Origin of the sequence: Salipiger bermudensis (assembly GCF_020171625.1) — a bacterium.
GTDB lineage: Bacteria > Pseudomonadota > Alphaproteobacteria > Rhodobacterales > Rhodobacteraceae > Salipiger > Salipiger bermudensis_B.
This window is the reverse complement of sequence record NZ_JAIUZY010000011.1, coordinates 113,021-168,897: the sequence shown is the minus strand read 5'-3', so window position 1 is coordinate 168,897 and position 55,877 is coordinate 113,021. Positions and strand designations below refer to the sequence as shown.

53 protein-coding genes (2 of these 53 running past the window's edge) are annotated in these 55,877 nt (G+C 67.7%); 15 read left to right on the top strand and 38 right to left on the bottom strand.

Annotated features, from left to right (window positions below):
* The 5 genes from LCM15_RS17590 to glgX form a co-directional block, all read right to left on the bottom strand.
* Positions 1-621 carry the start of an Ig domain-containing protein gene (locus LCM15_RS17590; RefSeq protein ID WP_224858746.1) on the bottom strand. 1,230 nt of this gene lie to the left of the window's left edge, so only the first 621 of its 1,851 coding nucleotides appear in the window; its start codon is at positions 619-621; its stop codon lies beyond the left edge, outside the window.
* Positions 622-739: 118 nt separating this feature from the next.
* On the bottom strand, positions 740-1,954 hold the full coding sequence (locus LCM15_RS17585; protein ID WP_224858695.1) for a polysaccharide biosynthesis/export family protein: 1,215 nt from the start codon (positions 1,952-1,954) through the stop codon (positions 740-742).
* Positions 1,955-2,119: 165 nt separating this feature from the next.
* A complete protein-coding gene (locus tag LCM15_RS17580; protein ID WP_224858693.1) occupies positions 2,120-3,493 on the bottom strand; it encodes a phosphomannomutase in 1,374 nt (457 codons plus the stop codon).
* A gap of 42 nt (positions 3,494-3,535) precedes the next feature.
* Positions 3,536-4,969 (bottom strand): mannose-1-phosphate guanylyltransferase/mannose-6-phosphate isomerase, encoded by a 1,434-nt coding sequence (locus LCM15_RS17575; RefSeq protein ID WP_224858692.1) that lies wholly within the window; start codon positions 4,967-4,969, stop codon positions 3,536-3,538.
* A gap of 317 nt (positions 4,970-5,286) precedes the next feature.
* Positions 5,287-7,371 carry a glycogen debranching protein GlgX gene (glgX, locus tag LCM15_RS17570; RefSeq protein ID WP_224858691.1) on the bottom strand — a complete coding sequence of 695 codons (2,085 nt, stop codon included), beginning with the start codon at positions 7,369-7,371 and terminating at the stop codon, positions 5,287-5,289.
* Positions 7,372-7,757: 386 nt separating this feature from the next.
* On the opposite strand from glgX, the gene LCM15_RS17565 reads away from it, so the two are divergent.
* Complete coding sequence (locus LCM15_RS17565; RefSeq protein ID WP_224858689.1) at positions 7,758-8,450, top strand: hypothetical protein; 693 nt, start codon at positions 7,758-7,760, stop codon at positions 8,448-8,450.
* A gap of 277 nt (positions 8,451-8,727) precedes the next feature.
* Here the strand turns inward: LCM15_RS17565 and LCM15_RS17560 are convergent, their stop codons facing one another.
* Both LCM15_RS17560 and LCM15_RS17555 read right to left on the bottom strand, forming a co-directional pair.
* Positions 8,728-11,241, bottom strand: coding sequence for a PQQ-binding-like beta-propeller repeat protein (locus LCM15_RS17560; protein ID WP_224858687.1), 2,514 nt, complete (start codon positions 11,239-11,241; stop codon positions 8,728-8,730).
* Positions 11,238-11,579 carry a hypothetical protein gene (locus LCM15_RS17555; protein ID WP_224858685.1) on the bottom strand — a complete coding sequence of 114 codons (342 nt, stop codon included), beginning with the start codon at positions 11,577-11,579 and terminating at the stop codon, positions 11,238-11,240. Before LCM15_RS17555 ends, LCM15_RS17560 begins: the two co-directional genes overlap by 4 nt.
* A gap of 200 nt (positions 11,580-11,779) precedes the next feature.
* On the opposite strand from LCM15_RS17555, the gene LCM15_RS17550 reads away from it, so the two are divergent.
* Entirely contained in the window at positions 11,780-12,745 is a 966-nt protein-coding gene (locus LCM15_RS17550; RefSeq protein WP_224858683.1) for a YihY/virulence factor BrkB family protein, read from the top strand.
* 3 nt (positions 12,746-12,748) lie between these two features.
* Here LCM15_RS17550 and LCM15_RS17545 read toward each other — a convergent pair whose 3' ends face one another.
* From LCM15_RS17545 to LCM15_RS17515, 7 genes are all read right to left on the bottom strand, one after another.
* On the bottom strand, positions 12,749-13,861 hold the full coding sequence (locus tag LCM15_RS17545; protein ID WP_224858681.1) for an NAD(P)/FAD-dependent oxidoreductase: 1,113 nt from the start codon (positions 13,859-13,861) through the stop codon (positions 12,749-12,751).
* Between the two features lie 109 nt (positions 13,862-13,970).
* Positions 13,971-15,176 (bottom strand): glycosyltransferase family 87 protein, encoded by a 1,206-nt coding sequence (locus LCM15_RS17540; RefSeq protein ID WP_224858679.1) that lies wholly within the window; start codon positions 15,174-15,176, stop codon positions 13,971-13,973.
* A gap of 179 nt (positions 15,177-15,355) precedes the next feature.
* Complete coding sequence (locus tag LCM15_RS17535) at positions 15,356-17,560, bottom strand: NADP-dependent isocitrate dehydrogenase (RefSeq protein WP_224858677.1); 2,205 nt, start codon at positions 17,558-17,560, stop codon at positions 15,356-15,358.
* 304 nt (positions 17,561-17,864) lie between these two features.
* The gene (locus LCM15_RS17530; RefSeq protein ID WP_224858675.1) at positions 17,865-18,659 is read right to left on the bottom strand and encodes an ABC transporter permease; all 795 of its coding nucleotides are present in this window, start codon (positions 18,657-18,659) and stop codon (positions 17,865-17,867) included.
* Positions 18,656-19,378 (bottom strand): ABC transporter ATP-binding protein, encoded by a 723-nt coding sequence (locus tag LCM15_RS17525; protein WP_224858673.1) that lies wholly within the window; start codon positions 19,376-19,378, stop codon positions 18,656-18,658. Before LCM15_RS17525 ends, LCM15_RS17530 begins: the two co-directional genes overlap by 4 nt.
* Positions 19,379-19,426: 48 nt before the next feature.
* Positions 19,427-20,230, bottom strand: coding sequence for an ABC transporter permease (locus LCM15_RS17520; RefSeq protein ID WP_224858671.1), 804 nt, complete (start codon positions 20,228-20,230; stop codon positions 19,427-19,429).
* 248 nt (positions 20,231-20,478) lie between these two features.
* Positions 20,479-20,682: a hypothetical protein gene (locus LCM15_RS17515; protein ID WP_224858670.1), complete on the bottom strand. Its 204-nt coding sequence runs from the start codon at positions 20,680-20,682 to the stop codon at positions 20,479-20,481.
* Positions 20,683-20,865: 183 nt separating this feature from the next.
* Between LCM15_RS17515 and LCM15_RS17510 the strand changes: the two genes are divergently transcribed.
* The 3 genes from LCM15_RS17510 (at position 20,866) to LCM15_RS17500 (ending at position 23,682) form a co-directional block, all read left to right on the top strand.
* Complete coding sequence (locus LCM15_RS17510) at positions 20,866-22,443, top strand: sensor histidine kinase (RefSeq protein ID WP_224858667.1); 1,578 nt, start codon at positions 20,866-20,868, stop codon at positions 22,441-22,443.
* Between the two features lie 10 nt (positions 22,444-22,453).
* Positions 22,454-23,134: a response regulator transcription factor gene (locus LCM15_RS17505; RefSeq protein WP_224858665.1), complete on the top strand. Its 681-nt coding sequence runs from the start codon at positions 22,454-22,456 to the stop codon at positions 23,132-23,134.
* A 74-nt stretch (positions 23,135-23,208) separates the two neighbouring features.
* A complete protein-coding gene (locus tag LCM15_RS17500) occupies positions 23,209-23,682 on the top strand; it encodes an acyl-CoA thioesterase (protein ID WP_224858663.1) in 474 nt (157 codons plus the stop codon).
* 293 nt (positions 23,683-23,975) lie between these two features.
* On the opposite strand, the gene LCM15_RS17495 is transcribed toward LCM15_RS17500, so the two are convergent.
* Positions 23,976-24,980, bottom strand: coding sequence for a quinoprotein relay system zinc metallohydrolase 2 (locus tag LCM15_RS17495; protein ID WP_224858661.1), 1,005 nt, complete (start codon positions 24,978-24,980; stop codon positions 23,976-23,978).
* Between the two features lie 124 nt (positions 24,981-25,104).
* On the opposite strand from LCM15_RS17495, the gene LCM15_RS17490 reads away from it, so the two are divergent.
* A complete protein-coding gene (locus LCM15_RS17490) occupies positions 25,105-25,917 on the top strand; it encodes a quinoprotein dehydrogenase-associated SoxYZ-like carrier (protein WP_224858659.1) in 813 nt (270 codons plus the stop codon).
* On the opposite strand, the gene LCM15_RS17485 is transcribed toward LCM15_RS17490, so the two are convergent.
* From LCM15_RS17485 to LCM15_RS17390, 20 genes are all read right to left on the bottom strand, one after another.
* On the bottom strand, positions 25,914-26,429 hold the full coding sequence (locus LCM15_RS17485; RefSeq protein WP_224858657.1) for an RES family NAD+ phosphorylase: 516 nt from the start codon (positions 26,427-26,429) through the stop codon (positions 25,914-25,916). The genes LCM15_RS17490 and LCM15_RS17485 overlap by 4 nt on opposite strands.
* Complete coding sequence (locus LCM15_RS17480; protein WP_224858655.1) at positions 26,429-26,779, bottom strand: antitoxin Xre/MbcA/ParS toxin-binding domain-containing protein; 351 nt, start codon at positions 26,777-26,779, stop codon at positions 26,429-26,431. Before LCM15_RS17480 ends, LCM15_RS17485 begins: the two co-directional genes overlap by 1 nt.
* Positions 26,780-26,844: 65 nt before the next feature.
* Complete coding sequence (locus tag LCM15_RS17475; protein WP_224858653.1) at positions 26,845-27,207, bottom strand: hypothetical protein; 363 nt, start codon at positions 27,205-27,207, stop codon at positions 26,845-26,847.
* Entirely contained in the window at positions 27,204-27,884 is a 681-nt protein-coding gene (locus LCM15_RS17470; RefSeq protein WP_224858651.1) for a hypothetical protein, read from the bottom strand. The genes LCM15_RS17475 and LCM15_RS17470 overlap by 4 nt, the downstream gene beginning before the upstream one ends.
* Positions 27,885-28,071: 187 nt before the next feature.
* On the bottom strand, positions 28,072-30,318 hold the full coding sequence (locus LCM15_RS17465) for a PAS-domain containing protein (protein WP_224858649.1): 2,247 nt from the start codon (positions 30,316-30,318) through the stop codon (positions 28,072-28,074).
* A complete protein-coding gene (locus tag LCM15_RS17460; RefSeq protein WP_224858647.1) occupies positions 30,315-31,472 on the bottom strand; it encodes an FIST N-terminal domain-containing protein in 1,158 nt (385 codons plus the stop codon). Before LCM15_RS17460 ends, LCM15_RS17465 begins: the two co-directional genes overlap by 4 nt.
* A gap of 3 nt (positions 31,473-31,475) precedes the next feature.
* The gene (locus tag LCM15_RS17455; protein WP_224858646.1) at positions 31,476-32,201 is read right to left on the bottom strand and encodes a LuxR C-terminal-related transcriptional regulator; all 726 of its coding nucleotides are present in this window, start codon (positions 32,199-32,201) and stop codon (positions 31,476-31,478) included.
* A gap of 115 nt (positions 32,202-32,316) precedes the next feature.
* Entirely contained in the window at positions 32,317-32,943 is a 627-nt protein-coding gene (gene gfa / locus LCM15_RS17450) for an S-(hydroxymethyl)glutathione synthase (protein ID WP_224858645.1), read from the bottom strand.
* Between the two features lie 248 nt (positions 32,944-33,191).
* Entirely contained in the window at positions 33,192-33,857 is a 666-nt protein-coding gene (locus tag LCM15_RS17445; RefSeq protein WP_224858644.1) for a hypothetical protein, read from the bottom strand.
* 545 nt (positions 33,858-34,402) lie between these two features.
* On the bottom strand, positions 34,403-35,554 hold the full coding sequence (repC, locus tag LCM15_RS17440) for a plasmid replication protein RepC (RefSeq protein WP_263619687.1): 1,152 nt from the start codon (positions 35,552-35,554) through the stop codon (positions 34,403-34,405).
* 181 nt (positions 35,555-35,735) lie between these two features.
* Entirely contained in the window at positions 35,736-36,716 is a 981-nt protein-coding gene (gene repB, locus LCM15_RS17435; RefSeq protein WP_224858642.1) for a plasmid partitioning protein RepB, read from the bottom strand.
* The gene (gene repA, locus LCM15_RS17430; RefSeq protein WP_224858641.1) at positions 36,716-37,891 is read right to left on the bottom strand and encodes a plasmid partitioning protein RepA; all 1,176 of its coding nucleotides are present in this window, start codon (positions 37,889-37,891) and stop codon (positions 36,716-36,718) included. Before repA ends, repB begins: the two co-directional genes overlap by 1 nt.
* Positions 37,892-38,279: 388 nt before the next feature.
* Positions 38,280-39,389: a pyrroloquinoline quinone biosynthesis protein PqqE gene (gene pqqE, locus LCM15_RS17425; protein WP_224858640.1), complete on the bottom strand. Its 1,110-nt coding sequence runs from the start codon at positions 39,387-39,389 to the stop codon at positions 38,280-38,282.
* A 166-nt stretch (positions 39,390-39,555) separates the two neighbouring features.
* Positions 39,556-39,828, bottom strand: a complete 273-nt coding sequence (gene pqqD / locus LCM15_RS17420) for a pyrroloquinoline quinone biosynthesis peptide chaperone PqqD (RefSeq protein ID WP_224858638.1) — start codon at positions 39,826-39,828, stop codon at positions 39,556-39,558.
* Positions 39,828-40,577: a pyrroloquinoline-quinone synthase PqqC gene (gene pqqC / locus LCM15_RS17415; protein WP_224858636.1), complete on the bottom strand. Its 750-nt coding sequence runs from the start codon at positions 40,575-40,577 to the stop codon at positions 39,828-39,830. The genes pqqD and pqqC overlap by 1 nt, the downstream gene beginning before the upstream one ends.
* Complete coding sequence (gene pqqB / locus LCM15_RS17410) at positions 40,574-41,470, bottom strand: pyrroloquinoline quinone biosynthesis protein PqqB (protein ID WP_224858634.1); 897 nt, start codon at positions 41,468-41,470, stop codon at positions 40,574-40,576. Before pqqB ends, pqqC begins: the two co-directional genes overlap by 4 nt.
* Positions 41,471-41,493: 23 nt before the next feature.
* Positions 41,494-41,586: a pyrroloquinoline quinone precursor peptide PqqA gene (pqqA, locus tag LCM15_RS17405; protein ID WP_007802657.1), complete on the bottom strand. Its 93-nt coding sequence runs from the start codon at positions 41,584-41,586 to the stop codon at positions 41,494-41,496.
* 353 nt (positions 41,587-41,939) lie between these two features.
* A complete protein-coding gene (locus tag LCM15_RS17400; protein ID WP_224858632.1) occupies positions 41,940-43,250 on the bottom strand; it encodes an aspartate aminotransferase family protein in 1,311 nt (436 codons plus the stop codon).
* Positions 43,247-44,248, bottom strand: coding sequence for a phosphotransferase enzyme family protein (locus LCM15_RS17395; RefSeq protein ID WP_224858630.1), 1,002 nt, complete (start codon positions 44,246-44,248; stop codon positions 43,247-43,249). The genes LCM15_RS17400 and LCM15_RS17395 overlap by 4 nt, the downstream gene beginning before the upstream one ends.
* Positions 44,249-44,560: 312 nt before the next feature.
* The gene (locus LCM15_RS17390) at positions 44,561-45,175 is read right to left on the bottom strand and encodes a hypothetical protein (RefSeq protein ID WP_224858628.1); all 615 of its coding nucleotides are present in this window, start codon (positions 45,173-45,175) and stop codon (positions 44,561-44,563) included.
* Positions 45,176-45,332: 157 nt separating this feature from the next.
* Between LCM15_RS17390 and LCM15_RS17385 the strand changes: the two genes are divergently transcribed.
* From LCM15_RS17385 to LCM15_RS17355, 7 genes are all read left to right on the top strand, one after another.
* Positions 45,333-46,460, top strand: a complete 1,128-nt coding sequence (locus LCM15_RS17385; protein WP_224858627.1) for an S-(hydroxymethyl)glutathione dehydrogenase/class III alcohol dehydrogenase — start codon at positions 45,333-45,335, stop codon at positions 46,458-46,460.
* Positions 46,460-47,284, top strand: a complete 825-nt coding sequence (gene fghA, locus LCM15_RS17380) for an S-formylglutathione hydrolase (RefSeq protein ID WP_224858625.1) — start codon at positions 46,460-46,462, stop codon at positions 47,282-47,284. The genes LCM15_RS17385 and fghA overlap by 1 nt, the downstream gene beginning before the upstream one ends.
* A gap of 28 nt (positions 47,285-47,312) precedes the next feature.
* A complete protein-coding gene (locus tag LCM15_RS17375) occupies positions 47,313-47,696 on the top strand; it encodes a c-type cytochrome (RefSeq protein WP_224858622.1) in 384 nt (127 codons plus the stop codon).
* A 150-nt stretch (positions 47,697-47,846) separates the two neighbouring features.
* Positions 47,847-49,649 (top strand): methanol/ethanol family PQQ-dependent dehydrogenase, encoded by a 1,803-nt coding sequence (locus LCM15_RS17370; protein WP_224858620.1) that lies wholly within the window; start codon positions 47,847-47,849, stop codon positions 49,647-49,649.
* Between the two features lie 78 nt (positions 49,650-49,727).
* Complete coding sequence (locus tag LCM15_RS17365; RefSeq protein WP_224858618.1) at positions 49,728-50,261, top strand: c-type cytochrome, methanol metabolism-related; 534 nt, start codon at positions 49,728-49,730, stop codon at positions 50,259-50,261.
* Positions 50,242-51,093, top strand: a complete 852-nt coding sequence (locus tag LCM15_RS17360) for a substrate-binding domain-containing protein (protein WP_412103299.1) — start codon at positions 50,242-50,244, stop codon at positions 51,091-51,093. Before LCM15_RS17365 ends, LCM15_RS17360 begins: the two co-directional genes overlap by 20 nt.
* Positions 51,093-51,641, top strand: a complete 549-nt coding sequence (locus tag LCM15_RS17355; protein ID WP_412103300.1) for a PQQ-dependent catabolism-associated CXXCW motif protein — start codon at positions 51,093-51,095, stop codon at positions 51,639-51,641. Before LCM15_RS17360 ends, LCM15_RS17355 begins: the two co-directional genes overlap by 1 nt.
* Positions 51,642-51,912: 271 nt before the next feature.
* On the opposite strand, the gene LCM15_RS17350 is transcribed toward LCM15_RS17355, so the two are convergent.
* From LCM15_RS17350 to LCM15_RS17340, 3 genes are read right to left on the bottom strand one after another with little or no spacing between them, the layout of a single operon-like run.
* Positions 51,913-52,854, bottom strand: coding sequence for a YncE family protein (locus LCM15_RS17350; protein WP_224858614.1), 942 nt, complete (start codon positions 52,852-52,854; stop codon positions 51,913-51,915).
* Positions 52,838-53,389, bottom strand: coding sequence for an SRPBCC family protein (locus LCM15_RS17345; RefSeq protein ID WP_224858612.1), 552 nt, complete (start codon positions 53,387-53,389; stop codon positions 52,838-52,840). The genes LCM15_RS17350 and LCM15_RS17345 overlap by 17 nt, the downstream gene beginning before the upstream one ends.
* On the bottom strand, positions 53,386-53,877 hold the full coding sequence (locus tag LCM15_RS17340) for a DUF3280 domain-containing protein (protein WP_224858611.1): 492 nt from the start codon (positions 53,875-53,877) through the stop codon (positions 53,386-53,388). Before LCM15_RS17340 ends, LCM15_RS17345 begins: the two co-directional genes overlap by 4 nt.
* A gap of 206 nt (positions 53,878-54,083) precedes the next feature.
* On the opposite strand from LCM15_RS17340, the gene LCM15_RS17335 reads away from it, so the two are divergent.
* Positions 54,084-55,229, top strand: a complete 1,146-nt coding sequence (locus LCM15_RS17335) for an ABC transporter substrate-binding protein (RefSeq protein WP_224858610.1) — start codon at positions 54,084-54,086, stop codon at positions 55,227-55,229.
* Positions 55,230-55,237: 8 nt separating this feature from the next.
* Positions 55,238-55,877, top strand: the 5' portion of a protein-coding gene (locus LCM15_RS17330; protein WP_224858609.1) for a YVTN family beta-propeller repeat protein. 332 nt of this gene lie beyond the right edge of the window; only the first 640 of its 972 coding nucleotides appear in the window; the start codon lies at positions 55,238-55,240; its stop codon lies beyond the right edge, outside the window.

The following is a 55,877-nucleotide window of genomic DNA, read 5'->3' as shown; positions in this document are numbered from 1 at the left end:
CAGCCCCACCGCCGCCGCCGTGACCGAGATCGAAAACGCCGCGAGGCTGGTCGTCGCGCCCTCCGCGTCCGTGACCGAGAGCACCAGACCCGAGCGGGTCTCCGCTTGCGTGGGCGTGCCGGCAATCGTGCCTCTCAGCGGATCGAGCAGCAGGCCCGCCGGCAATTGCCCCGTCGTCAGCGCGAAGCTGTAGGGCGCGGTGCCGCCGCTCACAGCGGGCGAGAAACTGTAGACGACACCGACCGTCGCCGCGTCCTGAGGCACGCCGGTCACGACAAGCGGCTCTGCGGGCTCCACTGGCTCCGGCGGGGTCAACGGCTGCACGCTGCGCCGGGCGACCATCTCGCCCTGCATCAGCACCGAAAGACAGCCGCCCGCGCCCGCCCACACATTGTAGACGTACCTACGCCCCTCCTCGAGCACCTCGAGCGTTTCGGGATCAAGGTCGACATCGCCCTCGGCGCTGCGCTGGATCAGCGGGGGCTGCACGTAGTCCTCTGCCACCGTCACCGTGACGGACTGCCCCGGCGCAAGCCCGCTGACCCGCACCCGGAGCGTTTCGCCACAAAAATAGGACAGCCGCCTGTTCAGCCCGCGCTGCGCCGCCTGTGCATCGATCATCTGTATCACGCCTAACCTCCACGGTGGATTCCGCATGAGGCTAGGGCGTACCGGATTAACCCGGTCTGACAGCTCCGAACGCTGCTCCGCCCCGCGCGCGGGGCGCGGGACGCCGCGCTCAGTTCGCGACGCCGTCCTCGAGCGGACGGATCGCGACCAGCAGCGTGTCGCCGGGCCGGACCGGGGTCGACATGGTGATCTCTTCCACGGGGTCGCTGTCGCTGCGGCGGCTCTGGATCTCGAACTCCAGACCGACGATCTGCGACGCCACAACGGCGGCGGCGCTGCCGCTGCTGAGGATGCTCACCTGTTCCACCGCTTCTTCATAGGAGATCGTCTGCAAGGCGATCTGCTCGCGCGCATCGTTCACCCCGTCGAGCGCCTCCTGACGCTGCGCGGCAAGGTACTGCACCCGCTCGCGCTGCGCCGAGGCGATGGCGCGGGTCGCGTTGATCTTCGCGGCCTCGAGCTCGAGCACCTTGCTGCGCGCATCGGCCTCGCGCTGCTCCGCCGCCGAAAGATTGGACGCAGTCTGCAGGCCACGCTGGGACAGTTTCTGCGCCGCCGCGAGCGCCTCCGCGGTGCTGGCGACGATCTCGTCCTGAACCGAGATGCGGGCGTCGAAATTCTCGCGCTGGTTCTCGATGGTCGCGATCTCGCTCTCCCAGAACTCGAGCAGCGTGCGCGTGCGCTCGCGCAGGGCGTCGAGCTGCGACTGGCGTTCCGAGATCATCCCGTCGAGATTCACGAGACCCGGCGCCGGAATCCCCGGCCTCAGCGCCGGATCCACCGTCACCGGGACAGGGTCGTCGGCCAACCGGGCCTGATGATAGGCCAGATCCGCAACGGCCCGGGCAAGGTTGAGGTTGGCCACCTTCATGTCGTTCTCGACCATCGAGCGCAGACGCAGGATCTCGGTCCGGGTCAGCCCCTGAACCTGACTGCCCCCCGCCATGGCCAGCGCGGACGACACCGTCATACCCGGAAAGAACTCGACGATGCCGGGGTTGAGCACGTCGCCGGCGACAATTACCGGCGCGTAGGAGACCAGCATCAGGCTCACCTCGGGATCGACGAAAAAGCCTTGGGCGACAAGCTCCGCCTCGACCATCGACTCGGCCTCGTCGAGGGTCAGATCGGCGACGGTGATGCCGCCGACATCGATGAGGCGGATCTGACCGTTCGCATCGACGATGGCGCTGACTTCCTCGTCCGCGCCGGACCTGCGCACCTCGACCACATCGCCCGGGGCGAGCCTGTATTCCTCTGCCCCCGCAACAGAGGCAAATGCAATTATTCCAAGAAAACCAAACAAGCGGAAACCGATAAACATGGCTTCAAATCCTTCCGTTACAATTGGGCGAAGTGTTGCCGGACGGGATTTCAGAAACAACTGATTTATCGCGCCGCCGCTACGGAAGTCGCGCGTTTGTAACGCGCCGGCCCGGTCGCTGGGCGGCGATGGACACTGATGGCGATGCGCGTTGCGCGCCGCGGATCAGCCGGAAACGGCCTCGCGCAGCGCGGCCAGCCCCGCAGCTATGAGCGCCTCGGCACCGGTCTTGTCCGCCGCCTCGACATAGAGCCGCAACTCCGGGGCGTTCCCCGAGGGACGCACATGCACGATGCGACCGTCGGTCAGCGTCATCCGCACGCCGTCGGTTAGGTCCGTGCCGGCCTCCGTCCCGCCGAGTTGAGCCAGGAACGCCGCGCGCGCCTCGGTGCTGTCGGCGAGCCGCGCCACGAAGGGCTGAGAGCGTTCCTGAGGCACCTCCTGCAAACGATCCGCCATCGTCACCACCGGCGGCTCCTGCGCCACCCGGGCCGAGACCGTGCCGTCTCCGGCGGCGATCAGCGTCAGGATCAGCGGCAACATGCAATCGCGCGTGGCGAGCGGCGCCAGCGGACCCGCCGGGCCCTGCGCCTCGAAGCCGAGCAGGAACCCGCCATTAGCCTCGTAACCCACCACCTTGCCGCCGGCTTCTTCCATGCCGGCGATCACGAAGGGCGAGCCGATCCGGGTCAGCCGCACCGCGCCGAAGCCCTTCTTCTGCACGCCCGAGTTCGACGAGATCGGCGTCACCACCGTCTCGGCCCCCAGCATCTCGGCGGTGATCTGCCCCATCACATCGCCCGGCACGATGGTGCCGGTCTCGTCCGCCAAGAGCGGCCGGTCGCTGTCGCCATCGGTCGAGACCAGCGCGTCGAGCCCGTCCGCCGTCACCCACGCCGCGATCTGCGCGCGGGTCTCAGGATCGACGGCCTCGGTGTCGACGGGAATGAAGGTCTCCGAGCGGCCATATTCGACCACCTCGGCGCCAAGCCCCTGCAGGATGGCGGCAAGATCGTCGCGGCCCACCGCGGAATGGGCATAAAGCCCGATCCTGCGCCCTTTGAGCGCGCGCGCGCCACAGGCCTCAACATAGCGCTCGACGAAGCGCGCGGCGGCGTCTTCGTCCTGCGCCAGATCGCTCTCGGCCGTGCCTGCCGGGCGCCCGAGCGCGGCGTTGATCGCCGCCTCGTCGGTCTTGGTGATCTCGCCGGTCCGAGAATAGAACTTGAGACCGTTGCGATCCGCCGGGATGTGGCTGCCGGTCACCATGATCGCCGCGGCGCCGACCTCCTGCGCCGCCAGCGCCAGGGCCGGCGTCGGAAGCGCGCCGCAATCGATGACCCGGATGCCCTCGGCCCGCGCCGCCGCGGCAATGTCCGCCGCGATGCGCGGGGAGGATGGGCGCAGGTCGCGCCCGAGGCACAGCCCGTTGCCGATGTCGCAGGCCGCGATGAAGGCCCGCACGTGGTCTGCGACCAGCGCGGGCGTCAGCTCTGTCACCAGGCCGCGCAGGCCGCTGGTGCCGAATTTCGGTGCCATGATCTCTGGTCCCTCAGTCCGTTGCGCGGGGAAGAAGGGCGCTCAGCCCTTCGCCCCCTGCCCCCGCGAATAGACATCCTCGTAGCGCACGATGTCGTCCTCACCCACATAGGAGCCGGTCTGCACCTCGATCAGCACCATCGGCACCTTGCCGGGGTTCTCCATCCGGTGCTTCGCGCCGAGCGGGATGTAGATCGACTCGTTCTCGGTCACCAGCCTGACGGTGTCGTCGCAGGTCACCTTGGCGGTGCCCTCGACCACGATCCAGTGCTCGGAGCGGTGGAAATGGCTCTGCAGCGACAACGAGGCGCCGGGATGCACCACGATGCGCTTCACCTGGAAGCGCGAGCCGACCACGAGGCTCTCGAACCAGCCCCAGGGACGGCGGTCCTTGGGGAACTCCACCGCCTGCTTGGCGCCCTTCTTCTTCAGCGCGTTGACCGCGAGCTTGACGTCCTGCGCGCGATCCTTGGGCGCCACGAGCACGGCGTCGTTCATCGCCACCGCGACGATGTCCTTCAGCCCGATGCCGACGAGTTCCACGGTCTCGCTGTCGGACCGCAGCAGAGAGCCCGCGCAGTCGATCGCTGTGGCGGTGCCGTGGGTCACGTTGCCGCTCTCGTCCGGCCCGGCCTCGCGCCAGATCGCGTCCCAGCCGCCAAGATCCGACCAGCCGGCATCGAAGGGCACCACTTCGAGCCCCTCTGCCTTCTCCATCACCGCGTAGTCGATCGAGATGTCCTCGGCCCGCGACCACGGCTCCGCCGCGAGCCGCAGGAAGCCCAGGTCGACCTGGGCCTCGTTGACCGCCGCCGTGACCGGCGCGACGAGCTGGCTGGCATGGGTGTCGAAGGCGGCGAGGATGTCCTTGACCCGAAACAGGAAGATGCCGGCATTCCAGAGGAACCCGCCGCTCTCCAGCATCTCCGCCGCCGTGGCGGCGTCGGGCTTCTCGACAAAGCGCCTGAGCGGCACGGTGCCCTCGCCGGCGCCATCGAGCTCGAGATAGCCATAGCCGGTCTCGGGCCGGTCGGGGCGGATGCCGAACAGCACCAGCTTGCCCGCCTCCAGCGCGTTCAGGCCGGTCTCGATGGCCGCGCGGAAGGCGTCGGTGTCGGGGATCTCGTGATCCGCCGGCGCCACCAGCATCGTGGCGTCGGGATCGGTGGCGTGGATGTGCAGCGCGGCGGCCAGCACCGCCGGGGCGGTGTTGCGCCCGTCGGGTTCGATCAGGATCGCGCCGGGATCGATGCCGATATTGGTGAGCTGCTCGGTGACGATGAAGCGGAAGTCGGCATTGGTCACCGCGATCGGCCGTGCGTAGCGCGCGGTGTCGCTCAGGCGCTCCGCCGTCTTCTGGAACAGGCTCTTGTCCTCGAGAAGGCGGGTGAACTGCTTGGGAAAGCTCTTGCGAGACACTGGCCAGAGGCGCGTGCCCGAGCCGCCGCAAAGGATGACCGGCGTTATTTTCTCCATGACCATCCCTCTCCCGTCATGCGGCACCTCAGCCCTTGCGCGCCTCCGCCGCAAAGTCGTCCAAAAGGCGAATATCAATCGGACTTTTCCTGTCAAACCGTCCAAGAAGATGCCGTCGGATGCAACCGCAATCTTGCATCCCTCGCGGCGCGGTCCGCGCAACCTAGCAGCGATCACCGCCACGATTTGCTCTGGTCAGCCTCGCGCAAAGCAGGTCAGTCCCGCAGCGCATAGCCCACGGCCCTCAACTCGACGCAGGTACGATCCGCTGCGCCCGATCCCGTCAAGACCGGTCGGACGCAACGATCAAGGGTTCCTCAGACGTCTGCCGAGAGGTCCTTCAGAACCGCGACGGACTGGATCTCGACGGTGAACTGCGCCTCGACCCTCTCGGCACAGGCCACATCCTCGCGCGAGGTGTCGAGGATGAGCTGCCAGTCGCCATCCTCGGGCAGCGTGAAGGTGCAGGCGTCGCCGCCGTTGACCAGCACCAGCAGATCCGCGCAGGCCTCCTGATGGTGGCGCATGCCGACCGCGAACAGCCCGCCATCCTGCCAGTCGTCGCCCGACATGTCGCGGCCTTCCGGGTGGAGCCACGTGGTCTCGGTGGCCTCCGGGCGCGGCCAGAAGCCGTAGGGCGCGAGATGCGCGCTCCAGTCCCGGCGCAGCGCGGTGAGCGCCGCCACCGCCTCGATCAGGCCGGGACGCGCGCCCTCCCAGTCGATCCACGTGGTCTCGTTGTCCTGGCAGTAGGCGTTGTTGTTGCCGTTCTGGCTCTGGCCCATCTCGTCACCGGCAAGGATCATCGGCACGCCATGCGACAGCAGCGTCGTCGCCAGCATCCCCTTCACCCGCGCCTCGCGGGCGGCGGTGATCTCGGCGTCGTCGGTCGCGCCCTCGTGCCCCATATTGTCCGAGAGGTTGTGGCCGTGCCCGTCGCGGTTGTCCTCGCCATTGGCCTCGTTGTGCTTGTCGTTGAACGACACCGTGTCCCAAAGCGTGAAGCCGTCATGGGCGGCGACGAAGTTCACCGAGGAGGTCGCCGGGCGCAGCGAATGGTCGAACTGCACCGGGCTGCCCATCAGCCGCTCCGACAGCCCCGGCAGCAGGCCGGGATCGCGGCGCCAGAAGGCGCGCACGTCATCGCGGAACTTGTCGTTCCACTCCCGGAAGGGCCACGGGAAGCCGCCCACCTGATAGCCGCCATCGCCCACGTCCCAGGGCTCGGCGATCAGCTTGACCTGGCTCAGCACCGGATCCTGCCGGATGGTGTTGAAGAAGGCGCCCTCGCGCTCGAACCCGTCGGGCTCGCGCGCCAGCGTCGAGGCCAGATCGAAGCGGAACCCGTCAACGTGGAACGCCTCGACCCAGTAGCGCAGGCTGTCCATCACCAAGCGGAGCACCATCGGGTGCGACACGTTGAGCGTGTTGCCGGTGCCCGTGGTGTCGAACCCGTGGCGGCGATCGTCGGGCGAGAGCAGGTAGTAGCTGGCGTTGTCGATGCCCTTGAAGGACAGCATCGGCCCAAGCTCGTTGCCCTCGGCGGTGTGGTTGTAGACCACGTCGAGGATCACCTCGATCCCGGCGGCGTGGAAGCGCTTCACCGCCGCGCGTACCTCGCGCACGTCCTCGCCCGCGAGATAGTTGCGGTTCGGGGCGAAGAAGCCCAGCGTGTTGTAGCCCCAGTAATTGCGCAGCCCCTGCTCGGCCAGATGCCGGTCCTGCGCCATGGCGTGGATCGGCAGTAGCTCGATGGTGGTGACGCCGATCTTCTGCAGGTGCTCGATCACCGGCTCGGAGGCGAGGCCGCGAAAGGTGCCGCGATCGGCCTGAACCACGCCCGGGTGGCGCATGGTGAGGCCCTTCACATGCGCCTCGTAGATCACGGTGTCCTGCCACCGAACGCGGGGCTGCTGGTCGGCCTCCCAGTCGAAGACCGGGTCGGCGACCACCGCTTTCGGCATGAAGGGGGCACTGTCGCGGCTGTCGAGATCGAGGTCCGAGCCGCCCACCGGGTAACCATAGAGCGCATCGTCCCATTCGAGCGTGCCGCGCATCGCCATGGCATAGGGATCGAGCAGCAGCTTGTGCGGGTTGAACCGATGGCCGTCCTTCGGTTGGTGCGGTCCGTGCACGCGGTAGCCATAGGCCTGCCCCGGCAGCACGCCCGGGATGTAGCCGAAAAAGATGCCGCCCTCGGCGCGCGGCAGCTCGAGGCGGGCCAGTTCTTCCTTGCCGTCAGGGTCGAACAGGCAAAGCTCGACCGAGTCGGCGTGTTGCGAGAACAGGGCGAAGTTGGTGCCCTCCCCGTCGAACCGGGCGCCAAGCTGGTCAGGACGGGAGCGGGCGGGATCGACGCTGGCGTCGCGCGGATCGATCGTCTCGTTGTGCGAGTGATGCATGTCAGGGTCCGGGGTCATGGGGAGGGGGAAAGCGAAGAGGCGTGCGTGCGGGAGGTCGGCACGGCGTGCGAAAGGCGATGTGACATTCGCGTGGGCATCCTCTCGGGGTCGCTTTGGGTGTCCTTGGGGTCTGAGCGGTCGGTCTGTCCGGCATCGCCCGAAAGTGGGCGCACCGGCCCGAGAACCGCTGACCATGAGCACAACCCGGCCCGGTCATTCCGGTTCCCGAACGCCCCCCGCGGGCGCGTCGAATTCCGGGCGGGCGATGTGTCTCACAACACTTCCGCAACCCGCCCAAGCGACTCATCGGTTGAAATCCGCCAGCCCCCGCGGCGTCACTCAACGGCCCGCTTGCGCCTGTCGCGGGCTGCGCCTAATTCCCGCCCATGGCTTCGAAAATCTTCGTCATGGACATGCGCGACGACGGCACCTGCCGTCTCTCCCTGAGCTTCCGGGGAGACCGCGGCACCGGCATCAGCCGCCTCTCCTGCGACCTGTCGCGGGACGACCTTCTGCAGCTTGCGGTCTTTGCCGAGGCCTGCGGATTGCGCGAGGCGCTCGGCGAATCCGAACCCTCCGAGCTTGAGCTCGAGGGCCTGACGGTCGCCAACGATCCGAAGCGCGCCGAACTGACGGTGGTCCGCCAGCAGGGCTATTCCGAGCAGTCCGCCAAGGTCGGCCGCGCGGTGTTCCAGGCCGAGATGGCCGGCGTAGTCGAGGTCTGCCTGACCCGCGCCGAGGAATCGAAACACGGCGAGACGCTGCGCGAGCTGCTGTCGGAGATTACCCCGCCCGAGCCGCTTCTGGCCGGGCTGTCCCCGGACGTGGCCGAGATGACGCTCTACCGTCTGCGCGAGATCGCCCTGATGCTGCTGGCCGCCCGGGCAGCCGAGCGCGGCTCGTCTCTGGGCCGGCTCCTGCGCGCCAAGAAGAGCCGCGAGCGCGCGGTGGACGAGATCACCGCCTATCTCTCGGCGCTGGCGGGCAACCTGCTGCCGCGTCAGGTCCGCCGCGCCCGTGAGGCGCGTCTGGGCCTGCGGGTGATCGATAACCCGGGGAAGATGTCGGAGCGGAGCTGACGCTGCGTCGGTCTCCGGAAGGTGTCGGGAAATGAGCGCGCGCGAGAGCGGGAGGACGACAGCCGGCCCGCGGGATGCGCGATCCGTCTTCTTGAGCTTCGTGTCTTAACAGGCTCAAACCCGAAGACCGCTCAATCCTTTCGGCGATATCCTCAAATCACCGCCCCGGCGGGCGGGACGGCCTGTCTCGCCCCGACAACGCGCGCGACAAAACACCCACCGCGCAAACGAAAGAGGCGCACCCTACGGCGCGCCTCTTGATGTCTTGTCGGCGTCGTCACTCCACCGGCAGGCGGTAGACCGAGACCATGTCGCCCACCGAGGGCTTCAGGATCGAGTTCCCGCCCGAGACGAAGGCCACGTATTGCGCGCCGTCATGTTCGTAGATCGCCGGGTTCGAGACCGAAGGCGCCTCGGTGAGGTCTTCCCAGAGCCTCTCGCCGGTCTCAAGATCATAGGCGCGCACCTTGGCGTCCATCGTGGCGCCGATGAAGATCAGCCCCGAGGCGGTCACGGCAGGTCCGCCGATGGTGGGAGAGCCCCACTTCTCGGGCATGTAGAAGCCGTAGCGCTGCGAGGTGCCGAACGGTTTGCGCCAGACAATCTCGCCGGTGGTCATGTCGATCGCCGCCAGCTCACCGAAGGGCGGCTTCCAGCACGGCATTCCCCAGCGGTTCAGCGCGGTCTTGAGCGACATGCCGTAGGGCGCACCGGTCTGCGGGTGGAAGCCGCTCTCGCCGGGGCCGGCCTCGCCGTTGATGCGGTCGTAATCCTCGCGCTCGTAAAGCTGGATGTACTGCACCACGTGGCTGAGGTTGACCACCGCGAGCTGGCGCTCGGGGTCGAAGCCCACGCCACCCCACTGCACCACGCCGGCCGAGTTGGGATAGGCCCCTGCCCCGGCGCCCTCGGTGGTCGGCGGCTGGTACATGCCGGCATACTGCATCTCGTCCCACAGCTTCGAGCAGGCCCCGAACGAGGCGATATCGGCGAGCGGCCAGACATCGGGCAGCGTCGACTGGTCGATGAGCGGCGCCGGCACGGTCGGGAAGGGCTGGGTCGGGGCGTAGCGCTCACCCTCGATGTCGCCCGCAGGCACTTCGCGCTCCTCGATCGGCCAGACATCCTCGCCGGTCTCGCGGTTGACCACGAAGAGGAAGCCCATCTTGGTGGCCTGCATCAGGGCCGGGATCTCCTCGCCATCGACGGTGATGTCCATCAGCGTCGGGGCCGAGTTGATGTCATAGTCCCAGATATCGTGATGCACCCACTGCCGCGACCAGATCACCTCGCCGGTCTCGATGTCGAGCGCGGTTGTGGAGGTGGCATACGGAATGTCCTCGGTGCGGTTGCCGCCCCAGTAGTTGGGCGAAGGCGAGGCCACCGGCAGGTAGACGATGCCACGCTCCTCGTCGGCGCTCATCGCGGTCCAGACGTTGGCGGTGCCGGTGCGTTCGCGGATGTCCTCGGGGATGGTGTCGAAGGTCCATTCCAGCTCGCCGGTCTGCGCGTTGACCGAGAACACCGAGCCCGGAGGCGCTTCGGCCCAGTCCCAGTCATTGCCGGCCCAGCCGATGATGACGTGATCGTCGACGATGGTGGGCGGCTGCAGCAGCGACAGCGGCCAGCGGTCGTTGACGGTGTTCCACTGGTTGACGTCGAGCACGCCGCCATCGGCAAAACCCTCGCAGAGCGCACCGTCATCGGCGTCGAGCGCGAAGAGCTGCGCGTCCATGGTGCCGAGATAGACGATGCGCTGACAGGCCTCGCCCTCGACCGGCTCGGCGGCCTCCCAGTAGGCCACGCCGCGGTTCTTCAGGGCGGGCTGGGTCAGCGCCTCGAGGGTCGACTGGCTGTCGAAGCTCCAGACCTCCTCGCCGGTCGCCGGATCGACCGCGAGCACCCGGTAGAACGGCGTGCCGATATAGAGCAGGTCGTTGGCGTAGATCGGCGTGGCCGACCAGACCGTCGCCGGCAGGTCGCCGGAGCCGTCCGAGACGTCGCCGGTCTCAAGCCGCCAGGCAAGCTCCAGCTCGCCGACATTCTCGGGCGTGATCTGGTCGAGCGGCGAATACTTCGCCCCGGAAACCTGGCCGTGGAAGCTCTTCCAGTCCGGCCCGGAGGCGGGCACCTTCGCATCCGAAGACGGACGCGCCTGCGCGGCCTGTTGGTCGGTTTCGGCGGATGCGTCCTCTTCAGCGGACCCATCTTCTCCAGACCCGTCTTCTTCGGTCTCCTCGCCGTCGGCAGGCGCCTCCTCGGCGCCCTCAGCCGTGCCGGTCTCTGCGGCGGGCGCATCGGCTGCGGGCGTCGCGCCCTCGGTCTCGGCGGTGTCGGGATCGGCAGCATCGCGGGCCGGTGCCGCCTCTTCATCGGCCTCCTCACCGGCGCCCGCCCCTGCGGACTCGGACGGCGCCTCCCCCTCCTCGTCGGCTTCCGGCTCTGGCGCTGCCTCTTCGGAGCCTTCCGCATCCTCGTCTGCCGTGCCCGGCTCAGCGGCCGGCGCGTCGGCTGCGGGCGTGGCGCCCTCGGTCTCGGCGGTCTCCGGATCGGCAGCATCGCGGGCCGGTGCCGCCTCACGTTCGGCGTCCGAGTCAGCATCTGTCGCGGCAGGCTCGGACGACGTCTCGCTCTCGTCTGTCTCCGGCGCGGTCTGCTCCGGCGCGGACACGGAGGTCTCCGGCGCCACGGCCTCGGGTTCGCCGGTCGGGCCGGGGGTGTCGTCCTGCTGCGCGAACGCCGGTCCGGCGAGCAGGGTCAGGATGGCGGTGGATCGCAAAAGTCGGTTCATGCGACATCTCCTTCCGGTCCGGAAACGGCGGCCAGCCAGCCAACGGCGCAGAGCGCTAGCGCGGCCAGCATGATCCACTGGTGCAGCAACCAAGCGGCAAAGGCGGTCAGAACGATGCCGAGCGCCAGAAGCAGCATCAGCACGAAGCGGGCACCGCGGCTGCGGGCACGCACCATCAGCGCACCGCCGATGAGAATGCAAAGCGCGCCGAAGGCGGCGGCGAGCGGCCCCCAGACTCCGGTGACGCCGGTGAGCGGGACGAAATAGCCCCACAGACCGCAGCCGATGGCCACGATCGCAAAGACCATTATGACCGTAAGGCCAAGGCGATAGGACATGAGTGGCTCCTGTTCATGTGTCAGGGGCGATGCGCAGGAATACAGCGCCTCGCCACACGTCAGAGGAGTAGTGCGCATCACGGCCATGACAAATAATTGCGAGCATTTCGTGAGAATTAGCGGATCCGGCAGATCGGCGGGAACTCGCTGGCGCGCCGCGGGGTTGGTTTCCAAACTCCCCGGCGACCGGAACCTCCCCCATGCCTGCACAAACCTCCGCGGAAACTTCCTATGCATCCCGCCCCGCCGAGCTTGGTCAGGCAAACTGGAAGCGCGCCGCGCTGCGGGTGAAGGACGGGATCGGTGAGGATCGGCTCAGCCTGATCGCCGCCGGTGTGGCATTTTTCGGTCTTCTGGCGATCTTCCCGGCGATCACGGCCCTGATGGCCATCGCCGGGCTGTTCCTTACCCCCGCCGATGTCACCGACCAGATCCAGCAGATCTCGGCCATGCTGCCCGAACGTGCCGCGCAGATCGTCATCGATCAGGCCAAGAGCGTCGCCGGCTCGGATCAGGGTGGGCTGGGACTGGCCGCGCTTCTGGGTCTGGGCCTCGCGCTATACTCGGCCTCCGCCGGGGTCGGCAACCTCGTGGCGGGGCTCAACGTGGTCTACAGCGAACGCGAGACGCGCGGCTTCATCAGGCTGAAGCTCACCACTATCGCGCTGACCTTTCTTCTCATCATCGGGCTGGTGATGGCGCTCGCAGGCGTGCTCGTGCTGCCGGGCGTGCTTGCGGTGATCCCGCTGGGCGGCACCGCCGAGCTGCTCCTCTCGGGGCTGCGCTGGGTTCTGCTGCTGGGCTTCACCGTGCTGGGCGTGGCGCTGCTCTATCACTTCGGCCCCGACCGGCGCCCGGCGAACTGGCGCTGGATCACCCCCGGCGCCGCCATCGCCTGTGTCCTGTGGATCATCGCCTCGGTGGGCTTCTCGATCTACGCCGAGAACTTCGGCAGCTATCAGGAGACCTTCGGCTCACTCGCAGGTGTGGTGATCCTGCTGTTCTGGCTCTGGATCTCGGCCTTCGTGGTGCTGCTCGGCGGCAAGATCAACGCCGAGCTCGAACACGAGACCCGCGCCGACACCACCAACGGGCCGGGCCTGCCGATGGGCGAGCGTGGTGCCTTCGTCGCCGACACCACGCCCGATACCAAGCCCGAACACTGAGGCTCAGAGCGCCAGCCGCTCCGACACCCGTTCGGCAATCGCCAGCGATGCCGTGAGCCCCGGGCTTTCGATGCCGAACAGGTTCACTAGCCCCGCGATATCGTGCACCTCCGGCCCGTCGATGTGAAAATCCGCCGCCGGTTCGCCGGGCGCCGAGAGCTTGGGCCGGATGCCGCAATAGGTCGGCGCCAGCGCCCCGGACGGAAGACCCGGCCAGTAGCGGCGGATCTCGGTCTCGAAATGACCGGCGCGGGCGCCGTTGACCCGGTAGTCGACGCTGTCGATCCACTCCACGTCCGGCCCGAACCGCATCCCACCGCCGAGATCCAGCGTCAGGTGCACGCCCAGCCCGCCGGGCTCGGGCACCGGGTAGATCAGCCGCGAGAACGCCGCCCGCCCGGGCAGCGCGAAATAATTGCCCCGCGCGTAACGGGTCGTGGGCACGTGCGCCGCGTCCAGCCCCTCGATGCGCGAGGCCAGTTCGGAGGCATGAAGACCTGCGGCATTCACGAAGCGCGCGCAGCCCATGGTGAAGCGCTCGCCGCTGGCGGCATCCTCGCTGGTCACCTCGAAGCCCTGCGCGGTAGCGCGCACCCCTTCCACCCGCGTCCCGAGGCTGAGAAGCGCGCCGGCCTGTTCCGCCTGCCCCAGCAGCGACAGCATCAGCGCGTGGCTGTCGACGATCCCCGTGGAGGGCGAGAGCAGCGCCGCCTTGCAGGCAAGCTCCGGCTCCAGCGCCTGCGCTTCGTCCGCCGGGATCAGCCGCAGATCCTCCACGCCCGCCGCCTCGGCCTTGGCGCGGATGCCCTCGAGCGCCGCCAGCTGCGCGTCGCTGGTGGCCACGATCAGCTTGCCGCAGCGCGCGTGCGGCACGTCGAAGGTGCGCGCATAGTCGTAGAGCCGTTCCTTGCCCTCGACGCAGAGCTGCGCCTTGAGGCTGCCGGTGGGATAGTAGATCCCGGCGTGGATCACCTCGGAGTTCCGCGACGAGGTGCCGGTGCCGAAGGCGTCCTCCGGCTCGAGGATGAGAACCTCGACGCCGCGCTGCGTTAGCGCCCGCGCGATGGCGAGCCCGACGACACCCGCGCCGGCAATGATACAATCGACCCTGTCCATGCAACGCTCATGCCATCCCGCCGCGGGCCGGGCAAGGGCGGCGCCTCCCCCGGCCCCTTCGGTGGAGGCGATGCGCCAGCCGTGCACGCTGCGCGCAGCAGCCCCGTCCTCAGACGGCCCCGGCGCGCCTGCGGTCGACCACCCGTCCGGTCAGCATCAGCAGCAGAAGCACCGGCGCAAGCTGCAGGCCCCAGAAGAACGCCGCGAGGTAGCAGAGATACGGCAGGAACCACGCCACGTACCACGCGATCCGCGCCACCGCCTCCGAGCGCGTCGGGAACAGGCGCTTCGGCTCGCCGACCCAGAGCACCAGCATGACCTGCACGATCACGAGGTCGTAGTAGAAGCTGTAGGGCAGCAGCAGGAACGTCCCGAGGCTGAACCACGTGATCCAGTCGCGCAACGCGCCCCCCTGCCCCGGCCAGCTGCGCCAGAGCAGAAGAAGCGTCAGCACCGCGACGCCAGCATGCAGCGCATAGGCCGCGCCGGTCTCGAACCCCGCAAGGCGCCCGGCGATGAAGGCGGTCGGCATCAGCCTGAGCAGCAGCCCGCGCCACTCCTCCACAACCACCCGCTGTTGTGCGGTGGTCTCGGTCAGGAACAGATGCCACGGCTCGGCGCCATAGAGCGCCAGCGTCAGGGCAGTGATCACAGACAGGCAGACCGCGCCCGCCAGCACCACGCGCCACTGCCCGCGCAGGAGCACCATCGGCAGCGCCAGCAGGCCCAGGTGCGGCTTCACTGTGAGCAGCGCCCAGCACAGGCCCGCCCCCAGCCAGCTCCGCCGCTCGGCCAGCGTCAGGGCCAGCAGCAGCAGCCCGGCGGTATAGGTTCCGTTCTGCCCGGCGAGCAGGTTCACCGTCACCGCCGGGGACAGCACGATCGGCAGACACCACGCCAGCGGCACCCCGGCAAGCCGCGCCCCCACGCAGGTGAGCGCCAGCCCGAGCAGGCTCCAGAGCCCCAGCGCCACGAAATAGGGCAGGCTCGCCGCAAGCTGCGCCAGCGGGAACATGTGCGGCGGGTAGGACCAGTTGTGGATGGTGTAGTCGCGCCCGAGATGCGCCCGCATCGCCCCGGCATAGGCCTGCTGGTCGAAGAGCGTCGTCATCTCGCCCCGCCCCAGCAGCGTGCCGGCGAAATGCAGGTTGAGGAAATCGCGCCCGAGCAGAAGCCCCGCGGCATCGAATCCGCCCGCCTGCAGGCCGGAGAAATACAGCAGGTAGAGCCCGCCGCTCGCCACAAGCGTCATCAGCAGCGTCGCGAGATAGGCGGGGGAGCGGGGATGCGGCGGCGATACAGGTGGAGACGGCACGACGGCTCCCCAAGGTCGATCTTTGCGGGAAAACCCTGTCGAAGCGCCAGGCGCGGCGCAACCGCAGCCCGAGACCGGCGCGGTCGTGGCCAGCCTTGTGTCGCGTTTTTGCCCGCGACCGGGGCGAAGCCCCCTGCCCTCGCAGGCGAGGACAGGGGAAGATCAGCGCAACATGCGGATCAGCCGATGATGCCGTTCAGCGTGCCCGAGGGGCGCATCACGGCGGCGGTCTTGACCGCGTCGCCGTGATAGTAGCCGCCCAGATCCACGGCCTTGCCCTGCGCCGCCGCAAGCTCGCCCACGATGGCGGCTTCGCTGGCTTCCAGCGCCTCGGCGATGGGCGCGAAATGCGCCTTCAGCTCGGCATCGTCCGACTGCTCGGCCAGTGCCTTGGCCCAGTAGCGGGCGAACCAGTAGTGGCTGTCGCGGTTGTCGGGCTCACCGACCTTGCGCGACGGCGAGCGGTTCTCGTCGAGGATGCCCTGAGTGGCGATCTCGACCGCGTCGCCCAGCACCCGCGCCTTCTCGTTGCCGGTCTGGTCGGCGTAGAACTTGAAGCTCTCGCCAAGCGCGCAGAATTCGCCAAGCGAGTCCCAGCGCAGGTGGTTCTGCTCCATCAGCTGCTGCACGTGCTTCGGCGCCGAGCCGCCGGCGCCGGTCTCGAACAGGCCGCCGCCGTTCATCAGCTTGACGATCGACAGCATCTTGGCCGAGGTCGCAAGCTCGAGGATCGGAAACAGGTCGGTGAGGTAGTCGCGCAGCACGTTGCCGGTGATCGCGATGGTGTTCTCGCCCTTGGTGATGGTCTCGAGCGAGGCGACGGTGGCTTCGCGCGGGGCCATGATCTCGAATTTGTCGGCCACGCCCTTGGCCTCGAGGATCGGCTTCACGTAGGCGATCAGCTCGGCATCGTGGGCGCGGTTGGCATCGAGCCAGAAGATGGCGCGGTAGCCGGTGGCCTTCTGACGCTCGATGGCGAGGTTCACCCAGTCCTCGATCGGCGCCTTGCGGGCCGAGGCCGAGCGCCAGATGTCGCCCGCTTCCACCGCGTGGCTGTGCAGCACGGTACCGTCGTCGAGGATCATCTTCACGGTGCCCGCCGAGGGGATCTCGAAGGTGGTCGGGTGCGAGCCGTACTCTTCCGCCTTCTGCGCCATCAGGCCGAGGTTCTGCACGGTGCCGGCGGTGGACGGGTCGAGCTTGCCGTTGGCCTTGAAGAACTCGATCGCGGCGTCATAGACCGGCGCATACGAGCTGTCGGGGATCACGCAGTTGGTGTCGTGCTGCGCGTTGTCCGGGCCCCAGCCCTTGCCGCCGTCGCGGATCAGCGCCGGCATCGAGGCATCGATGATCACGTCGGAGGGCACGTGCAGGTTGGTGATGCCCTTGTCGGAGTTCACCATGTACATCGGCGGGCGCGTGTCGCGCACCTCTTCGATGGCCTTGAGGATCTCGGGCTCGTCCTTGACCCGCTCAAGCAGCGCGCCGAGGCCGCCATTGGGGTTCACGCCGAGCTCTTCCATCTTGGCGCCGTACTGGTCGAAGACCGGCTTGAGCCACTCCTTGACCGCGTGACCGAAGATGATCGGGTCGGAGACCTTCATCATCGTGGCCTTCATGTGCAGCGAGAACAGCGTGCCTTCGGCCTTGGTCTTCTCGATCTCGTCCGCGAGGAACGCGTCGAGCGCCTTGGCCGACATGTAGGTCGCGTCGACCACGGTGCCCTCGGGATAGGAGACGCCCTCTTTCAGGACGGTCTCGCCCTCGGAGGTCTCGAGCACGATCTTGGCGGTCGCGGCCTTGGCGAGCGTGGCGGACACTTCGTTCGAGAAGAAGTCGCCATCCGACATCGAGGCGACGCGGGTCTTGCTGTCGGAGGTCCACTCGCCCATGCGATGCGGGTTGTTCTGAGCGAACTTCTTCACGGCGGCGGCGGCGCGGCGGTCGGAGTTGCCCTCGCGCAGCACCGGGTTAACCGCCGAGCCCTTGATGGTGTCATACTTGGCGCGCACCGCCTTTTCCTCGTCGGTGGACGGGGAGTAGGGGTAGTCGGGCAGCGCGTAGCCCTGCTCCTGCAGTTCCTTCACCGCGGCGACGAGCTGCGGCTCGGAGGCCGAGATGTTGGGCAGCTTGATGACGTTGGCTTCGGGCTTCTTCACCCATTCGCCGAGCCACGCGAGGTCGTCCGACTGCTTCTGATCGTCGTTCAGCACGTCGGAGAAGGTCGCGAGGATGCGGCCGGCAAGCGAAATGTCCTTGGTCCCGACGCTGATTCCCGCCGCGGACGCGAAGCTCTGGATGATCGGGAGAAGCGAGGCCGAGGCCAGCTCGGGCGCTTCGTCTACCTTTGTATACACAATGTCGGGAGTGTTCTGGTCGGCCATGGTACTTTCGCTCCTCCGATGGATCTGGGGGGATGCCGATAAGCGGCAGGGGTGGTTGCGCAAGGGCTTAACATCACCTTAGCGGGGCAGAAAGCCCCTATTGGCGGTGTTAGCGCCGAGGGACGAAGGACCGACGCGCTTGACCTGCCGATCATCCAGATCCCGCCCGGACCTCGCCCAAAGACCCCGCCCTGGCGTCCGTGTGACAGGGCCACCGCGCCGCAAGACAGCCGCCTGCCTCACTTACATGCGCTCGGCAGGCCCAAGCGCGGGGCGGTCGGCATGGCGTCATGCGACCAGAGGCTCAGCCCTTGCGCCGCCGGGTCATGCCGTAGGACGGATCGTAGCCCACCAGCGCCAGACCGAAGAACACCGCGAAACTCAGGCAGACCCAGAGCAGCGCGAGGCCGTTCAATTCGAGATAGAGCGCAAAGCGGATCAGCTCGACGGCGTGGGTGAACGGGTTCCAGGCGCAGATGTCGCGCAGCAGGGTTGAGCTCTCGGCCATTTTCCACAGCGGGTAGAGCGCGCTCGACAGGAAGAACATCGGGAAGATCACGAAGTTCATCACCCCCGCGAAGTTCTCGAGCTGGCGGATGGTCGAGGAGATCAGCAGCCCCAGCGCCCCCAGCATCAGCCCCGAGACCAGAAGCGCCGGCAGCACCAGCGCGTAGCCCGCCAGCGGCAGCACGATGCCGAACCCTGCGGCGATGGCGAGAAAGACATAGACCTGCAGGATCGACACCGCCACGCCCGCCAGCAGCTTCGAGAACAGCAGCCACCAGCGCGGCAGCGGCGAGGTCAGCAGCAGCCGCATCGAGCCCATCTCCTGATCGTAGACGAGGCTTAGCGAGGATTGCATCCCGTTGAACAGCTGGATCATGCCGCACAGCCCCGGCACGATATAGACCTCGTAGGTGATGTAGGTCTGGTAGGGCGGGATGATCGACAGCCCCAGCGCCGCGCGGAAGCCCGCGGCGAACACCACCAGCCAGACCAAGGGCCGGACCAGCGCCGCCAGAAAGCGCGAGCGCTGGTGGATGAAGCGCAGCGCCTCGCGGCGGATGATCGCGAGCATGGCGGTGAGGTAGAGGTTCATGCGGTCTCCTCCCCGCCGGTCATCTCGATGAAGACCTCGGCCAGCGGGCGGCCCGCGCGCAGCTTGGCGGCGGCGCGATGCGCCAGAACACGGCCCCGGTGCAGCACCACCACGTCGTCGTAATCGCGGATCTCGTCGACCAGATGGGTGGCCCAGAACACCGTCAGCCCGCGCTCGGCCAGCCCATGCACATGGTCGACGATGGCCTGCCGGCTCTTGAAATCGAGCCCCACCGTCGGCTCGTCGAGCAGCAGCACCTCGGGGTCGTGAATCAGCGCGCGGGCGATCTCCATGCGGCGGCGGTGCCCGCCATTGAGGTCGCGCACCTTCTCGCCCGCCCGCTCGGCCATGCCGAGCTGCGCCAGCGCGCGCTCCGACCGGGCCTGCGCGTCGCGCCCCGAGATGCCGTGCAGCGCCGCGAAATAGTGCATGTTCATCGCCACCGACATGTCGAGGTCCAGCGTCGGCTGCTGGAACACCACGCCGATCTTCGACAGCGCCGCGCGCGGCGTGCGCGCCAGATCGTGCCCGGCGACCGCGATCCGCCCTTCGCGGCTGACGAACAGCCGCGTGAGCAGCGAGAACAGCGTCGACTTGCCGGCGCCATTGGGGCCCAGCAGCGCGGTGAACTTGCCCGGCCGCAGGGCAAAGCTCACCCCGTCGAGGGCGCGTTTCGTGCCGTAGCTGTAGCCGAGGTCTTTGATGTCCAGAGCGGTCATGCGGGCCTTTTGCGTGTCAGTGAGATTTCTTGCGGGCATGGCGCCGGGTCAGCCCCGCCACCGGCGCGCCCGGCGCTCCCAGGGTTGCAGCACCAGCCACTCCACCGCCAGCATCACCGCGATGAAGGAGAAGGCGTAGACCAGCACCATGGCCACGTCGAAGAGCTGGAAATACAGGTGGATCTGGAAGCCCACGCCGTTCGAGCGGCCAAGGAACTCGACCACCAGAACGATCTTCCAGATCACCGCGACGCCCGAGCGCGCGGCGGCAGTGACGAAGGGCGCGAGCTGCGGCAGCACCACGTGGCGCATCTGCGTGGCCCAGGGCATCCGGTAGACCCCCGCCATGTCGTCGAGCCCCGGATCGAGCGCCCGGGCGCCCTCGCGGATCACCGTGGCGACGTTCGGGATCTTGTTGAGCGTGACGGCGACGATGGCGGCGGTCTCGGTCAGGCCGATCCAGAGATAGCACAGCACGATCAGCACCAGCGCCGGCAGGTTCAGGAAGATCACCAGCCACGGATCGAGCCAGCGGTCGAGCGCCGGCAGCCGCCCCATCGCGAGCCCCAGCGCGACGCCAAGGCTCATCGCCAGCACGAAGGCCCAGGCCACGCGGCCAAGCGTGCGGCCCAGATGGTAGAGCAGCTCGCCCGACCCGAGCGCCTGCGCAAACGGCGCGATCAGGTCCCACGGCTGCGGCAGCACCTGCGCGTCATCGGTGAGAAAGGCGGCAAGGATCCACAGCAGACCCAGCCCGCAGAGCGACATCACGGTCACCGCGATGCTCCCGGGGGCCCGGCGCGTGGCAGGCCCCCTGCGCTGCCAGCGCTCTGCCGTGTCGTGTCCCTGCACGGGTCTCCTCACCCTGCCTCCGTCGGGAAGGGTGGCCGCTCGATCGGGCGGCGTCAATTGCTCCTAAGGGAGGAGGCGCATTTTCGGCGCGTTCACCGCAGGATGGGCGTAATTGCCCAGCCTGCGATGCGCCCCCACACCGGCGGGAGAAACACTGGTTACGCTCGCAAAGTCACAAACTCCGGAAACCGGAAAGGAATAAAAAAGGTGTCACGCGGCCGGCCCCCCGACAGGGCCACGCGACGGGATCAGATCTCTTTTTCGTTCGGGTTGACGATCTTGCATTTCCAGCCGGTCACCCGGAAGGCAGGATGCGTCTGGGTCCATCTCGCAAGCTCGGGTTGGGCGCCCATCATGCAGGTCATGGGAGAAATTTCGGTGAACAGCAGACGACGTTCTTGGCACTGATCTGGCGCCGTCGACAGACAGGCCACAAAAAGAAGCTCAATCATGTTTGCCTCGCGGGTTGGGACGTGATGCGGTGTCAGAGTCACGCAGGCAGTATGAAAAGTGGTTCAAGCCATTTGTGTCAGCCATGCTGCAACGCAGCATGAGGCTAAATTTTCGTCAGCGAGTGCCGCAAAATGCCACATCTTGGGCGTTAACTAAAGGTAAACAAAGCTGACCAAATGTTAATGCGTGCTCTGCCAACCCTCTCGCTCAAAGCCCAGCTCGGGCTTGCCGCAGGGCTTCTGACCCTCGCGACTCTGCTCACCGCGGGCATGGTGGTGCTCGGCATGGCGCAGGTTTCCGACAGGCTCGACAGCGCCCTTGCCGCCGAGCGGCGCCTTGAGGACTATGCCGTGCTCTCGACGCAGGTCTCCAGCTTCATCGTCATCGCCGCCGAGGTGATCCAGCGCGGTCAGCCGCCCGAGATGCGCGCCGAGCGCACCGGAACCGTCGCCGAAAACCTGCGTCAGACCTTCGCCCGCCTGCGCGCCGGGCTTGATCAGGAGGTCGCCAGCGCCGAGAGCCTCGGGCTCGACGCCCAGACCCGCCGCGCCACCCTTTCGCTGTCGATCGCGCGGATGGAGGCGCGGTTTGCGCAGGCCCATGACGGGCTGGTCTCCGCGACGGACGACCGCGACCGCCTGCGCGCCCATCTCGACACCTTCGCCTCCGGCTTCGAACCGCTGCTGTCCGAGGCGGTGACCGTGGAAAAACGCCTCCGGCGCGAGATCCTCACCGGCATCGACACGCTGCGCCAGCGCCTGACCACGGTGGCGCTCATCATGGCGCTGGCGGCGGTGCTGCTCTGCGCCGCGGTCTATTTCGGGCTGGTGCGACCGCAGTTCCGCCGGCTCGACGCGCTGCGGGCCGCCGCACAGCGCATCCGGGGCGAGGATTTCGCCTTTCGCCTGCCCGACGACCGCCGCGACGAGATCGGCCAGCTCTATGCCGAGACCAACCGCATGGCCGAGGCCCTCGCCACCCGCGCCGAGGCCGTGGCCGAGGACCGCGCCCGCCTGAACCAGATCATCGCAGAGCGCACCGAGGCCCTACGCGCCGCAAACGCGCGGCTCGAGCGCACCGACGAGGACCGCCGCCGCTTCTTCGCCGACATCTCGCACGAGCTGCGTACGCCGCTGACCGTCATCCTGATGGAGGCCCAGCTTGGCCGGCAGGGCGCGCCGGATCCGCAGGCCGCCTTCGCCACCATCGAGACCCGCGCCACCCGCCTCAACCGGCGCATTGACGACCTGCTGCGCATCGCCCGCTCCGAAACCGGCCAGCTCGGGCTCGACACCGCGCCGGTCGATCTCGGGGCGCTGGCGCGGGACGCCCTCACCGAAACCGCCGCCGAGCTGTCGAACGCGGGCCTCAGCGTCACCGCCCCCGACAGCCCCGAAGTCACCGTGCTGGGTGACCGCAACTGGCTGCGGCAGGTGATCGTGGGCGTGATCCGCAACGCCATCCGCCACGCCCGCAGCGGCGGCGCGCTGCGCCTCGAGGTCACCCCCGACGGCGCGGTCGAGGTCAGCGACAACGGCCCCGGCATCGCGCCCGCCGATCAGGCGCGGATCTTCGACCGCTTCGCGCAAGGCTCCGGCGGCACGGCGCAGGGCTTCGGGCTGGGCCTCGCGCTGGCCCGCTGGGTGGTCGAGCAGCAGGGCGGCAGCATTTCGGTGACAAGCCCCCTGCCCCGCGAGGCCGCTCTCGGCGACGCACCCGGGACGAAAATCTCGGTTCGCCTTCCGCCGGCCAGCGCGTAAGCTCCGCGCCATGACCAAAGCCGCCCCCCTCCTGGTGGTCGATGACGACCCCGAGATCTGCTCCGCCCTGGCGCGCGGGCTGGGGCTGCACGGCTACGTGGTCGAGACCCGCAACCGCGCCGACACCGCCCTGTCCGAGCTGACAGGCCGCCGCTACGCGGCCGCCGTGGTCGACGTCATGCTCGGCGCCGACAGCGGCATCGAGCTGGTGCGCGCCGCGCGCGCCGGCGGCGCGCAGCTGCCCATCGTCATGCTCTCGGCGCTCTCGGAGGTCGAGCACCGCGCCGCGGGCCTCGAGGCGGGGGCCGATGACTACGTCGTCAAGCCGTTCTCCTTCGACGAGCTGGTGGCGCGGCTCAAGGTGCAGGAGCGCCGCGTCGCCGCGCTGCGCCCCTCCCCCGCCAGACTGAGGGCGCAGGACCAGAGCCTCGTGACCGACACCCGCGCCGAGCACCTGACGGAGCGCGAGTTCGCGCTGCTGGCCCTGCTGGCCGACCATGCCGGCACTCCCCTGCCCCGCGGCACCATCTTCGATGCGCTCTGGGCCGGCGAGTCGCGCTCGGAAAACGTGGTCGACGTCTATATCGGCTACCTGCGCAAGAAACTGCAGCCGGCCTCGGATTTCGGCTTCGAGATCACCACGCTGCGCAATCGCGGCTTCTGTCTCGAAGGCACCGCCCCCACCCGCTGACCCGGCGGCAGTTTGGCCTTGCGCGCTCGCGCCGGTTTGGCGAAACACCGGGGATGCAGGAACAGGAGCGACCAATGGACCAAAGGCAGCTTGAGATGACCGTTCTGATGACGCCGGACATGGCGAATTTCAGCGGCAAGGTGCATGGTGGCGCGCTTCTCAACCTGCTCGATCGGGTGGCGTTTTCCTGTGCCTCGCGGTTTTCCGGGCGCTACGCGGTGACGCTGTCGGTGGATCAGGTGACCTTCAAGCAGCCGATCAACGTGGGCGAGCTGGTGACCTTCCGCGCCGCGGTGAACCATGTCGGGCACACCTCGATGGAGATCGGCATCCGGGTCGAGGCCGAGGATATCCGCAAGGGCACGCGGCGCCACACCAACTCGTGCTACTTCACCATGGTGGCGATGGGCGATGACGGCAAACCGGCGCAGGTGCCCGAGCTGAAGATCCTCACCGAGACCGAGGAAAAGCGCAACCGCGCCGCCGGTGTCCGCCGCCGCCTGCGTCGGCAGTTCTCGGAAGAGCTGCAGAAGGCGTCCGAAGGCTAAGCGAGCGGCCTCGCGGGCCAGCGGCGGGACGATCCGACGCTCGGACCCTCAAGATTTGTCCCGGCCGGGTCCGAAGCCCCTCACGACGACGCGCCAGCCCGACCACATCGCCCGCCCTTCCGGGCGGGTCATGCCGTCGTCACGCTTTCAAGATGACGGCGGCGCGGCGCCCTTCGGGCTTGAAGCCGCATTTCGACAACGCTCGAACCTCTGGATGACAGGCGCATATCTGCCCGCTGGTCACCGCCACGCGTGGTCTAAGGAACCCAGATCAGAGAAACGCCCGCGCGCCCCTACTCCCACTCGAGCTCCGTATAGGCGACCGTCGCGTTGCGGGCGTTGTACGCCTCGAACAGGGCCCACTCCCCCACCTCGCCCGTCCCAATCTGCTGCACCGCCTCTCCCAGCCGTGTCCCTGCATCGATCGCCGCGCGCGCATCCGCGGCCAGCGTATCGAGATAGTCCAGCACCGGCGCGCTGCCTTCGGGCCAGTCGAGCACCGGCCCGCCATGCCCCGGCACCAGCTGCGCCACCTCGAGCGCCTGCATCTCCGTCAGCACTGCCTGCCAGCCCCGCAGGCTGCCGTCGAGCGCCGGCACGTGCCGGTCGAACACCAGATCCCCGGCAAAGAGCGTTCCCGTCGCCCGGTCCAGCACCGTCAGATCGGTGCTGCTATGCGCCGTCTCCCAGGCACGCAATTCCAGCACCCGGCCCCCGAGATCGATCAGAGTGCCCCCCTCGACCGCGCGCGTCACCTCCGGCGCGCGGGTGCCAAGGAACAGCGGCAGGCCGATCTCGCGGGCGTAGCTCTCGAGGTAGTTGTCCTGCCGCTCCGCCAGCGCCCGCGCCAGACCCGCATGCCCCACCACCTCGGCCCCCGCGAAGACGCTCGCCCCGAACACATGATCGGGGTGCACATGGGTGAGGATCACATGCCGCACCGGCAGCGCGGTCTCGGCCCGGATCGCCCGCCACAGCGCCTCGCCGATCCACGCCGCCCCGCCGCTGTCGATCACCGCCACCGAGGCCTCGCCGATCACGAAGCCGAGGTTCGACACATCGCCGCCGTTCTCGGCATCCGGCTCCTCGATCCGGCCGACATGCGCAAAGACGCCCGGCGCCACCTCCTCGACCGCGAGCGCGCCGCCCGCGGCCCGGCAGGCCGCGCCCTCGACCGGTCGCGCCTCCAGCGCCGCCTCGCAGCCCGCGAGGGTCTCGGCCTCGGAGCCCGGCACCAGCGCCGCGCGGCAGGGTTCGCCCGCCAGCGCCGCACAGATCATCACAACCGCCTCGAACATCGCGCGCCTCCCCGCCACAGCCTCGCGCCACACACAGGCGTGATCCACACCGACCAAGTGCTCGGTACCGCGAGTCACCGATCCGTGGCATGATCCTACGGTATCCCGTGCGAGGAGGAGAAGCATGGACCGCCTGACCATCCCGGGCGCGCTTCTGGCGGCCGCCCTAGCGTTTCCGGCGCTCGCCGCAGACGTGCAGAACCCGCTGACCGACAGCCCGACATGGGACAGCCTGCGGGGCGACATCGTCGGCGAGGCCTTGATCGCCCCCGCCGACGGGCTGTTTTCCGTCGACGCCCCCTACCGCGCCGAAGACGCCGCAACGGTGCCGATCCACATCGTGCAGACCGACCCCGCCGCCCAGATCGAGCGCGCCACCGTGGTGATCGACGAGAACCCCGCCCCGGTCGCCGGCGAATTCACCTTCTCGCCCGCCATGGCGCCGCTCGATTTCGAGATGCGGGTGCGGGTCAACCAGTACTCCAACGTCCGCGTCATCGCCGACACCCTCGAGGGGCTGCGCATGGGCGGGCGCTTCGTGAAGGCCTCGGGCGGCTGCTCGGCACCGGCCACCCGCGACCCCGAGGTGGCGCGCGCCAACATGGGCCAGATGAAGCTGCGGCTGTTCGGCGCGACCGAGACGCCCGCCATGTCCGAGCCCCGGCGCGAGGCCCAGATCCAGATCCGACACCCCAACTATTCCGGCCTGCAGCGCGACCAGATCACCCAGCTCTTCATGCCGGCGCATTTCATCGATCATCTCGAGGTCTGGCAGGGCGACGAGCAGCTCTTCACGATGGAGGGCGGCATCTCGATCAGCGAGAACCCGGTGTTCCGCTTCAGCTATCTCGACAACGGCGCGCCGGCGCTGACCGTCCGGGCCAGCGACACCGAGGGCAACGCCTTCGAGACCGAGCTGCCCAAGCTCGAAAGCTAGAGCGGCTGCGCCGGCGGGTGGCGCAGCCGGTCCTGCTCGTCGATCACCCGCAGCCGGTGTGGCGGCTCCGCGCCCCAGCGCCACAGGACCGTGTTCCACGCCTCCGGTCTCGCGCCGGGCGCAAAGCTCGGCACCACCATGCCGCAGAACCCCGCTTCCACCAGACGCTCGGCCAGCGCCTGCGTCGGCGCCTGCCCCTCCACGGCCTGTCGCGTCGCCCAGTCCGGGATCGCCAGATCCACTGGCACCACACCGAACTCCGAGAGCGCCGCCGTGTCGCGCCCGTCGAACAGCGGCTCGAGATCCGCCGCCACCGCGACCAGCGTCACTGGCGCGAACATGCCCGCCTGCTGCACCTCGTTGAGTGCCGTCTCGACGCTGCCCGCGAGGTAGAGCGCCGCCCGGCCCGGGCGGTTGAACCGGCCGCCGAACTGCTTCGCCCCGTCGCCAGACAGTGGCCGATAGGCCCAGTAGGGGGACAGCGCACGATAGAGCGTGCCGCGGAACTGCATCAGGCGAAAAGGCCCGCGTCCATCCTGTCGAGATAGAGATGCACCCGGTCGGCATGGCCGTCGCGCACGAGCTGCATCGCGGTGGCCTCGCCAAACCCGGCCAGTGGCGTCGAGCGGTACCAGGCATAGGCCAGAAGGTCGGAGCCGAAGCGCGGCGCCACGCGGTTGAGGATCTCGACCATCTCGCGCAGCCGCTTCTGGGTGCGCGGCGTGCCGACCCGATTGGCGCGGGTCAGCGCGTCCCGGCCCAGACCGGCGGTCTGGGCGATCTCGTCGACCGTGGTGCGCAGGCTCTGCGCCATCAGCCGCGGCGCGAACACCCCTTGGTCGGAAACCCGCTGAAGATCCATGCCATGCCACCCCTTCTGACGCAACTTCCGTCAATATGGGTGGCAAACCGGGAAATCGCAAGAGCTCAGAAGAAACACACCACCTCGGCCTCGGCCTGCGCCCGGCGCAGCTCGACCACCAGATTGTTGGCGGCCACGGCGCTGTTGAACACCGCCATGCGCTCGCCCCCGGTGAGCCGCATCGACAGCACGGTCTCCGCCTCGACATAGGCCTCGTAGGGCAGGATCGCGGCGATCTCGTCGATCGAGCAGGCGCATTGCCGCAGCGCCTGCCGGCTCTGCCCGTTGGCGGCCATGCAGCCGAAGACATAATCCGCCCGCGCCTCGGTGGGGTAGTCGTTGAGCCGCTCCGCCACGCTCTGCGCCGCGGCGCCGCCCGGCCCCAGGCCGAACCCCAACACAAGGCCGAGCACGACCGCCCGGATCATTGCTCCGACACCTGCTCGAAGCGCATCGCCGAGAGGTAACCCTCCTCCCCCGCCCCCTCCGCGCCCTCTGCCCCCGGCGCTTCTGCCACGAGGCTGAGATACCACCCCGGCACCTCCTCCGACATGGTCACGCGCAGCTCGAGATCGCCGAAGCCCATCATCCGGTCGCGGTTCGGATCGTCGACAAAGGGCCGCAGCGTGACCGTCTGGGTCGCGACCGTCTCGCCGTCCAGCACCGCCTCGCCGGTTTCGATCTCCGCCGGCTGCACCAGCGCCTCCTTGACCCGGTTGCGGATGTAGAAGGGCGAGCCGCCGGCGGTCTCCGCCATGTCGCGGATCACGCTTTCATAGAAGACCATGATCATCGGGTTGCCGACGCTGGCCGGAAAGCTGCCGAGCGTGCGGTGCTTGCCGTCCTGCCGGAACTCCAGCGTCGCCAGCACCGCCTCGCCCTCCTCGAAGGACAGCGCGATGGCGCCGGTGTCGCGCGCCGCCGCCTCGGGGCTGGCCGCGTTGCGCACCTCGCGCGAGTAGGTCAGCTCCGCGTCGCGGCTCACCGCGTCGAGCGTGCCGCCCTTGAACAACAGATCATAGGTCTGCTCCGCCTCCGTCGTTGCCGCCCCGCCGGAGACCGCGAAACAGCCAAGTGCCGCCACGAGGGCCAGTGTCTTGCGCATGATGTGAATCCTCCCGCCGCCATGCTATTCCCCCTGCCCCGCCTGTCATTGCCGACTTTTGTCGGTGCCGCGCCCGGCTATCCTCCCCGCGCCACCGCCTGCCCTTCTTCTGGCCGGAAATATCCCGGGGGGTCCGGGGGGCTGGCCCCCCGGCGGAACGGCGGCGACAGCCGCCGTCACCGCACCGTCACCGCGCCGTGCCCTCCTCTGGCGCCTGCCAGCGCACCTTCCACTCGATGAGCGGACGCAGCCGCGACAGCTGCACCGGCTTGGTCAGCACCGAGAACCCCTCCCGCGCGCCGCGCCTGAGAAGCGCGTTGCTGCGGTCGGCGGTGATCATGATCGCCGGCACGCGCACGCCGCACTCGGCCCGCACCGCCGCAATCGCCCGGTCCCCGGTCTCGCCATCGTCGAGCTGGTAATCGGCCAGCACGATGTCGGGCGCCATGCCCATGTCGCGCACATGGGTCAGCGCCTCCGCCGCCGAGCGCGCCGCGAACACGCTCGCCCCCCATTGCTCGAGCTTTCCGGTCAGCGCGAAGAGCACGTCCGGGTCGTTCTCGATCACCACGATGAGGTGGTCCATCTCGGCCTCGGTCTCGACCTTCGCCGGGGCCGTGTCGCAGCGCTCCTGCGGCTCCATTCGCCGGCCGGCGGCCGCTTCCATCTCGACCGAGAAGACCGAGCCGATCCCCGGCTTCGAGCGCACCCGCACCTTGTGCCCGAGATGGCGGCAGGTGCGGTCGACGATCGACAGGCCCAGCCCCACGCCCGAGCCCAGCGGCACGTTGTCGGCGCGGGCGAACTCCTCGAAGATCCGCTTCTGGTCCTTGCGGCTGATGCCGATGCCGGTGTCCCAGACCTGCAGCTCCACCGCGCCGCCCTTGCGGCGGCAGCCCACCAGCACCCGACCGCCCTCCGGGGTGTATTGCAGCGCGTTGACCACGAGGTTCTGGATCGAGCGCAGCAGGTAGACCGGGTCCGAGCGCACGAAGACCATGCTCGGCACCACGTCGAGCTGCACCCCCTTTCGCTGCGCCACCGGGGTCTGGTCCTCCCAGACGCTGCGCATCAGCGTGCCCAGACACACATCCGAGGGCGTCAGCGCGCGGTCCGTCGAATCGAGCCGCGAGATGTCGAGCAGCGAGTGCAGCAGCTGTTCGATCGAGGCGAACGATCCGTCGAGCCGCTCGATCATCGGCGCGAACCGGCTCTCGGCGGCGCTGTCCTTCAGCGTGGCGATCAGCAGCTTGGCGGCATTGATCGGCTGCAACAGGTCGTGGCTGGCGGCGGCGAGGAACCGGGTCTTGGACGACACCGCCGCCTCGGCGCGCTCCTTGGCGACGCGCAGTTCCTCCTCGACCCGCGCCATCTCGGCGAATTGCTGGCGCAGCTGGGCATTGGCATGGGTCAGCTCGGTGGTGCGCTCGGCCACCCGGTTCTCCAGCATCACCGTGGCCCGGGTCTCGAGCGTGACGTCCTTGAGTTCGAGCAGCACCCCGCCATCGGGCAGCCGGTGCGCGTGCAGGTCCAGCATCCGTCCCGTGGCATGGCGCACCCGGCGGCGCAGCCGTCCCTGCCGCTCGAGCCGCTCGAGCCAGTAGCCGATATCGAAATTCTCGGCCTCGGTGATGAGCGCGTGCTGGGCGACGAAGTCAAGCATCCGGTGCAGGTCCGAGCCCTGCTGCAGCATGGTGTAGGGCAGCCCCAGAAGCTGGCGGAACTGCTGGTTGTACATCATCACCTCGCCCTCGGGCGAGAAGGTGCAGACCCCGGACGTCATGTTCTCGAACACCGCCTGAAGATAGTCGGCCTGACGGTCGATCAGGCTCTCCTTCTCCGAGCGGTTGCGGCGCACGATGGTGGTGATCTCGGTGAGCAGCAGCACCATGTTCTCGGCGCTCGTGCGCTGCAGGTTGATCTGGTACCAGCGATCGCCCACCAGCTCGATCACCAGCGACACCACCGAGGCCCCCACCCTGCCCCGCCTCGCCTGCGCCAGCGCGGTGTCGAAACTGCCCTCCACGGTCACCAGATAGAGGCTGTCGGCCATGGCGGCGAAACAGGCGTCGATCTCCAGCCCCGGCTGCAGCCGTTCCGAGATGTCGGGCAGCAGCGCCTGGAAGATGTCGTTGCAGACCTCGAGCCGCCCGGCGGTGAACAGCGCAACGCCCCCATCCATCGCCGCCAGCGCGTCGGCGAGGTTCTTGCGCATCCGCAGGGTGTCGTCGCGGGCATGGCGCAGCTCGTCGGTGGTGCGCTCGAGATCGCGGGTCTTGGCCCAGATCTGACCCTGCAGCGCGATGGCCGACTGGAAGGCGCCATAGGCCGAGCTGCCGACCTCGTGCTGCCGGTTGGCACGGCGCATCAGCGCGTCGATGATCTTGGCCTGCCGGGCGAGCTGGATGTCGAGCGGTTCGTCCGGGTCGATCATGCGAAGCTGTGCCTCCCCGGCTCGAAGAAGGCGACGCCCACGAAGGTCTGGTTCACATGCACCCCGCAATGCTGCTCGCCATAGGTGTTGAACCCCAGCACCCGGCGCCGGCGAAAGATCTCGCTGACCTGCGCGCCGAGATGCTTCTGCTCGATCTCGAGCTTGCGCAGCACGCAATCGAAGCCCAGCACGAAATCAGGCGCCACCGCGCGCGGGCCCTTCACGTCGAGCCCGGCCTCCAGCGTCTCGAGGATCTCCTTGCCGCGGCCCAGCGTCAGGATCAGCCCGTCATCGATGGCCCCGAGAAACGACAGCGCGTGCGCCCCCGGCGCGTCATGCACGGCGCGCACGTGGTAGTTCATGTTCTGCCGCACCAGCATCGGGTTCTCGGCAAACACCTCCGGTGAGAGCTGCTCCACCGGGCGGCCAATGAGGCGGGCATATTCCAGCGCCGCCGGCGCACCGTTGATCTCGAGCACCAGCCGCTCGTCGGGCAGCGCCTTGGTGACCACCATCTGCACGTCGGTGGGCAGGAAGTGATCGAACCCCAGCCCCTGGAACGCGAGGTCGGTCTCGAGCAGCAGCAGCAGCGCGGCGTTGGTGTGAAACTGCCCCTCGTGCAGGACGAAGGTTTCCCGGAAGGACAGGTTGTCGCCCGCCGAGCCGCCGAACACCGGCACCTCTCCAAGCGCCGCCTCGAGCGTGGCGACCAGCAGGTCCTCCTGCTTCGACAGACCGTCGGCAAAGATCAGCGCCAGCCGGTTCCAGCCCGCGGTGCGGCGGAAGCGGGCGGCGTGGTTGCGCAGCTCGCTGGCGATGGATTTCATCGACATCGGTTTGAGCGGCGCGATGAGCATCGAGGCGCAGCGGAAATGCGCCCGCGGGAAGGCCAGCAGCAAGAGCGCTTCGGTCTCGTAGCCCTCGGTGGTGATCGTGCCAGCCGTCGTGCAGCCGAAAACCGGCACCCCCCCTGCCCCGTCGTCGAGCGCGCTCGCCACCGCCTCGAGCGACAGCCCGTCGGGCACGAGGGCGAGCAGGAAGCAGGTCTCGTGCAGGTCGATCCCGGCCAGCGCCTCTTGCACCGCCGCCTGCGCGACGCGCTGGCGCGAGGCGGCAACCTGCACGAAGCGCGGCGGCGTCTGATCGTCGCGCATGGCTCAGCGGCTCAGGAAGGCCTGCGCGTCGGCCTCGCCGGCGCCGATCGTGGTGGCCGGGGCCGAGTTCTCGACCAGCACCGCCGCCTGGGTGCGGTTCTGCACCCCGAGCCGACGCAGCAGCGCGGTAATGTGGGCCTTGACCGTGGCCTCGGCCAACGACAGCTCGTAGGCGATCTGCTTGTTGGGCTTGCCGGCGCAGATCAACTTCATGATGCGCTGCTGCTGCGGGGTCAGTTCGGCGAGCTTGGGGTGCAGCGCCTCGAACGGCATGTCCTCCGCGCCGGATGCGGCGCTGCTCTGGTAGCCCGGGTGCACATAGGTCGCCCCGCCCGCGATCTCGCGCAGGGCCTGCCGCAGCATCGGCGAAGGCGCATCCTTGGGCAAGAAGCCCGCCGCGCCCTCCTCCATCACTGCTTGCACGACCTGCGCCGAGGTCAGCGACGAGATCACCAGGATCGGCGCATCCGGCAGTGCCTCTCGCAAGCGCTGGAACCCCGAGATGCCGCAGACATCCGGCAGCTTGAGGTCGAACATCACCAGATCCGGTGCCAGCCCGGCCTCGATCAGGTCCAGCGCCGCGCCGAGGGTCTGGGCCTTTTCCATCCGGCACTCGGAAAACACCAGCTGGATCGCCGCTGCCAGCGCATCGCTGTAGAGCGGATGGTCGTCCACGATCATGACCGACCGAACGGCGCCCGGCATGCGGGCCTCGGAAACGTCCTTCATTGAAATGTCCTCCCGGAAGGAAGGTTAGGCAGCCGATTTCATTCGCGCAATGGTGTTGTGGCCCCGACACGGGCGGCAGCGTCTCGCGGGGCCACGCACTGGGTGTCAGCCGTCGCTAGTGCAGCGCGCCGCTTTGCTTGGCGACATGGGTGGCAATGGCATCCATCAGCGGCGGCGACAGGCAGTCATAGGGCGCCAGCCCAAGCTCGCGCAGCCGCCCGCGGATCTCGTCCATGCGGTCGGGGTCGACCCCGGATTCGATCACCGACGACACGAAGGCCGCGAACTCCGCCGGCGCCCACCCGGATTGCGGCGACAGCTCGGTATGGACGAAATCGAGCCCGTGGAACGGATGACCGGTGTTCTCGATGCGGCCATACATGTGGACGCCGCATCCCTTGCAGGCATGGCGCTGGATCGCGGCCGAGGCGTCGACGATCTCGAGCTTTTCCTCATGCGCGGCGACCTTGAGCTTGTCGCGCCCGACCACCGCCACCTGGCTGAAGATCGCGCCCTTGGGCTTCCAGCACTTGGTGCAGCCGCAGACGTGATTGTGCGCGGTCTGCGCGTCGAGCTTCACCACCACCTGATCGCTTGGGCATTTGCATTTCAGCGTGCCGCCGGAAAAGCCGGGGCTCGCGGGTTTGACCCCGCCATCGACCGCCGGGTGAATCTTCACGTGGCTGTATTTCGGAGCGGCGCTTTCGGTCTGGCCGCCAAAGATCTTGTCGAGAATTCCCATCTGTCGAGTTCTCCTCCCTATTGAGCGGCGTCTCCATGCGTCGCCCGCATTTCAGCGTGCGCCCGGCCCGGCGCTCGGACAAGACACCCTTTCGTATCGGCCTGAAGTCGAAAATGCCGAGGTCTCCGCAGAGTGCTGTCCTTTTGGACAAGGGAATTGCCGATTTCGCGGACGGAAAGTAAATTCAAACCGGAAACTCGCAGGCGAACCGACAAGTTCTCAGGGATAGCCCCGCAACGTTTGTCCCGTCAGCGCGGCTGCCACCAGTCCGGGCGCAACACACGCGCGATTGCGTCGGGCGGCAGGCAGGCATCGAGCGAGATCGCGCTGACACCGGGCAGCTCGGGCGCCTCGGGATCGTCCTGCACCTCGCCGGTGAACGACAGGTCGGTGATCCGGATCAGCCTCAGCACGTGGGTGTCGCTCAGCATGCCAAGCCGCCGCGACAGTGCCGCTCCGGGGGTCTCGAAGCCGGAGGCGATGATAAGCTCGCCATCGGTTGTCAGCCGGTCGAGCGATACGAGGCTCCGGTCCAGCGGCGGATCGTCGAGGCAGCCGGCCATGGCATTCGCTGCCGCGAGATCATGCGCCCGCACCAGCCCCGTGATGACCTCTGGCATCGCCCCTGCCCCGCTCGACGGCGCCACCAGCACCGGCGCGCCCCAGCCGACCGCCAGAAGCCCCACCTGCCCGCCAGCCTCGGCCACCCGCCAGCCCACCAGCACCAGCGCCTCGGCGGCGGCCACGGAGCGAAACGCGCGGATCAGCCCGCGCAGCATCGATGGACGGAAATCGGCAACCAACATGACCTGGCACGGTGACCAGGGGTCGTGCGACGCCAGCGCGATGTCGCGAAGCGCCAGCAGATCACGACTGCGAAGCATCGCGCCCGGAACGTCGAGCGCCGCCGTCATCCGGCGGTTCCGTCTATCGTGGCAGGCGGCGTGGATGTCGGGCTCATCATCGCTCTCGGGTCATGTCGGGCCGCGCCCGTGGAGCTTCAGTGTAGCCAAGACGCCGTTTTGCCGGAACACAGCCAAGGGTCGCAACGAATTGTCAGCCGTTTTCTCAGTTTGCCGGAGCGCCTTTTGGCTAAGCGTTTGAAAAGACGCGAATTTCCAAATTGTCAGCTGACAATTTGCCCATTTTCGCCTGTTTTCAGGTGGTTTTGGAGGGTTTTGGCCCGGACCGGCTGACAATTCGGCCGTCACCCGCTTCGATCGCGCAGAGACAGGGACCAATCGCCCGGCCTCCGCTCTGAGGCCCTGCCAAACCTATGCCGGTCTCGCGGCCCGTACGCAAGTCTTTCCGTCCAATGGACAGCAAGCATCACCATTCCGGCGACGATCCAGCCCCGGCAGCGCAGAAGGCCATGCAAAGCGGAGCACCTCGATGTCCGGCCTTCACACGCCACACCCGCGCATCAGCGTCGTGACCCAACACCACCGTTCCCCCGCCATCAGGCAAAGGCCGGCACGGGCGCGCGCCGACTGGCCGCCGACAGCATCGCACCGACCGAGAAGCTGCCCTTGCGTGCCACCTGTGTCAGCCGTCGCAGGTAGGCGCCGGGTTTTCGGATCTCGTTGGCGCGTTCGAGCAGACAGAGCACCGTCGCCGCGGCGCGCTCATGGCCCATGATCCGCTGCGCCTCCTGCAGCACCGGCGGATCGATCCCGAGCATCGGCGCCAGCCTCTGGGAAATCGACACGACATCGTGCCAGCCTCGTGGCTGATCGGGGAAGAAGGCCCGATACTCTCGGCAGGCTTCGGTGATCATCGGAACGGTGATCGCTGTCACCTTCTCTGCAGATCCCGCGCTCTCGGTGAGCGCTGCGTCAGACGAGGGCGCGGACTCAGAGTCAGAAATAGTTTTATCTGTTTCTTGTATGTGCCGCTCATTTCGGGCGGCGCTGGCGCTCATTCTGGTTGTTTCCGTGACGGGCTGGGGCGTGGGCGTTACGGCATCCGGGGCAGGGATCGCGGCCTCGAGGCGGGTCACGAGGCCGGCCAGATCCTGCTCGGAGGCCCGGCGGCGCAGCATCAGCCGCGCCGCGTCGATCAGCTCGTCCGGGGCGCCATCTTCGGTCAGACGGTGCCGCAGCATCCCGAGCTTGGCGCGCAGCACCGAAATGCGCTCGCGCTGTGCGGTCACGAGGGCCGCGGCCGAGGCGAATTCCTCGGCATGGCGGGCGAGGGGGGAGAGATCGAACCCGAAGGCGATGCCGATCACACCAGACTGTCCGCGGGCATAGCGCTTGCGGTTGGGGCTGTCGTGACGGCTGACAATGCCGATCTCGACGAGCTTGGCCAGATGCCGGCGCAACGTGCTCTCGGGCATCCCCGAAAGCCGCTCGGACAGCACCCGGTTCGACGGAAAGACGATCGCACCGTCGGGGTCGCCGGGCAATTCGCGCTCCGGCCAGAAGGTCAGCAGCGCCTTCAGCACCGACAGCGTGCGATGACCAAGACCGAACGCCTCGGCGCCGGTGGTCAGGTCGCGCAACAGCGCCCATTTGTCGGGCATAGGGGGAGTGTGCCGTTGCGAGGCGTCCGATGACGGCAGACAAGCCGCAACCGGTCGCCCGAACGGGGGTCGGGACGTGTTTTCCATGTGACATTTCACGAAAGACAACAATTCTCCGCCCCTGCACCGCGATGCATGGTTGACAGAGTCCGGGTCTGGCGGCTAACTCAAATTGCTACGTTCGAGAAGGGCCTTCCGGGATCAATCCTGGGGGGCTTTTCTTTTGTCGCCTGTCCTCTCGTGCCTCCTTGTTATCTTTCTACTGCTCTCAGTCCTCCGACCGGGTGCTTTGCCAGCGGTCGTGAAGCTCTTTGATGATCTCTTCCGCCTGCTTGTCGAGCCAGCGGTCGAAGCCGTTTGCGGTTTTCGACGGGACGGTCAGGGTCAGGCCCCGTCCGGTGCTGCGGATCTCGGCCAGCGGTGCGCCATCCACCGTGCGCAGGGTGCGCGGACGCGGGGCAGGGGCCTTGGCCGGGGTGGCGGTCTTGCGCTGCGCGGCGCCGAACACCTCCTCGAAGCGGGCGTCGGAATCGAGCTCCTCGAAGCCCGGGGCGGCCATGGCGCTCTCGACACGGGTCTGCGCGGCGCCGTCCTCCAGCAGCTTGGCCAGGCTCATCCAGCGATCGCGCCCGATTCCGGGGGCCGAGCCGATGCGGCGCAGGAAGGGCAGCGAGAAGGCCGTGCCCACCTTGAGCATCCGGCTGACCATCGGCAGGTCAATCGACAGCGCCGCGGCGATTGTCTGCCGGTCATAGCCGCCCTCCTGCAGCTGCGCCGCGAAGCTGGCTTTTTCGACGAAGCTCAGATCCTGCCGCGAGGTGTTTTCCTGGCCCTGCGCCATGACCAACGCGTGGTCGTCGAGCTGGCGCACCATCGCCTTGACCTTGAGGCCAAGGTCGCGCAGCGCCCTGAGGCGGCGCCGGCCATAGACGATCTCGTAGCGTCCGGCGCTCTTGGGGTGGGGGCGCAAAAGCACGGGAACCTGCTGACCATAGGTCTGCAGGCTCTCTTTCAGCTGGTTCTGCGCCTCGTCGTTGATCCCGAGCCGGTCTTCGTAGCCGGCATCGTCGATCAGCGCGGGGTCCACCTCCTGCACCGCGTTTTCTTGCAGTTTGGTGAGCGAGGATTGCAGCGCGCCGACCGCGCCGCGTGGCATCATCCGCGCCTCGGCGGCGCTCTTCCGGTCGGTTGGAGCCGATCCGCCGCCCAGCGGTGTGATGCGTGGTTCGAGAATTCCCTTGCGTGCCATCAGCGCCCCCATGCTTTCTGAATGAGCGACTCAATCTCGTCATTGACTTGATTCAGTGAATCCACCGCGCGGTCGTAGGTGTTGCGGTGGAACTGGCTCCGGTCGACCTCGTAGACGGTCTGCTGCGTGAGACCGGCATCCGAGATCGCCGTGGACTTGAGCATGGCGTTGACCATGACCTCCTCGCCGAAAAGCTGGCGGAGAAAGGCCACGACCTGCTGCTGCGGGCCGTCATTGGGCTCGTAGCGGTTGATCATGAAGCGCAGGAAGTCGAATTCCATGCTGGCGCCGGCATTCGACACAACGTCGAGCAGGTCGGCGCTCATCTGCAGGAATTGCGACATCGAGGCGATGTCGAGCATGTTCGGCACGATGGTGATCAGCACCCCGGTCGAGGCACAAAGCGCCGACATGGTGAGATAGCCAAGCTGCGGCGGACAATCGAAGATGATTACGTCGTAATTCGCCTCGACCTCCTGCAGCGCCGCGGCCATGCGGGCGAAGAAGGCGGGCTGCACGTTGGTCATCAGCGCCTGCGGCGTCTCATGCTCGAATTCCTGCAGGATCAGCCCGCCGGGGGCCAGATCGATGCCGGTGAAGAAGGTCGGCTGGATGATCTGGCTCAGTGGTAGCGGATCGTCGTACCGGATCGCGTCGTAAATCGTCCCGGACTCGAGGAAATCATACTCGGGGCGGTAGCCGAACAGCGTGGTCAGCGAGGCCTGCGGGTCGATATCGACGCAAAGCACGCGATAACCCTTGAGCGCGAGCCGCTGCGCGGTGTGGATCGACGAGGTGGTCTTGCCCGAGCCGCCCTTGAAGTTGAGGAAGGACAGCACCTGCACCTTGTCGCCCTCGCGGCGGCCGCGCAGGTAGGTGCCCTTGGTCTTCGCGGTGCTGTCGAGCACCTTGCGGATCTGGAGCACATCGGCGGCGGAATAGTGTCGTCTTCCGCCGGGCGTGGTATGAACCTCGGGGATGCGGTTGTCGAAATGGAGCTTGCGCAGGAAGCTGGCCGAGATACCAAGCAGTTCGGCCGCTTCCCCTGCGGAGAAGCGCCGAAGTTCCTTGCGCGCGTCGGGGGCGAAGACCTTGAGCATGTGGTCTTCCAGCGCCGAAGTCAGTGCTTCGGCGTTCTCCCGTACACGCGCGTTGATATGTATGGTATCCGCCACGTCTGCCCTCATTTTCGGTAACGCTGTTTTTCGTCAGCGCTTTTATTACCGTTTCTTTACGCAAGAGAAGGGCAGGTTGTCCACAGTTTCCTTCGCCTCAGTGGCGGGGGAGGGAACTGGGGCATCTTGGGTCAGTTCAGATGCCAAGTGCAAGAGTTCGCGTAAATCTCTGAAATCTATAAAAAATAACGAACTTCGGGTTGCAAGCCCCGGAAAAGGCGGTGTTTTTCCAAGTTGCCATTTCACATCGCAATTCTGGGGGCTTGGGCCTCCGGCGCGGATCCAGGCGCCGACTCGCGAAGAGGGCAGGGGGCTCCGATTCTGGCCGAGTCAGAGCCTTATCCGGCTCTTCTGCGCCGGAATCGCGACCCCCTGCCGGGCGAGAGCGTTATTCGGCGGGTTCGGGGGCCTTGCCGGGCGCGGCGCGGTAGACCAGTGCGGCGCCGTCGGCCGCGGCGTGCGCCTCGGCCCGGGCCTGCAGGTCGACATGGTGGGGCGACTTGATGCAGACCGGGTCGGTGGCTGCCGGATCGCCCGCCAGAGCCATCGCCTGGCAGCGGCAGCCGCCGAAATCGACGGTCTTGCGCTCGCAGGAAGCGCAGGGCTCGGGCATCCAGTCGGTGCCGCGATAGGCGTTGAAGGCGGCGCCCTCGTACCAAATCTCGGAGAGCGGTTTGTCGCGGACATTGTCGAAGCTGAGATGCGGGATGGTCTGGGCCGCGTGGCAGGGGAGCACCTGGCCGTCGGGGGTAACGTTGAGCCCGGTCGAGCCCCAGCCGCCCATACAACGCTTGGGATAGTCGGAATGGTAATCCGCCGGCACGTAGTCGATCACCAGTGTGCCCTTGAGGCGCAGCCTAGCCTCCTGCACGATCCGCGTGGCCTCTGCGGCCTGTTCGCGGGTCGGCATCAGCGCGTCGCGATTCTTCAGCGCCCAGCCGTGGAACTGCACGGTGGCCACCTCGATGCGCCGCGCGCCCATCTCGACCGCCATCTCGATGGCGCGGGGCAGCTGGTGCAGGTTGCGGCGGTGGAGCACGGCGTTGAGCGTCAGCGGAAAGCCGATCGCACCGATCCATTCGGCGACCTGCATCTTGCGCTTGAAGCCGCCCCTGTAGCCGCCGATCTCGTCCGCCATCTCGGGCGTCGTGCCTTGCAGCGACAGCTGTACGTGGTCGAGGCCGGCCTGATCGAGCGCGTCGAGCCGCCGCTCCGTCAGCCCGATCCCCGAGGTGATGAGGTTGGTGTAAAGGCCGGCCTCTCGCGCCGCGCGCACAAGCGTTTCGAGATCGCGCCGGGTGGCGGGCTCGCCGCCCGAGAGGTGAAGCTGAAGCACGCCGAGATCGGCGGCCTCGGCGAAGACGCGGGCCCAGTCCTGGGTGGCAAGCTCGGTCTCCTGCCGCGCCATCTCGATCGGGTTCGAGCAATAGGGGCAGGACAGCGGGCAGCGGTGGGTGAGTTCCGCCAGCATGGCGATGGGGGGGCGGGCTGTGGTCATGGCTGGTCCCGTTGGCGGAGGGCCACGTCCGCCCCTGCGGGGGCGTTTGCGACCGTTGGCATGGGTGAGGGGGTGTCGTGCGGGCTGCCGAAGGATCGGCGCGGGATGGCGTTGAGGCGCCCGCCGGTGGGCAGGGCGCTGCGGTTCGAGCGGAGCTTTGGAGGCATCACGACACCTCCAGGAACCGCCGCTCCCTCAGGGCACCGAGGAATCCGGCGCTGTCCTTGGCGATCTGCTCCTGAGGCGCGTTGTACTTCGCGGCGAGCCCGGCGGTGATCTCGCCGAAGCTGCGGTGCCCGTCGACCTCCGACAGGATGGCGTGGCCGACTTGGTCGAGGGTGATGGCGCGCTCGGGCGCCAGCAGCACCCAAGTCTCGCGCACCCGGTCCCAGTGCAGGCGCACGCCGCGGGGCAGGGTGGGGATCTCGCCTTCTTGCATCAGGCCGCCTGCGCGCTGGCAAGGCCCTCGCCCGGCTGCCACGCGCCGGGCGGGATGCGGGCGGGTTCCACATAGGCGCCCCAAAGCGCATCGAGCTGCGACCAGAGCACATCGGTCTTGAAGATCAGCGCCTTGGCGGCGGCGTCCTGCTTTTCCTGCGTGTCGGCATGGTCGAGCACCCATTGCAGGCCGAACGCCACGTCCTTGGGCGCCTCGGTCAGACGGTTGCGGAAGTAGGAGAGGGACGACTCGTCGGCGAAGGCGTAGTTCTTCAGCAGTCCTTCGATGCGGTTGGCGTGGATCTTCGGCGCGAAGAGTTCGGTCAGGGACGCCGCCACCGCCTCGAGCAGGGTCTTGTCGCGCACGAAGCGGACATAGGCGTCGACAGCAAACTTGGTCGCCGGCAGAACGCCCTCGCGGGAGGCGACATAGTCGGGATCGAGCCCCACCGCTTCGGCCAGCCGCAGCCAGCGGCGGATGCCGCCCTCGTTGGTCTCGGTGCCGTCGTGATCCTCGATGCGGCTGCGCCACGCGCGGCGCAGGTCCGGGTCCTCGACGCGGGACATGAAGGCGGCGTCCTTCATCGGGATCGAATGCTGGTAGTAGTAGCGGTTGATGACCCAGGCCCGCACCTCGTCGGGGCTGCAGTCGCCGCCATGCAGCCGGTGATGGAACGGGTGCAGATCGTGATAGCGCTCGGCGCCGATCTGGCGCAGCCGGGCCTCGAACTCTGCGTGTGTCTGGGTCATGCCGTCACCTCCATACCGTCCTGACCGATGATCCATCCCGCCGCCTCCGCCGCCTGTCGCTCTTCCGAGCCGGGCCGCAGCACGGGGTTGGTGTTGTTCATGTGGACAAAGACCTTGCGGCCGATGTCGAGCCCCGCGAAGGCGGCGATGGAGCCGTCGTCACCGCTCATCGACATGTGGCCCATGCGTCTGCCGGTCTTCTGTCCGAGGCCTTCGCGCACCATCTCGTCATCGCGCCAGAGCGTGCCGTCGAAGAAGATCAGCGAGGCCCCCTGAAGGCGCGCGCGCAGGGCGTCGTTCAGCAGGGCGCAGCCGGGGATGTAATAGACGGTCTCGGCCTCGGTCTTCAGCTCGACCCCCACGGTCTGCTCGCCCACGAGGTCGGTCTCGACCGTTTCGCCCTCCATGTAGAGCGGCACCTTTCCCGGCACGGCAAAGAGCGTGGCGGTCAGGCCCGGAACGATCTCGGCCGGGGCCTCGAGCGCCACGTTGGCGCGGGTCACGACGGACGCGTTCAGGGCGGAAAAGATCGGGTTCGCGGCCAGCACTTCGTGGATGCCGGCGGTGGCGAAGAGCGTGAAAGGCTGCATCTCGCGCAAGGTCAGCAGGCCCGCCACGTGGTCGATATCGCCATTGGTCAGCAGCACGGAGCGCAGCGGCATGTCGCGCAGGCCGGTGGGGTGCAGTTCGTGAGTGGCGGCCAGTTGCGCCCGGATGTCGGGCGAGGCGTTGAGGATCGCCCAGTTCTCACCATCGGCCGAGACGGCGAGCGAACTCTGGGTCTGCGCCGGGATCTCTCCGGCACGGGCGCGCCGGCAGTTCCCGCAACCGCAGTTCCACTGCGGCAGGCCGCCCCCGGCCGCGGCCCCGAGAATGCGCGCGCGGAATTGCATCACGTCCTCCCGCGCGCGGCTGATCAGAACAGGACGCCGTCGTCGTGTTCCGGGCCGTACATGTTGATTTCCATGCCGCACTCGATTTCGCGGATGACAGGCTTGTTCCAGGCCATGGTTCTCTCCTCCTCTAGGGTGCCGATGACTCGGCTGAACGGGGACAGCTTGGCAAAGGCGGGGGCGGGTTGGCTATTCTTATCTTCTAAGACGAGCCGATACTTTGGTCGGTAACAGGGGTGGAATTCGCGGCGAAAGGGTCGGTTTTCTCGGATGAGACGCCGCGCGGGCGCCGGTCCGCGGGGTGGCGTTCGGAGCTTGGACTCCCTCGGTTTATCCCGGCCACGTCCGAAGGCCCTCGACACTGATCGCTGATTTCCGCAGATCGCCAGCGCGGGGCGGGTCTTATGCTTTTAGCATGACCGATCGCGCGGCGGCCTGCGGCCTAGAGTCCGCGCGGGGAGCTTCGTGTTCAGTCCCTGACCGCCCCCGCGAAGGCCTCGAGGAACCGATCCGCCTCGGCCATGCTCAGGCACAGCGGCGGGCGGACCTTGAGGGTCGCGCCGAACTGCCCCGCCGCGCCGATCAGCACGCGGGCTTCGCGCATCCGATCGATCACCTGCACCGTGTAGTCGGCATCCGGCGCGCCCGAGCCGTCCTGCGCCCCGAGATCGACGCCGAGGAACAGCCCCGCGCCGCGCACCGCCGTCACCCTGTCCGAGCCCGCCGCGATCTGCGCCAGCCCGGCCTTCAGATGCGCGCCGACGCGCCGCGCGTTCTCCTGCAGGCCCTCCGCGGCAATCACCCTCAGCACCGCGCGTCCGGCGGCGGCGGCCACCGGGTTGCCGCCGAAGGTGTTGAAATAGCCCACATCCTCGCAGAACATCGCAAGATGCTCCGGGCGCGCCGCCATGCCGGCCATCGGGAAGCCGTTGCCCATCGGCTTGCCCATGGTGACGATGTCGGGCGCGAGGCCATGACGCTCATAGCCCCAGAACGCATCGCCCGTCCGCCCGAACCCCGGCTGCACCTCGTCGGCGATGTAAAGCCCGCCTGCCGCCTGCACCGTTTTCACCGCCGGCTGCAGGAAGCCCGCCGGGTCGGCGAAGATGCCATCGGAGGAAAAGATCGAATCCGCGAGGAAAGCCGCGATGCCGTGCCCGCGCGCCTCCAGCGTCTGCATCGCCGCCACCACCGCGGCGCGCAAGCCCCCGGCGATGTCCTCACCGTAGGCCGCTTCCCCCGGAGCGGGCACCGTGACCACGTGATCGGGCAGGGGGCTGCGCCTGAGCGCCGAGGGCGAGGCTTCGGTCACCAGCGCGGTGTTGCCGTGATAGGCGGTGTCCGTGACGATGAGGCCATGTCTGCCGCTGACCGCGCGGGCGACTCGAATGGCGAGGTCGTTGGCCTCGCTGCCCGAGCAGGTCATCACCACGTTCGACAGGTCAGGCGGCAGCTTGGCCTTCAGCGCCTCGAGATAGTCGTCGACGATCTCCACGAGGTAGCGGGTGTTGGTGTTGAGCCGCGCCACCTGCGCGCTGATCGCCGCGACCACCTCGGGATGGGAATGCCCCACCGAGGGCACGTTGTTGTAGAAATCCAGGTAGCGCGTCCCGTCGCGCGCCTCCATCCACGCGCCGCGGGCGGCGACCATCTCGATCGGCTCGCGGTAGAACAGCACTGAGGCGGCGCCGAGATTGTCCAGCCGGCGCTTCACCGCGCCGTCCCCGCCGGTCGAGGCGTCGAAGGCGTTCATGTCGAGGATCTGGCGAACCCGGCTCATGCGTCGTGCTCCGCGAGATAGGCCTCGGCCAGTGCCACGGTGCCAAGCGTATAGGCCGCGTGGCCGGCCTCCGCGGCGGTCGCGGTTTCGGCGTGGCTTGCGATCCACGCGGTGAGCAGCAGGCGGCGGAACAGGATGAAGGTGGGGATCATCGCCACATGCGCGTCATCCAGCGGGGCAACCGAGCGGTAGCCCCTGACCCACGCTTCCTGCAGCGCCGGGATATAGGGTTCGGTCTCGAGGAACGAGATGGCGGCGGCGAAGTCGTAGACATACCACGACAGCCCGCAATCGTCGAAATCGATCACGCCCAGCCGGTCGCCATCCTCGAGCAGGTTGGCGAGGCGCAGGTCGGCATGGACGAGGCCAAAGCGGTCGGGGGTCTCGCCATAGGCGGCAAGCTTGCGCTCGAGCACGCCGCAGAGCCGCTCGAGCACCGCCTCCTGCTCCGGCGTGAGACCCAGCGCCGCACGCCAGTCGCCCCAGAGCGGATCGGGGCCGAACGCGCTCTGGAAGTTCCACGTCTTGCGGGTGAAGCCCTCGGGGCGTTGCCATGTGCGGCTCTGCCCGTGTAGCCGGGCCGAGATCGCGCCGAGGATCTCGAACCCCGCGGCGAGGCTCTCGCCGGCCTCGGGCTCCTTGCCGGGCATGAACGAGAACGCGACGACGTGGCGGGTCTCGTCACCATCCTGAAACGAGGCGATGTGGCTGCCATTCGCCGCCAGAAGTGGCTCGGGCGTGTCGACCGCGCCGCTGTCGCGCAGCGCGTTGATCCAGGCCAGCTCGGATTCGATCTCGGCGCGGCTGTGATAGGCCGGGCGGTGGACCCGCAGGACGATCGGTGCGGCACGGGCGGGATCGGTGGCGAGGAAGGTGGCGTTCTCCGACAGGGTCAGAAGCCGGATGTCGCAATCCGCGCCGAGGCCCCACTGATCCCGCAGCGACAGCACCCCCTGTCGCAGGCGCTCGACAAATCCATCGTCGTATAGTCCCGCCATTGCCGTGCCCTTTTCCTTTGCAGTCGGGTCTTCGCTAGGTTTCAAATCTTTGCCTTGCAACTCTTCAGCTTATGCGACCGCGGAAAGCGCGGGTTCACGCAGCGCATATGCACAAAAAGCGGTCCCGTGGCCGGGACGATTACGACAGAGGGGCCGCGCCCGGGGGCCGAGCTTCGGCCTCTCCCGAGCGGCCCGGAGAATAGGACGAAGATCCGCGAGCCGGGGCGCGCGGCGAAACCGCGACAACTTATGGCCTAGTCACGCGCCGCGAGGGAGTGACGTGCCTGAGGGAGCTGGACCGGGGCAGGGGCCTCAGCCGCTCTGCCCCGCCTCCTGCAGCATCTGCGAGATCGCGTAGAGGCGCTTTTCCAACAGAGTCGGCGTCTCGCAGAGATAGGTGATGGTCTTCTGCCGGTCGGTGAAGATGCGCTGGTCCCAGTCGACCTGTTCCTCGAGTGCGTCGACCCGGTCGAAATCCGGCTCGGGCTGGGCCATCTGGCTGTCCATCTCGGCGCGGGCGCCGTCGATCTTTTCCGAGAGCGCGATCTGGCCGAGAGAGAACTCTCCGATGCCGTCGATGATGTGGGTGCGGCGGCTGGAGAGCCGGTCGAATACCCGCTCGAAGACAGCCCCCATCAGGGCCATGTCGTGGCCATGCGCCTCGGCGAAGGCGGCCACCTTGCTTCGGGCCTCCTCGAGATCGACGCGCCGCAGCGCCAGCGTCTCGGCCAGCTCGCCGACGGCGGCTTTGGTGGCGGGCTCGAGCGCCTCTTCCGAAAGCGGCGCGGGCCACATCAGCCCGACCGAGAGCCGCTCGACCTTGCGCTGGATGCAGGGCCAGGTCGGGTCGGAAAAATCCGCCGCGCTCCCGGCCGTTGCACAGCCCATGAGCACTGCGAAAACCGCATAGCATTTTCGTTTAGACATCAGCTTTCCTCCCGCCACCGACTATGAAACAGGGTGGCGGCGAGGTCCATTCCGGGGAATACCCACCATTGGGTGTATTGTTCGGTATGCGACAGCGCACCCATACTCTCGGCAATCGCCGCAGGGCGTCTAGAATTGAAGTCAGGAGGAAGTCTGCATGCGCACTCGTGCAGCCGTGGCCTTGGAGGCCGGCAAACCGTTGGAAATCATGGAAGTGAACCTCGAAGGCCCGAAGGCCGGCGAAGTTCTCGTCGAGATCAAGGCCACCGGCCTGTGCCACACCGATGAATTTACCCGCTCGGGCGCCGACCCCGAGGGCCTGTTCCCGTCGATCCTCGGCCACGAGGGCGCGGGCGTCGTGCTCGAAGTGGGCGATGGCGTCACCACGCTGAAGCCCGGCGACCACGTGATTCCGCTCTACACGCCCGAGTGCCGCGAGTGCCCGTCCTGCCTGTCGGGCAAGACCAACCTTTGCACCGCGATCCGCAACACCCAGGGCAAGGGCCTGATGCCCGACGGCACCACGCGCTTCTCGATGCTCGATGGCACGCCGATCTATCACTACATGGGCTGCTCGACCTTCGCCAACCACACCGTGATGCCCGAGATCGCCCTCGCCAAGGTGCGCGACGACGCGCCGTTCGACAAGATCTGCTACATCGGCTGTGGCGTCACCACCGGCATCGGCGCGGTGATCAACACCGCCGGCGTCGAGATCGGCTCGACCGCGGCAGTGTTCGGCCTCGGCGGCATCGGCCTCAACGTGATCCAGGGCCTGCGCATGGCAGGGGCCGACATGATCATCGGCGTCGACCTGAACGACGACAAGGCCGAGATGGCCAAGAAGTTCGGCATGACCCACTTCGTCAACCCGTCGAAGGTCGACAGCACGGTGCAGGCCATCGTCGACCTCACCAAGACCGAGCGCGACCAGATCGGCGGCGTGGACTACAGCTTCGACGCCACCGGCAACGTCAAGGTGATGCGCGACGCGCTCGAGTGTTCGCACCGCGGCTGGGGCGTGTCGGTCATCATCGGCGTGGCGCCGGCCGGGGCCGAGATCTCGACTCGTCCGTTCCAGCTGGTCACCGGCCGGGTCTGGAAGGGCACCGCGTTCGGCGGCGCCAAGGGCCGCACCGACGTGCCGAAGTTCGTCGAGTGGTACATGGACGGCAAGATCGAGATCGACCCGATGATCACCCACAAGATCACCCTCGACGAGATCAACCACGGCTTCGACCTGATGCACGAGGGCAAGTCCATCCGCGCGGTGGTCGAATACTGATGGAGACCGTTGCGGAAAACCGAAGCTTCGGCGGAACGCAGACCGTGTACAAGCACGCCTCCGAGTCCTGCGGCTGTGACATGACCTTCGCGGTCTACATGCCGCCGCAGGCCAAGGACGGGCCGGTGCCGGTTCTATGGTATCTGTCGGGTCTGACCTGCACCCATGAGAACGCCATGACCAAGGGCGGCTTTCAGGAACACGCGGCGAAACACGGCCTTGCGGTCGTGTTTCCCGACACCTCGCCGCGCGGCGAGGGCGTGGCCGATGACGATGCCTACGATCTTGGCCAGGGCGCGGGGTTCTACGTCAACGCCAAGCGCGACCCTTGGAAGCCGCATTTCCAGATGTACGACTACATCACCAAGGATCTGCGCGGCATCGTCGAGGGGCTGAGCGGCATCGGTGACAAGCACGGCATCACCGGCCACTCGATGGGCGGGCACGGGGCGCTGACCATCGCGATGCGCAACCCGTCGATGTTCGACAGCCTGTCGGCCTTTGCGCCGATCGCGCATCCGACCCAGTCGGACTGGGGGCGCAAGCAGCTCTCGGCCTATCTCGGCGACGACGAGGGCTGCTGGGCAGAACACGATTCCACGCTGCTGCTGGAGGAGCACGGCTGGAAGGATGATCTGCTGGTGGACCAGGGGGCGAACGACCAGTTCCTCGACCTGCTCAAGCCCGAGGCGCTGGCCGCGGCCATCGCCAAGCGCCGTCAGCCCGCCACCTTCCGGATGCAGGAAGGCTATGACCATTCGTATTTCTTCGTGAACAGCTTCGCGGGGGATCACGTCGCCTGGCACGCCGCGCGACTGAAGTAAGGAACCCTGGAAAGGGAGGAGGACAAAGATGATCCAGAAACTGCTCGCCACGGCGTGCCTGCTTAGCCTTTCGGCCGGGATTGCCTCGGCCGAGGGCGACGCTGAGAAAGGCGAAAAGGTCTTTCGCAAGTGCCGCGCCTGCCATGCAGTGGGGGAGGGGGCCGAGAACAAGGTCGGCCCCGAGCTGAACGGAATCGTCGGCCGCGAGATCGCGTCGGTCGACGGGTTCAGCTATTCCGACGCGCTCACCGAGCTTGCCGCCGAGAAGGGCGCCTGGACCGAAGAGGACCTCGCGGCCTTCCTCGAGAAGCCGCGCGATTATGCCAAGGGCACGAAGATGTCGTTCGCCGGTCTCCGCAAGGACGACGAGCGCGCCGATGTCATCGCCTATCTGGCCACGTTCACCGAGTAAGGGGAGACAGCACACCAGACACATACGACGATCCGGTGACGGCGGGAGGAAGAGGAGCCCGACCCGGATGAGCCCGAGGCAGAACCGACCCGCGGTCGGCCAGCTTTGGGACAACAGGCGGAAACGCCGACACACCCAAGGGAGAAGGAAATGAAGACACTGACGTTGCTGACGTCGGGCGTGGCTCTTTTTGCCGCATCGTTTGCCTCGGCCAACGAAGACCTGATGACCCGGATGGATGACGCTTCGCAATGGGCGATCCAGACCGGCGACTACGCCAACCAGCGCTACTCGGAACTCGACTCCATCAACAGGGAGAACGTGGGCGACCTGCAGGTGGCCTGGACCTTCTCGACCGGCGTGCTGCGCGGTCACGAAGGCTCGCCGCTCGTGGTCGGCGACACGATGTTCGTGCACACGCCGTTCCCGAACATCGTCTACGCGCTGGACCTGAACGAGGACGGCAAGATCAAGTGGCGCTACGAGCCCAAGCAGGATCCCAACGTGATCCCGGTGATGTGCTGCGACACGGTCTATCGTGGCGTCGCATATGCCGACGGCAAGATCTTCCTGCATCAGGCCGACACCAAGGTCGTCGCGCTCGACAGCGAGACCGGCGAAGTGCTGTGGGAAGCGGTGAACGGCGACCCGTCCAAGGGCGAGACCAATACCGCCACCGTTCTGCCGGTGAAGGACAAGGTCATCGTCGGCATCTCGGGCGGCGAATTCGGCGTCCGCGGCCATGTCACAGCCTACAACATGGAGACCGGCGAGCAGGAATGGCGCGCCTACTCCATGGGGCCGGACGAGGAGATTCTCGTCGATCCGGAAAACACCACCCATCTCGGCGAGCCGGTGGGCGAGAACTCGGGCACCAACACGTGGGAAGGCGATCAGTGGATGATCGGCGGCGGCACCACCTGGGGCTGGTATTCCTATGACCCCGAGGCCGACCTGATCTACTACGGCACCGGCAACCCCTCGACCTGGAACCCGGCGCAGCGCCCCGGCGACAACCGCTGGTCGATGACCATCATGGCGCGCGATCCCGACGACGGCATGGCCAAGTGGTTCTACCAGATGACCCCGCATGACGAGTGGGACTTCGATGGCGTCAACGAGATGATCCTCACCGATCAGGAAGTCGACGGCGAGGCGCGCAAGCTTCTCACCCACTTCGACCGCAACGGCCTCGCCTACACGATGGACCGGCTGACGGGCGAACTCATGGTCGCCGAGAAGTTCGATGCGGCGGTGAACTGGACCACGGGCGTCGACATGGACCCCGAGTCCGAAAACTACGGTCGTCCGGCAGTGGTGGCCGAGTACTCGACCGAGCAGAACGGCGAGGACGTGAACTCGACCGGCATCTGCCCGGCGGCGCTTGGCACCAAGGACCAGCAGCCGGCCTCCTACTCGCCCAAGACCGAGCTCTTCTACGTGCCGACCAACCACGTCTGCATGGATTACGAGCCGTTCCGGGTGAGCTACACCGCCGGTCAGCCCTATGTGGGCGCGACGCTGGCGATGTACCCGGCGCCCGAAAGCCATGGCGGCATGGGCAACTTCATCGCCTGGGACAACATCAACGGCGAGATCAAGTGGTCGATCCCCGAGCAGTTCTCGGTCTGGTCGGGCGCTCTGGCCACGGCAGGTGACGTGGTGTTCTACGGCACGCTCGAGGGCTACCTCAAGGCCGTGGACTCCGAGACGGGCGACGAGCTTTACCGCTTCAAGACCCCCTCGGGCATCATCGGCAACGTGATGACCTACGAGCATGACGGCAAGCAGTATGTCGGCATCCTCTCGGGCGTCGGCGGCTGGGCCGGCATCGGTCTCGCGGCCGGTCTCACCAACCCCAATGACGGTCTCGGCGCCGTGGGCGGCTACTCGGCCCTCAGCGACTACACCGCGCTTGGCGGACAGCTGACGGTCTTCGCCATTCCCGACTGATCCGCAGCCCATGCAGGACCGGCGGGGCAGACCGCCTCGCCGGTCCAGACTTCCCAGTGATCCCAGGACCGATAGCCCATGACCCGACCCATTTCCCTTCTTCTTGCCGCGGCGGCCTGCGCCCTGTCGGCAAGCGCGCTGTCCGCCGCGGACGCCGTCTCGATGGATGACCCGAACATCGCGGTCGATTACGAGGAAGGCGGGCGCTACTACACCGAGGATGGCATCCCGACCTTCAACGTGGCCGAGGACGGTACCGTTGACTGGCCGACCTTCTCGGGCTTCCGCCGCTACCACGCCGAGTGCCACGTCTGCCACGGCCCGGACGGCGAGGGATCGACCTATGCCCCGGCGCTGAAGAACTCGGCGCTCGAGATGGATTACTACGATTTCGTCGACGTGGTGGTGAACGGCCGCCAGAAGGTCGGCGCTGCCGACAACTCGGTGATGCCCGCCTTCGGCACCAACCCCAACGTGATGTGCTATCTCGATGACATATACACCTATCTCAAGGCGCACGGCTCCGGCGCCATCGGGCGCGGCCGCCCGGCCCAGAAGGAAGCCAAGAGCGACACGTTCAGCGAGATGGAAGATGCCTGCATGGGGTCGTAAATTGCGGGACCTGCCGGCGGTCGCGCTGGCGGTCCTGATGGCCCTGGCCCCGGGGACGGGGGAGGCGCAGACCTCGGATCTCGTCTCGCGAACGGCGTTCCGGGTCTGCGCCGATCCGGCCAACGACCCGATGTCGATGCAGGACGGCTCCGGCTACGAGAACGCACTCGCCGAGCTGATCGCCTCGAAGCTGGAGCTGCCGGTGCGCTACGAGTGGTACCCGATGGCGACGGGCTTCATCCGCAACACGCTGAAGGCGGGCAAGTGCGACGTGGTGATGGGTTACGCCCAGGGCCACGAGCTGGTGCTCAACACCAACCACTACATGGTCTCCACCTACGTGCTGGTGGTGCCCGAAGACGGCCCGCTGGCCGAGGTGACGCAGCTCTCGGATCCGCGGCTCGAGGGCCGGGTGCTCGGCGTGGTGGCGGGCTCGCCGCCGGCCAACCACATGGCGCGCTACGGGCTGATCGGCAAGGCGAGGCCCTACCAGCTGGTGGTGGACCGGCGCTATGACAGCCCCACGGTCGACATGCTCAACGATGTCGATGCGGGAGAGATCGACGCGGCGGTGATCTGGGGGCCGATCGGCGGTCCTCTGGTCAAGCGCGATCACCCGGGCCTCAAGGTGATCCCGCTGCTCAACGAGACGGCGTTCCCGAAGCTCTTCTACCGCATCACCATGGGGGTGCGTCAGGGCGAGAAGGTCTGGCAGCGCGAGCTCAACTCGCTGATCCGCCGCCACCAGGACGAGATCGACGCCATCCTCGTCGAGGCCGGCGTGCCGCTGGTCACCGACATGGGCGACGGGCTGCGCGAGGTCGGTCAGTGATCCGGGCGCTGGCGGTGGGGCTTGCGCTGCTGCCGGCGCTGGCGCTTGCGCAGGTCCCTGAGCAAGTCCCTGAGCCCGGGGGCTTCCAGATGGACAGCTACCGCGCCCCGGTGCCGGACACCCTGTCGGGCGCAACGGTGGTCGGGCCCGACGAGGCGTTCGCGCTCTGGCAGTCCGGCGAGACCGCCTTCATCGATGTCCTGCCCCGTCCGCCGAAGCCCGCGAACCTGCCCGAGGGCACGATCTGGCGCGACACGCCGCGCGACAGCATCCCCGGTGCGACCTGGCTGCCGAACGTGGGGTACGGGGCGATTGCCGAAAGCACCGACAGCTACTTCCGCGCGGGCCTCGCCGAGGCCACCGGCGGGGATCCGGCGCATCCGGTGCTGTTCTTCTGTCTCGATGCCTGCTGGATGAGCTGGAACGCCGCGAAGCGCGCGCTCGGCTACGGCTATGAAAGGGTCTACTGGCTGCCCGAGGGCACCGACGGCTGGGCCGCGTCGGGCCACCCGCTCGAGCCCGTCACGCCCGCCCCCGGTCACCCCTGAGCGGAGCTTCCCGGCTACGAGACATCCGCGCGACCAGCTTGCGCCCTTGCCAAAACGTCTCGCTGCGGCACGGTCCGGCCTGCCTCCGGCGGGAGTATTTTTGACGAAGAGAAGCAGGGGCGTGGCGCTCATGGCTTCTTCTGGCTGAAAATATCCCGGGGGTGAATTGGCCGAAGGCCAAGAGGGGGCAGAGCCCCCTTACTGTACTTTTAGCACGCGCCTCTGGCGCGCCAGGGGGCAGAATCCCATCCTTCTCTCTAGCGCAGGGCCATCACGGCAGTACGCCGTCGAACAGGAAGGCCCCGAAGGCGCGCGGGCCGTCGGCGGTGTCGAGCACGGACACCGTCTCGAGCGTCTCCGCGTCGATCACGCTCAGGGTGTTGTCGAACCAGTTGGCCACCGCGATTCGGCCGTCGGCGGTGGCGGCGATGCCTTCGGGGTATTCTCCGGCCTCCAGCGTGGCGACGGGCGAGAGATCCTCGAGCGCAACCACCGACAGCGTGTTCTCGTACTGGTTGGTGACAAAGGCGCGCCCGGCGGCGAAGGCCACGCCATAGGGGCGCTCCCCCACCGACATGGTCGCCAGCACCTTGCCAGAGGCCGGCGCGATCACCGTCACGTCGTTGCTGCCGACATTGCCGACGAAGAGCCGACCGTCCGGCGCAAAGCCGAGCCCGAACGGGCGGCTGCCGACCGGGACGCTGCGCAGCAGCGCGAGGCTCGCCGGGTCGTAGAGGCTGATCCGGTCGGCATCGCGCTCGGCGGCGGCCAGCAGCCTGCCGTCTTGCGACAGAGCGAGGCCCGCGGGCGCCGCGCCGGCGGGCAGCTCGGCCCGAACTTCCAGCGTCGTGCCGTCGAGGGCCCAGAGCCGGGCGTTGTACCAGTCGGAGACGAAGAGCCGGTCGAGGCCGGGGTGATAGACGGCGCCGATCGGGCCGCCGTCGAGGTGGGCGGTGGCGGTCACCTCGCCGCTCAACCCGTAGCGCCACACCGTCTTGCTGTCGGGTGAGACGACGAACACGGCCCCGCCGCCCACCGCGATGCCGGCGGGTTTGCCCGGCACCTCCCAGCGGGCGCGCTCGGCGCCGGTGTCGAGGTCGAGCACGCTCACCGCGTCGCCGGTCTGGCAGGTGACGAATGCGATTTCCCCCGCCGCCGGAAGGGCGGCGAGGCTCAGGCTCAGCCCGAGGGCGAGGTCACGAAGCCGGCTCACCGAACCGCTCGACCAGTGCAGCGAGCCCGGTCTCGTAGATCGCCGTCACCGCCGCGATGGCGGCCTCGTCGTTGAGCTCTTCCGGTGGGTCGTTGTTGGGATAGCCGCGGTAGAACGCGCCGCGCCATTCCACCACCGAGCCGCCGCCGTCGCGCGGCATCACCGTGAGGTGGGAGGAGTAATTGGTCACCGGCAGCACCTCGACGGCGACGTCGGTGATGCGGTAGCTGTAGCTCATCTTCTCGTCGGAATACTTGTAGAGCACCTCGTCGATCACCGGCCCGTCGGCGCCCTGATCGGAGAGGTAGAGCGTGCGGGTGGCGTCGATCTCGTTGCCGCCCTCGCCGCTTTGCGAGACCACCGCCGGGTGCCAGGTGAGATCCTGGAAATCGCCGATCGCGGCCCAGACCTCGGCCGGCTCAGCCGCAAGTTCGGTGGTCACGGTGATCTTCTGACGGGTCGGCCCGTGGGCCATCGCGGCTGCGGGGATCATGGCAAGCGCCACGCCCGCTGCGAGCAGGGTTCGTCTGTTCATCCTTCCTCCTCCTTGAAGAATGCGGTTTTCAGTATGTAGCTCATGCCCCGCCGCCAGCTGTCATCGGTGTTCGACCGGATGTCGACCACGCGGCCCTTCACCGTCTCGCCCGTGGATGCGTCGCGCAGCTGCAGGTTCATCGACAGGATCAGGTTCGAGACCTTCTGGACCTCGCCAACGAGCGCGTAATCCGCCCCCAGCTTTGCCGCCATGCGCGTGTCGCAGCCATAGCACTTGGCCGGGTTGACGATGCGATCGAGATCGTCCGCCACCGGATCGAGATCCAGCAACTCGTAACCTCCCTCTGCAAAGCGCTCGGCCACCAGCTCCTCCAGCATGGTGATGCGCGCCAGCTCCGCCGGATCCTGTCCCAGTTCGGCGGTCTGCAGCGAGGAATCCAGCAAGGCGATGCCGAAGAACGCGACCTTCTCGCCGGCCCACGCGGGGCCGGAGAGCGCCAGAAGCAACAGGAGCGCAAGTCTCTTCATCGGGACCTTTCTGGAAACTTCTTAGAAATTAAGAGTCGTAAGTCATGGTGCCGTCGCTACCCTCGACCTCGCAACCGAACCAAAAGTATCGGTTTCGGGAAAAGCCTTTGATCGTCAGAGTTTGAGGCGGGCCCGTCGGAGGAGGACGGGCAAGGGAGGAGAGATTGCTGAGATCGTTTGGGCCGCTCCTGGCAGCGGCATGTCTGATGGTTTCCGCCACCGGCGCCGGGGCGCAGGAGGTGCGCGCCGCGGTGCTGCGGGTGGACTATCCGAGCCTGTTGCCGATCTCGCGCTACGATCTGCGCGCCGAGGATCTGGCCTTTGCCGGGGCGGCGCTGGCGGACGAGGACAACAACACCACCGGCCGGTTCATGGGGCAGAGCTACGAGACCGTGACCGTGGCCACCGCGCCCGAGACCGCGCCCGAGGAAATGCGGGCGCTGCTCGACGACGGCATCCGCTACGTGGTGCTCGATGCGCGGGCCGAGGAGGTCACGGCGCTGAGCGACTTGGCGGCGGAGGCGGGAGCGCTGGTGTTCAACGCGCGCGCCCCCGAATTGGCCCTGCGGAGCGAGGCGTGCCGGGCGAACCTTCTGCACATCGCGCCCTCGGTGGCGATGCAGGCCGACGCGGTGGCGCAGTTCGCGATCTGGAAGCAGTGGGACCGCTGGTTGCTGGTCTCGGGCTCGAACCCGGAGGACCGGGCGCTGGCGGACGCCTATCGCCGGGCGGCGCGGAAGTTCGGCGCCACCATCGTCGAGGAGCGCGAGTTCGAGGATACCGGCGGCGCCCGGCGCACCGACAGCGGCCACGTCATGGTGCAGCGGCAGTTGCCGACCTTCCTGCAGGACACCGAGGCGCATGACGTGGTGATCGCCGCCGATGCCACCGATTATTTCGCCGCCTACCTGCCCTATCATCTCTGGACCCCGCGCCCGGTGATGGGCAGCGCCGGGTTGCGTCCGGTCACCATCCACGCCGCCCACGAGGCATGGGGCGCGACGCAGTTCCAGACCCGCTTTGAGAAGCTCACCCGGCGCCACGTGCAGGAAGAGGATTACAACGCGTGGCTGGCGCTGCGGGTGCTGGGCGAGGCGGTGACGCGCACCTCTTCGGCCGATCCGCAGGTGGTCGAGGATTACATCCTGTCCGATGCGTTCGAGCTGGCGGCCTTCAAGGGCCAGAAGGTGACGTTCCGGCCCTGGAACGGCCAGCTGCGCCAGCCGATCCTGCTTTACGACGACCGCATCACCGTCAGCGTCAGCCCGCAGGAGGGCTTTCTGCACCAGCGCTCGCCACTCGACACGCTGGGGCTCGACGCGCCCGAATCCGACTGCACCGCATTCCAGTGAGGACCACCATGAAACACCTGATGCTCTCCGCCGCTCTGTGCATGGCCGCGACCGGTGCCTTCGCCGGGAAGGCCTTCGTGTCGAACGAGCGTGGCAACACCATCACCGTGGTCGACACCGAGACCTGGGAGGTGCTCGAGGAGTTCGAGGGCGGCAACCGTCCGCGCGGCATCACCCTCTCGCCCGACGGGTCGCTGCTTTACGTCTGCGCCTCCGATGACGACACGGTGCGGGTGTTCGACACCGACACCTATGAAGAGCTCTACACCCTGCCCTCGGGGCCGGACCCGGAGCTTTTCGTGATCCATCCCAGCGGCAGCCCGCTCTACATCGCCAACGAGGACGACAACCTCGTCACCGTGACCGACACCGACGCGCACACCGTTCTGGCGGAGGTGCCGGTGGGCGTGGAGCCCGAGGGCATGGCGATCTCGCCCGACAGCAAGTGGGTGGTGAACACCTCCGAGACCACCAACATGGCGCATTTCATCGACACCGCCGATTACGAGATCAAGCACAACATCCTCGTCGATCAGCGCCCGCGCTACGCCGAGTATCTCGACGATGGCACGCGGCTGTTCGTCAGCTCGGAGATCGGCGGCACGGTCAGCGTGATCGACATCGCCGAGGACGGCACGCCGACCTTGC

What these genes read in the sequence shown, in the direction of transcription:
- LCM15_RS17585 (WP_224858695.1), bottom strand. Translation starts at nt 1,954, where the DNA reads ATGTTTATCGGTTTCCGCTTGTTTGGTTTTCTTGGAATAATTGCATTT.
- LCM15_RS17580 (WP_224858693.1), bottom strand. Translation starts at nt 3,493, where the DNA reads ATGGCACCGAAATTCGGCACCAGCGGCCTGCGCGGCCTGGTGACAGAG.
- LCM15_RS17575 (WP_224858692.1), bottom strand. Translation starts at nt 4,969, where the DNA reads ATGGAGAAAATAACGCCGGTCATCCTTTGCGGCGGCTCGGGCACGCGC.
- glgX (WP_224858691.1), bottom strand. Translation starts at nt 7,371, where the DNA reads ATGCATCACTCGCACAACGAGACGATCGATCCGCGCGACGCCAGCGTC.
- LCM15_RS17565 (WP_224858689.1), top strand. Translation starts at nt 7,758, where the DNA reads ATGGCTTCGAAAATCTTCGTCATGGACATGCGCGACGACGGCACCTGC.
- LCM15_RS17560 (WP_224858687.1), bottom strand. Translation starts at nt 11,241, where the DNA reads ATGAACCGACTTTTGCGATCCACCGCCATCCTGACCCTGCTCGCCGGA.
- LCM15_RS17555 (WP_224858685.1), bottom strand. Translation starts at nt 11,579, where the DNA reads ATGTCCTATCGCCTTGGCCTTACGGTCATAATGGTCTTTGCGATCGTG.
- LCM15_RS17550 (WP_224858683.1), top strand. Translation starts at nt 11,780, where the DNA reads ATGCCTGCACAAACCTCCGCGGAAACTTCCTATGCATCCCGCCCCGCC.
- LCM15_RS17545 (WP_224858681.1), bottom strand. Translation starts at nt 13,861, where the DNA reads ATGGACAGGGTCGATTGTATCATTGCCGGCGCGGGTGTCGTCGGGCTC.
- LCM15_RS17535 (WP_224858677.1), bottom strand. Translation starts at nt 17,560, where the DNA reads ATGGCCGACCAGAACACTCCCGACATTGTGTATACAAAGGTAGACGAA.
- LCM15_RS17530 (WP_224858675.1), bottom strand. Translation starts at nt 18,659, where the DNA reads ATGAACCTCTACCTCACCGCCATGCTCGCGATCATCCGCCGCGAGGCG.
- LCM15_RS17525 (WP_224858673.1), bottom strand. Translation starts at nt 19,378, where the DNA reads ATGACCGCTCTGGACATCAAAGACCTCGGCTACAGCTACGGCACGAAA.
- LCM15_RS17515 (WP_224858670.1), bottom strand. Translation starts at nt 20,682, where the DNA reads ATGATTGAGCTTCTTTTTGTGGCCTGTCTGTCGACGGCGCCAGATCAG.
- LCM15_RS17510 (WP_224858667.1), top strand. Translation starts at nt 20,866, where the DNA reads ATGCGTGCTCTGCCAACCCTCTCGCTCAAAGCCCAGCTCGGGCTTGCC.
- LCM15_RS17505 (WP_224858665.1), top strand. Translation starts at nt 22,454, where the DNA reads ATGACCAAAGCCGCCCCCCTCCTGGTGGTCGATGACGACCCCGAGATC.
- LCM15_RS17500 (WP_224858663.1), top strand. Translation starts at nt 23,209, where the DNA reads ATGGACCAAAGGCAGCTTGAGATGACCGTTCTGATGACGCCGGACATG.
- LCM15_RS17495 (WP_224858661.1), bottom strand. Translation starts at nt 24,980, where the DNA reads ATGTTCGAGGCGGTTGTGATGATCTGTGCGGCGCTGGCGGGCGAACCC.
- LCM15_RS17490 (WP_224858659.1), top strand. Translation starts at nt 25,105, where the DNA reads ATGGACCGCCTGACCATCCCGGGCGCGCTTCTGGCGGCCGCCCTAGCG.
- LCM15_RS17485 (WP_224858657.1), bottom strand. Translation starts at nt 26,429, where the DNA reads ATGCAGTTCCGCGGCACGCTCTATCGTGCGCTGTCCCCCTACTGGGCC.
- LCM15_RS17480 (WP_224858655.1), bottom strand. Translation starts at nt 26,779, where the DNA reads ATGGATCTTCAGCGGGTTTCCGACCAAGGGGTGTTCGCGCCGCGGCTG.
- LCM15_RS17475 (WP_224858653.1), bottom strand. Translation starts at nt 27,207, where the DNA reads ATGATCCGGGCGGTCGTGCTCGGCCTTGTGTTGGGGTTCGGCCTGGGG.
- LCM15_RS17470 (WP_224858651.1), bottom strand. Translation starts at nt 27,884, where the DNA reads ATGCGCAAGACACTGGCCCTCGTGGCGGCACTTGGCTGTTTCGCGGTC.
- LCM15_RS17465 (WP_224858649.1), bottom strand. Translation starts at nt 30,318, where the DNA reads ATGATCGACCCGGACGAACCGCTCGACATCCAGCTCGCCCGGCAGGCC.
- LCM15_RS17460 (WP_224858647.1), bottom strand. Translation starts at nt 31,472, where the DNA reads ATGCGCGACGATCAGACGCCGCCGCGCTTCGTGCAGGTTGCCGCCTCG.
- LCM15_RS17455 (WP_224858646.1), bottom strand. Translation starts at nt 32,201, where the DNA reads ATGAAGGACGTTTCCGAGGCCCGCATGCCGGGCGCCGTTCGGTCGGTC.
- gfa (WP_224858645.1), bottom strand. Translation starts at nt 32,943, where the DNA reads ATGGGAATTCTCGACAAGATCTTTGGCGGCCAGACCGAAAGCGCCGCT.
- LCM15_RS17445 (WP_224858644.1), bottom strand. Translation starts at nt 33,857, where the DNA reads ATGACGGCGGCGCTCGACGTTCCGGGCGCGATGCTTCGCAGTCGTGAT.
- repC (WP_263619687.1), bottom strand. Translation starts at nt 35,554, where the DNA reads ATGGAAAACACGTCCCGACCCCCGTTCGGGCGACCGGTTGCGGCTTGT.
- repB (WP_224858642.1), bottom strand. Translation starts at nt 36,716, where the DNA reads ATGGCACGCAAGGGAATTCTCGAACCACGCATCACACCGCTGGGCGGC.
- pqqE (WP_224858640.1), bottom strand. Translation starts at nt 39,389, where the DNA reads ATGACCACAGCCCGCCCCCCCATCGCCATGCTGGCGGAACTCACCCAC.
- pqqD (WP_224858638.1), bottom strand. Translation starts at nt 39,828, where the DNA reads ATGCAAGAAGGCGAGATCCCCACCCTGCCCCGCGGCGTGCGCCTGCAC.
- pqqC (WP_224858636.1), bottom strand. Translation starts at nt 40,577, where the DNA reads ATGACCCAGACACACGCAGAGTTCGAGGCCCGGCTGCGCCAGATCGGC.
- pqqB (WP_224858634.1), bottom strand. Translation starts at nt 41,470, where the DNA reads ATGCAATTCCGCGCGCGCATTCTCGGGGCCGCGGCCGGGGGCGGCCTG.
- pqqA (WP_007802657.1), bottom strand. Translation starts at nt 41,586, where the DNA reads ATGGCCTGGAACAAGCCTGTCATCCGCGAAATCGAGTGCGGCATGGAA.
- LCM15_RS17400 (WP_224858632.1), bottom strand. Translation starts at nt 43,250, where the DNA reads ATGAGCCGGGTTCGCCAGATCCTCGACATGAACGCCTTCGACGCCTCG.
- LCM15_RS17395 (WP_224858630.1), bottom strand. Translation starts at nt 44,248, where the DNA reads ATGGCGGGACTATACGACGATGGATTTGTCGAGCGCCTGCGACAGGGG.
- LCM15_RS17390 (WP_224858628.1), bottom strand. Translation starts at nt 45,175, where the DNA reads ATGTCTAAACGAAAATGCTATGCGGTTTTCGCAGTGCTCATGGGCTGT.
- LCM15_RS17385 (WP_224858627.1), top strand. Translation starts at nt 45,333, where the DNA reads ATGCGCACTCGTGCAGCCGTGGCCTTGGAGGCCGGCAAACCGTTGGAA.
- fghA (WP_224858625.1), top strand. Translation starts at nt 46,460, where the DNA reads ATGGAGACCGTTGCGGAAAACCGAAGCTTCGGCGGAACGCAGACCGTG.
- LCM15_RS17375 (WP_224858622.1), top strand. Translation starts at nt 47,313, where the DNA reads ATGATCCAGAAACTGCTCGCCACGGCGTGCCTGCTTAGCCTTTCGGCC.
- LCM15_RS17370 (WP_224858620.1), top strand. Translation starts at nt 47,847, where the DNA reads ATGAAGACACTGACGTTGCTGACGTCGGGCGTGGCTCTTTTTGCCGCA.
- LCM15_RS17365 (WP_224858618.1), top strand. Translation starts at nt 49,728, where the DNA reads ATGACCCGACCCATTTCCCTTCTTCTTGCCGCGGCGGCCTGCGCCCTG.
- LCM15_RS17360 (WP_412103299.1), top strand. Translation starts at nt 50,242, where the DNA reads ATGCCTGCATGGGGTCGTAAATTGCGGGACCTGCCGGCGGTCGCGCTG.
- LCM15_RS17345 (WP_224858612.1), bottom strand. Translation starts at nt 53,389, where the DNA reads ATGAACAGACGAACCCTGCTCGCAGCGGGCGTGGCGCTTGCCATGATC.
- LCM15_RS17340 (WP_224858611.1), bottom strand. Translation starts at nt 53,877, where the DNA reads ATGAAGAGACTTGCGCTCCTGTTGCTTCTGGCGCTCTCCGGCCCCGCG.
- LCM15_RS17335 (WP_224858610.1), top strand. Translation starts at nt 54,084, where the DNA reads ATGGTTTCCGCCACCGGCGCCGGGGCGCAGGAGGTGCGCGCCGCGGTG.